The sequence below is a fragment of the Legionella jamestowniensis genome (genome assembly GCF_001467745.1).
GTDB lineage: Bacteria > Pseudomonadota > Gammaproteobacteria > Legionellales > Legionellaceae > Tatlockia > Tatlockia jamestowniensis.
In genome coordinates, this window is the sequence record NZ_LNYG01000013.1 from 343093 (window position 1) to 384453 (window position 41361).

A 41361-nucleotide genomic window follows, 5' to 3' on the forward strand; every position below is an offset into this window, starting at 1 on the left:
CTCGCAATATTGCCAATCGTTTTAATGTCTTTAAATAGCTTAGAAAGTTGATTGCTTGTCGGGAGGTACGTTGCTGCTCAAAACGTTCAAGGTTTGTTTCTTCATAAAAAGTAGTAATTTTTTGTTGAATTTCTATTCGCTTACTCTGTTGTTCTTCTTTATAAAGTTTTAGTAATGCTTGTTCAATCAAAGAAACATCAATGCTTGCCGTTTCAGCTAGGTGATGAACCTTTTCTAAATTGATACCACGAGAGATGTAACTTAATGTCGCTTGAATCAACGTTAACTGAATGAAATGTTTTTTCGCATCTTGAAAACGTTTTTGTTTTCTTAAACTGAAATGCTCTCCTTCTAATGACTCCATTAACCCACGAGTTAGCCAAAAAAAATGAGTTAAATCATAAGGATTTCCTTGGCCTGAAAGAAAGACTCTCATGTTATGAATTAGATATCCATAAATTTTTTTAATATTTCGCTCAAGCAACGACAGTGGATGGGCACGCCATAAAAGATTGCCTACAATAAAACTGGCAGCTATACCAATAAGAATACCTCCAAATCGTTCGAGTGGAGGCCACAACTCAGTAGGTGGACCCCCAGCTTGAGCCAAGCAAATTACTAAAGCAATATTGGCTTGCAAACCGATATAAGCATAAGAGGTGTATTTAAAGGAAAAATAGCTAAACGCCCAAACAGCAAAAAAAACAAGAAGAATAAATGCATACAAATTTAGGAAAAAAAAGCCTAAGGGAAATAACGCGACACTCCCGCCTAAAAGACATCCCAAAAACCGATGGAAACTGATATTTTTCATTTCAAACAAGTCTTTGCGGATTGAAATAACAACACTGCTAATAATGCCATTTAAACCACCTGGCCAATTGCTTACCAGCCAAAACCCTAAAGCAAGTACCGCTGCCAACCCCGCCTTAATGCTGTGTTTAATCACATCGGGATCACTACTTAATTGTTGTTGTTTATTGATAACTGCTTTTTGGTGAACTGGAGGTTGGTGATTAATTAAAATATCATCCAAGCTGATAAGTATCGTATTGATTTGATGGAGCAAAGTCATTAAATCAATACAAACCCTTGTAGACGTCTCCAAAGACTCCTTTTCAATCATTCCATTCAGAATCTCTATGGCATTCTCTGTATGCAGCATTTTTTTTGCGACTACTTTTTCTGTAAAAAACGCCTTTTTTAAACATTCCAAGTCCTGACAAATGGCAGTAAAAACATTATCAATCGCTGTTAAAAAAGTGCTTAATTCTTCTTGCCTTTTTATTTCACAGGACGTTGCAAAATAAGTAATAGCCCGTGTTAAGTCATAAAATAGATCCAATAATACACGAAGTTGATCAATTTTTTCTTTGGTGATACCCAACTCGCGCCGCATAAAACCCAACATTTCTGTGGTTTTTTTTAATTTTTTTTTAAGAGCCAAATTACTCTCGGCAATTCCAGCAAAAGAGATGTCTTGTTGTGCCAAAAGCGAATGTTTTAACTGTTCAAAAAGCTGCTCTAGAGAATCAAAAATTTCCGATACATTTTTTTGAATGTTGTCGTGAATATTATTTGGAAACAAGCATAAAGCGGCAGCTGCAGAAACCAAAACGCCAAGGCCAATCTCAATCGGCCGCCAAATGGCTACATTAAAAACTTCTTCAGGACTTATCGCTAGTTGAGCAATAACAATGAATGCCCCTAATGCCCCCAAAAGATAGGCATAAGCATAGGTACTGAAATTATAATAATAAACAGCGACTGTAATTAGTAATAAATTAACCAGTAAATAGAGAAAAAGGCTGTCTGCGACCATGCGCGCCAAAATAAATCCCAGCCATACACCAATGATTGTACCCACAATACGCAATATTGCTTTATCAATGATACTACCCACATAAAGATTGGCGACAATAACTACGGTCATGCCAGACCAATAAGGCTTCTCCAAATGAAGTGCAAATGCAATCAGTATCGCACTAACCGCTGCAATAGCTGTGCGTAATGCCGCTCTATTTTCGATGGTATTGGATGTGATTGCAGTGAAAATCTTACTTCTCCGTTGGATAAGTTATTGTGGTCGCACTCGCACCAATTCTTAAAGGGTATTGTGGGGTTACATCGTCTATGTAGATTCTTACGGGAAAGCGTTGTGCAATTTTAATCCAATCTTCGGTTGCTTCCATGTACAGCAATGTTGATGGTGCAACAGCCCCTGACTGAACACGATTAATTCCCCAGCCAATACTTTTCACATGACCGTGAAAAACTTTGCCTGGATACATGTCAATTTTAATTTTTGCCTTATCCCCAGGTTTAATTAAGCGAATAGCCGTTTCTCGATAACGGGTCTCAACCCACCAGCGTTTTGTTTCAACCAATGCAAACAAACCTTCACCCACTTTGATATATTGGCCTCGCCGTAAATTAAAGTTGGTAATATAACCATCTGCAGGAGCTAACACAGTCGTATGCTCATATAAATAGCGGGCTTTATCATACTTTGCCTTGGCGGCTAAAACGGCATTGTTATCGAAGTTTTGCTCAGCAATGCGCAGTTGCTGCGCCCCAGCCAAGACCATTGCTTCTTGCTCTTTAATTTTGGCTTCAACATTAATGACCTGAATCTCCGGTAAAGCACTTTCTTTTAACAGTTTCCGATATCGTTGGAAATGATCCTGACTTAACGCCAGAAACGATTTGCTCTGTTGTAGCTTCTCTTGGGCAATGATAATAGCCAATTTGTTATTTTCGTAATTGATTTTGGCAATATTCCATTCTGCCAATGCCTTTTCCATAGCATATTTATAGGGTCTCGGGTCTATCTCTATTAATTTTTGCCCCTTCTTGACGCTCTGGTTCTCAATGACATAAATATCGCTGATAGGCCCATCCACCAAAGATGCCATGTTCACCACATGTGCTGAAACATAAGCATCGTCTGACCAGGTAAAATAATAGGCAAAATAACGATAGCCAGCGTATGCCAGAACAATAATCATTATGGTTACCACATGAGGCCAATATTGAAACGCTGCTAAACGTTCTCGAATCATTACCTACAATCCTGGGCTAAAAAGCTTTTTACATCACTATAGCTAATCTGACGGCTTAGAGCTATCCCATTACTGGCTAGACTCTATAAAAATGCTTTATATTTCTGAATCATACTATACTGTAGTAAATCAAGACTGCAGTATATCAAGGAGAGAAAACGATGGATTACACGCGCAAACTGGATGAAAACGGCCAAGCTTATCTTGAAGTAAATGTTAAAGACTACTCTTTGATTTCCAATCCCATTCTTAATAAAGGCACTAGTTTTACCAACGAAGAACGAGCAGAATTCAGACTATTTGGGCTACTTCCTCCAGAGGAAAGTAATATTGTCGAGCAAAGAAACCGCTCTTATGCTGCTTTTAAAAATAAAGCAACGGACTTGGAAAAATACATCTATTTGCGTGACTTACAAGACTCCAATGAAACCTTGTACTACAGCTTACTTTGTGAACATATTACTGAAATTATGCCTATTGTCTACACACCAGTAGTAGGAGATGCCTGTTTAAATTTCAGTCACATTTATCGTCGTCCACGAGGAGTCTTCATTGCTTACCCCTACCGTGATCGTATTGATAAAATTCTTGAGAACCCCCGTTTTGATCAAGTAAAAGCCATCGTTGTTTCTGATGGAGAGCGTATTTTAGGCTTAGGCGATCAGGGAGCGGGGGGAATGGGCATACCTATTGGTAAGCTTGCCTTATATTGTGCGTGTTCCGGAATCCATCCTTCCGCCACCTTGCCCATTTTACTGGACACAGGAACCAATAATGATGAACTTAGAAAAGATCCTTTATATATCGGCTGGAGACATGAACGTATACGCGGCCAAGAATACGACGATTTTATTGAGGCGTTTATCAAAGCATTAAAAAAACGTTTTCCGCACGTTTTATTACAATGGGAAGATTTTGCATTACAAAATGCAACACGCTTATTAGAGCGTTATCGAGGGGAGCTTTGTACTTTCAACGATGATGTGCAAGGTACTGCCGCCATTGCCACAGGCACCCTCTTTTCAGCAGTACAAGTGACTGGTATTCAGTTAAAAGATCAACATATTGTTATTGTTGGAGCTGGTTCAGCCGGTTGCGGCATCGCCGAACTTATCATCCATGCAATGATGGAAGATGGCCTTTCAGAGAAAGAGGCTCGCGACAGAATTTATATGGTTGATCGCAATGGTTTATTGGTTGAAGGCATGAAAAACCTATTACCATTTCAACAAAAATTGTTAAAACCCAAACCGCTTGTTGCTAATTGGCAATGCGAACACGAAGGGATTATTAGTCTGAAAGATGTGATTAAAAACCTGCATCCGAATGCTTTAGTTGGCGTTTCTGGCCAAGCGGGTTTATTTACCGAAGACTTGATCCGAGAAATGGCCTCTCATGTGGAAAAACCAATTATCATGCCTTTGTCAAATCCAATTACCCACAGTGAAGCAATTCCCACTGACTTAATGTTATGGACTAATAATCGTGCGGTGATTGGAACAGGAAGTCCATTTGGAACAATTGTAAAAGATGGAAAAATGTTTCGCGTTGATCAGACCAATAACGTCTACATTTTCCCAGGGATGGGACTTGGTCTTGTCTCTGTAAAAGCAAAGCAAGTCACCGATAAAATGTTTATGGCTGCCGCAAAAGCGCTAGCTGCCTGTTCACCAGCCCGACATGATCCTCATGGGAATTTGTTACCACCGTTGACTGAAGTGCGTGAAGTCTCCTATCAGGTTGCCTTTGCAGTGGCTAAGGAAGCTGTTAATTCCAATTTAGCAGAGGGTTTAACTGACGAAGACATTGAAAAATGTATTCGAAAACATATCTGGACTCCGAGCTACATTCCTTATAGATATAAGTCACGGTAGTTTTGAGCCCTGCATAGGACAAAATTTAGACTCATGTCGTTGCGAGCGTCAGCGAAGCAATCCAGTTCGAGCTTTGACCAAAAATCTGCCTGGATTGCTTCACTTTGTCCGCAATGACATATAAAAATTTCGTCCTGCGCGCTAAGAGTTTTGAAGCTCCGTAAAACTGGCGTAAGCATTAATGAGAGATTATACTACTAGTTGCTTATGCCCCTGCACCATATTATCCAAGGAAAGGAACATGCTTACTTCATATCGGCTTATTTTTCTTGTTGTTTTGTTCATTTTTAATTTTAGTGCTTTTGCAAACACCGCAAAAATAGAGAAGATAGACTGTAAAAAAATAGAGGACAGTGAGCAGTGTTCGTATAAAACAGGTTCCACAACCTCTTATGTCATTACTAGTATGCCTTATGCTTTATGTGCTCAGGCGCGTTGTAAGCTAGAAGGGTCAAATGATAAAATGGCGGTATGTCAGTGCCCAATCTACGGGGTAGACTCTAAAAATTGGCAGTCTATCTCGCTTTCTGCCCAACCTTATACCGATGTAAAGCCGGCTTATGCGGATGAAACACTCAAACAAGTCACCTCCAATTTTTCACTTGCAATGGCCCCTTCCAGCAATGATTTAGCAGTTCCACATACTCAATGCACTAATAAAAAACCCACGCCCTGGGCAAATTGCTTTGGGGTGCGATGTGATGTTGCAACGAAAATCGTCAATGGTAGCAAAACAATAGAAGCTACTTGTTTATGTCCTGTTGAAACCAGTTTAAGTTATATTTCCTCCGGACCTCAAACGAGTAGCGATTGCGATTTGGGCAAACATGAAATTTGGTCTGCAGCAAAAAATGAGACAGGGATGGAACAATTTGAGTTAATTCGTCAAGCGTATAAAAACTACCAAAATTCATCCACGCAAGCGGAATTATTACATGACTAAGGGCTCCTTCACGCCAGTTGATTCCGGGATTATTCCGCGTGAAGAGGGACACTTATTTTACTCCGTTAGTGGTCAGGGCACACAAAATGTCCTTTGGATCCATGGTTTACCATTGCAGTCAGAATCCTGGTTACCCCAGTTACAGTATTTTGACAAGGACTGTCGAAATATTGTTTTTGATTTACGTGGTTACGGACGCTCATCGAAACTTCCCAAACCTTGTGACAATGTTACCGACTTATACTTGGCAGACATTTTGGCAGTGCTGGACCATTTACAGTTAAATCAACCTGTTATCGTAGGTTTTGCATCGGCTGGCCATGGGGTATTACGGTTTGCGGCCCAACACCCAGATAAACTTAGCCAGCTAATAGTAATTAATGGTTCCCCATGCTTTATGAAGCGTGAAGATTGGAATGGGGCTTTTGATGAAGTAATCCTTCACGAATGTATTCGCCAAATTGATGCCGCAAATTCACTGGAGGATATATGGGCTATTTTAAGTCAATCCGCACTGAATGAAGCATGTGGGCAGCACCTTGATCAATTAAAAGCCTGGTATGGCAGTATGGCGGCGCAGGCCGGCAAAGAGACGATTAAAGCTTTTTTCAATCATATTGCCTATGACGATGATCGTTCGCTAATGGCTAATATTTCCGTACCAACACTCATAATAAGCAGCACAATGGATCATGAAGTGCCTTCTGACACAGCTTTATTTTTGCGAAAAACGATTCCAAATGCCCAATTATGCGAAATAAATGATATTGGACATTTTGTATTTGCTACACAGTCCGGACTTGTTAACCACGTGATTAAACAATTTATCCAGCCCTCTTGCGACATTGTATTACCCAAGGATGGTGGAGCAGTCGGAGAATAAGATGTCAGGTTACATCACACCCAAGCCGTTTAATGATTTATTTTTTGATTTTACAGGCCATGCCCATGCGAATTATCCTGCCGGGCATCGCTCTATCGCTGAAGATTTAGCAAAAAAACTTGCGCAAAGTTCTGATTCGCAGAAAAAAGGACCTTTAGTCATTGCCAATTCGTTAGGCATCTATGTCTACAGTGGTGAAAAAGGACATGAACTTATTAGTTCTGCTGAATATCGAGCAGCCCCCAATAGTGGATTTTATGAAATGACCAGCCTCTCCCATGTGGGCCCAGCAATTGCTTATCTTGGTGCGCTACAGAAATGTAATGACCCTTGCTGGGAAACTCATATTGACCCCATGATTGAACATCTTCGTGCTGTTAAGGAAGTAAACTCAGCTCCCATAGAAAATCATTGGCTAACCCAATTAGCTTGTCCTGTTTGGGCAGGCAAAGAAGTCATCATAAAAAATATGTTCGATTATGCTTGTTCTTTGGCAGGAAATTACTTGTTGGGCGTTCGTAAAAAAAAACACGATTTTTGTCCACAACATCTAATAAACCATTTTTTAGAAATTAACTCCGAGCACTATCCCATTTCCTTTAACACAATTATGATTGCCACCTTTGCCCTGATTGGACAAAAGAGTCTAAGCGATGTTTATGCGGCTCTAAATCACCGCGAAATTCATTGGGAGTCGGCTAAAATCTTGTTACATAATCTAGCAGGAACAAATTATGGAGCCGGTATGACCGCAGGTTCAAACTGGCTTTACCAAGCTGTTCAATTGATTACATGTGCCAAGATGGATTCAAGGCGAATTATTATTGTCCCCTATGCACCGCTACCAGAAGAGGTTGGAAGCACATCACTTTCTGAAGATTCTTTTGATTTTCTTGCCAATCGAGTGTGGGGTAGCATTTATGCGCGGCCTATTGTAACAGAGGCTGCTTTTTCGCATATTCAGGATATCGATATTCCTTATCGCCCCCCCATCCCAGGGGATTATGAATGCACACGGGCTTCTCAAATCGATCATTTTATTAGACGACTTAAGTTTTCGACGGGAAATACGAAGGAAATGCTGTCAAATACCGTAGGGTTCTGGTTAGCTGGAGAAGCAATGGCAAAGAAATGGCAATTTCAACAGATGGATATTCCTGGTGTCACCCACGGTTTTCCAACCGGGATTTCTACCTATCCTGCACATTCACCAGAAATTAGGAACTCCTGATGCATCTGGAAGAGTATCAGCGCTTATTTACCTCAGGCGCTAGAGGGATAGAACTTTTTAAAGTGGACGGAACACTTTACTTGGCTATCCCACAGCTTGCAGAAGATATCCCACACAAACCTGCCAATATGAACGGTGGGAACAGTGATACTCAGGTATTGATTTATCGATGGCAAGAAACGCAGTTTAAATTGTTTCAGAGCCTTCCTTCCCATGGCTCAGAAGATGTACATTTTTTCTCTCTTGATGAGAAACCGCTTATTGCTGTTGCCAATATTCGCTCAGGGCAAGATCCAGATTTTAATATGTATACTGACTCGGCTGTTTATGAATGGGTAGATAATAAGTTTACATTGTTACAAAAACTGCCAAGTTTTGCAGCGAAAGGCTGTCATTTTTTTGAAAATGATGAAGAATGCTTCTTACTTCTCTCAGAAGGGGTAAGTTTAAGCCCCTCTAAAATCATAGAAGCGAATTCTCATATGTATCGTTGGAATGGCCATGCATTTGAAGCTTATCAAGCCTTGCCAGGTCTATGGGGATATAATATCGACAGCGCTTGTATTGATAATCGACTATTTGTCAGTCTGGCTGATAATAGTGTAAATTCTGTCATTTATGAATGGAAAAACAAACAGCTTTTTCCGTTTCAAGCCTTTGCAAAAAATGGCGGCGGTCGGCAAATAAAATTTTTTATGTTAAATAAAACACCCTGTATTGCGGTGGCAAATCTTTTATACGAAAGTGAAATTTATTTTTGGAATGGAAAGCGCTATGAGCCTCTTCAAACTCTACCAGGAGCAGGTTGCAGAAATATCCATGTCATGAATGTAGATAGTGAATTCTATTTATTTAGAATTAACTTTATTACTGGTACCCGTGAACGACCGAAAATCAAACAGAAAGCTAGTGTTTATCGCTGGGCCGGTAACCAGTTCGAAGAAGAAATTCAATTTATGACTTTAGGAGGTACTGCCTGCCAGAGTTTTCAAGATGGAAAAGATTATTATTTGATTGTCTCCAACAGCTTAAATGAAAAAATACGTTTCCGAGTCGACTCCATAGTTTTTAAGCTCCATTTCTAATCATTTAATGGATTGTCACTGAAAAAAATTGATGGTCTAATAGAAAATTTTAGCCCTTAGCTTTCTGGAAAGTCATGAATGTAAAAAGTAGACTCAGCTTACTATTCTTAGTGGTTGGTATCGTTAACACCGCTTTGGCACTTACTGTAAATCAATGGAAATTATCACCAGACGGTCTGGGACCTATAAAAATAGGAATGGAGCTGAAAGAGGTTGCAAAAATTAAAGGATTACAATTGTCTGGAAATAAACCAGATGCCTATGAAAGTGAACGTTGTTATACTGAAACGTTAAAAGGGGTAAAACATGTTTTACTTATGATTTCCAATGATAAAGTTGTACGAATCAGTATTAGCTCGCCCAAAATTTACACCTCAAAAGGGACTCATATCGGTGATTCAGAAGCTAAAGTTCAGGCCTTATACAGTGATAAATTAGCAGTAGAAAAGCATCGCTATGAAGAGAAAGGACATTACTTGACATTTGTAGTAAAACAGCCACAGGAAAGAGCAATTCGTTTTGAAACCGATGGCAAAAAAATTACGCGAATCTATGCAGGTCAAGCGCCTGAAGTGTATTATGTTGAGGATTGTTTATAAACCGCAATCTTTATACCTAAGGGCTTTGTTCTCTAACGAACGTCAATAAAATTCCTCCAACAATAAAAAAAGGAATGAGCATAGCCATCCCTGCTCGCTGGCTATTGGCAAATTCAGCCATAACACCTACAGCAAACGGCCCTAAAAAACTGGTTGCCTTACCGGAAAGATTATATAAACCAAACATTTGTGTAATTTCCTCGGGCTTGGCCAAACGCGCCAAAAGGGTACGGCTTGCTGCTTGTATAGGCCCTACAAAAATACCAATTGCTGGCGCAAACACCCAAAACAAAGCAGCCTTTGTTACAAACAGTAAAAAACAATAAACGCTAAGCAAACATGCTAATGCAATTAAAATTGTTTTCTTTGAACCTATCCAATCATCACACCAAGCAAATATTGCGGCACCAATACCCGCCGTAATATTAATAATAATGCCAAAAATCATAACGTCGCTTAAGCTTAGCTTAAAAGTTCCAGCAGCATAAATTCCACCCAATGCCAGCAAGGCATCAAGGCCATCAATATAAATAATACGGGCAATTAAAAACAATAATAAATCTTTTTGTAACAACAAACCTCTTAAGGTGCCCTTTAACTCCGTCCCTCCTTTTTTTATGGCCTTTCCAATAGTGAGTTTCTTTCCGGGTTGTTGTTTGACCATTAAAAACAAGGGTAAACTAAAAATAACCAGCCACATTGCCACCAATAATGTTACTGAGCGCACATTGGCACTATCCTGGGTACCAAGCCAACGGCCAATAAAACCATCAACGCAAACATACAAGGCAACAATCAAACATAAAAGCCCTCCTAAATAACCACATCCCCAAGCCCAACCTGAAATTCGGCCAAGGTAAGCCACAGGCGCCAACTTTATAAGGAAAGCGTTATAAAAAACAGCACCGACCTCCAAGGCAAAGCTGCTGAAAAAAATGCCAGTCAACGCAAGTGGAATTGATGTTTCACCGGGGTAGGCAAACCATAAACAGGCGATGGCAATGACAGCCAGATAAGTATAAAAAAATAGCCATCCTTTATGATGTCCGCCATAGTCTGCTATCGCCCCAGCGAATGGGCTGGTAATTGCTACAAAAAATGCGGAAGCAGAAATAGTATAGCCCCACAATGCCGTTCCCTTAATGACATTATCTGCAATTTCATTTGTAAAATAGGTTGCGAAAACAAACGTGAATATGACAACGAAATAAGAAGAATTGGCGAAATCATACAGTGCCCAGGCCATAATTTGTTTTATATTGCCCTGTTTAATTTCCTGAGTAACATCCATTTTTCAGTTTTTCCATACCCAATCTTGGGCAAGATCATACCCATATTTATCTTTATTGTCTCTCTATAGCCTATTTTATCCATCGCCTATTTATAGAAAATAAGTCTAATCCTTAAGGATAATTAAACTTAACCGCCAAAATGTACTATGTTTTTAATAAGGTTAATTATTTTTAGCCGCTCGTTACTATTATTTTCAGCAGTTGACAATAAAACCAGATGTGAGGGGACATAGTGATGGATAGTGTGCTTTTAGGGAAAACTACGACTGATCAACTTAAGTCACTGCTTAACCAACTGGAAGCGAGCAGACTAGGTCAACATCTTAACCAACAGGAGCTAGAGATTCTGATAGGGCACAGTAAGATAGTTAATTTTTTACCTGGAGAAGTTATCCTTAAGCAGGGAAAGCAAACAAATGGCATTTATATCATCGTTGAAGGCCAAGTGACTATTACCGCAAGGGTCATGGGGCAAGGTGTTACCAATATTGAAACATTGGGTGCTGGATCTTTTTTTGGAGAAATTTGCTTTATTGAAAAAGTACCCTGTCCAACTTCCGTAATTGCCAGCGTGCAAGTGAAATGCCTATTTATCGATGATACTTACTTTGAGTTATTATCAGCCTATTATCCTGAAATAAACTATAAAATCCTGGATACTCTTTCGCTACAGGTTTGCGGTCGTTTAAAACGCGTGCACGACAAAGTGACCGAATACATCACTAACTCTGACATGGCAAGCTTGTCTTTTTTTGGCAAAGTTGCTTACACGTTCAATCAACCCAAAACGCTTACCCTTGAAGAGGATGATAAAGAAAAGCTTATGGAAATCCCTCCTCTGACCTTTTTCTCCAAAGATGAACTGCGAGAGCTTTTTAAACACATGGAGTTGATAGAGGCCTCTAAAAACTGCAAATTAATCTATCAAGGGAAACAACAGCCTATTTGTTATATTGTGATTAAAGGTGCCGTGCAATCCAGTATTGTACATGATAACAAACAGGCAAAATTATCCGTTATTGGTCCTGAAACCCTTTTTGCGGGCGTTGCCTGTATTGATAATGATTCCTCCTATACTGTTACTTTTTTAACCTGTGAACAAGCGCTTTTACTAAAAATACCCCACACAGCGCTTAAACACTTTCAAGAAAATCATCCACAGCTTTGGTATAAGCTTTTTAGCCTTATCTGTGCTTCTTTGGTAGCATTGGAAAAATCCATCGATAAGTTGGATATCAGGCTTCATATTGAAACTTATAACAGGTAAACATTATGTGCAGAATATTATCTTATCTAGGTATGCCTATCTTGGTAGAAGAACTGCTTTATAAACCTGATAATTCTTTTATAAAACAAAGCTATCATCCCAAATATATGTCACATTTGTTAAATTTGGCAGGGTTTGGTCTTGCCGCCTGGGATCCCTCTTCACATAATCCTAAATTTCCGCATCTTTATAAAACACCTCAATTACCTTTTTATGATGAAAATTTAAAAAATTTAGCTTCAAAAATTTCTCCCCATTGTCTTCTTGCTCATTTGCGGGGTGTTTCCTATCACGAGAGGCAAATTATCTCGAATCAAAATGTGCACCCTTTTGTCTTCCCACAATCCAATGTGGCTTTAGCACATAACGGTTCGTTAAGTGATTTTTCACTCATGCGTTATGATTTATTGGAATTTATCAAACAAGACTACTGGAAATACATTACAGGAACTACCGATAGCGAATGGATTTATGCGGTTTTTTTATCACAGCTTGAAAATCCTCTGGGTAGTTACGAAACAGAAGACATTACTAAAGCAATAGTAGAAACGTTAAAAATTCTCCAACGCGTACGCGCTAAAAGGGATATTAATACCAATTCTCCCGTTAATCTTTTTATTTCAAATGGTGAATTTATTGCTGCCACCCGTTTTGTATTGGATTATGGCTGGTTTTCTGAATCCCAGTCAGCAGCGCATCTGGATTATCATTCTTTATGGTATACCTATGGCGAAAGCTATGGTTTTTATGATAATGAATATAAGATGAAAGGAAGTAATGTAAAATCCAGTATTATTATTGCCTCTGAACCCTTAACAGAAGATACGACGACCTGGCTTGAAGTGCCTGAATACACGTTGATTATTGCTCGCTATGTGGATAATGAAATAAATATCTTTTCGCAAGACATTGACATTTAATGAAGCCATGTTATTTAAACTCCGTCAGATATCGCCAACTGAGTACCCCTTGCGGAATATAGTTTACCTTCTCTATTGGACAGGTAATTAATGGGATAGCATGAGCAATTCTTATCTGTAAAAAAAGTTCATTGGGAGCCGCGGTGAGAAGGTTAATCCGCCAATGTTTCGTACTGTACCGTTTCTTCTTTTTAAATGTTTGTAAACAGGGATACTGTTCTAATTCTTCGATAAGATAACGATACTTATTTGTTTTATCTTTAAGGACACAGCCTTTTATTCTTACCTGCTGAATTATTTTATTCACGTCCTGTCCTGATACAAGACAACGCCTTTGTCCTATCAAATGCATATCTACTAACTGTTGGGCATTAAACTCTAAATCATGGAACGCTTCTTTTTTTACAGCGCGCTGATTTGCGCTCTGGTAATATAAAAACACCGTTTGCAGTCCTGATACAATAAAAAGGGACAACAGCGATAAAATGAGAAGCGTAACTAATAAAATCATCCCCTCTTGATGTTTAGGATGCTCGTGCTGCTGCTTCAATTTCTACAGTCTCACCACTCGTTAGCGTAAGCAGGATTTGCGTCATTATTCTTTGCCGCAAATGAATTGTGGCCGATAAGTTATTGATGGCTGGCGTTAATTCTTCGGCATGCTCGCGTTGGTAATACAACGCATTTTTCCCGGAATTATTTTTATGGATGAAGAAATGCTCCTCCACCCACTCCCCCAAATAAATTGGCTCCATATAGTTAAATAATAAAGATGTTTTTAATCCAATAGTTTGTCCGTCCTTATGGTGTTGAATTGCTGCAATTTCTTTTACTTCAGCATGGAAACAATCAGCAATAAGAACTGCCTGCTTTCTTTTATAAGAAGAATTTCCACCAATAGTCACTGATTTTTTATCGTAGCGCAATACGGAATTAAAAAGCTCATTCATACGATAAGTCATTAAAGATTGTGGGTGTCGCACCTCAATAGCTTTAAGCTTTTTGCCGTTGCGACTATCTATAGTTTTTAACCAACTTAAACCTATACAAGGTGTAAATCCTGCCCGCTGTACACTTTCTCTGATTAAATCATCTACCCAATCAAGTTCCAAAGCCTGCTCCAACAAATCCTGCGCCCTATAATATTGTTGTTTCACGATTAAATAATGCCCCATCAATGCCCCTAACAAAACGCTAGTAAGAAAGAGGCTCAGCATCATTTCAATCAAACCTAAACCACCATGCTTTCTCATGAATGAAATAATTTTCGTTGTAATTGACAGCAACCCCTACCCGGCAATTTAAATCCCCACGTCAGTTGCAGAATTTTTCCCTGAGGGATTGAAATCATTTTCAGGGTGAACGGTTGAGGGATCTCTGTAAGCGGTAAGCCTTGCAAAACCCGCTCTGCATTATTGTCCAATAGTCTGATGGCAAACGAACGCTGTAGTGCATACCGCAGCATTTGATTTATTTGCGCGTTCTGATGTAGAAGTGTTAAAGAAATACTAGTTACGAGCACTAACGTTATTAGTAGCTCAGTTAGAGAAAAACCTTGAGAATTTTCCATAATCCATTTTTATCCGAGGTTACTTGCACGCATAGATTAGCCGGAATAGACAAGCGAATGCAAGCCTAAGCATTCACTTTTCAGTCGCTCTTCGGTAATATCGAAAGCTTTCGGTTCTAAGGAGAGTCCGTTGTCTTGCGACTATCATCTTTTACCTCACCCAGGTATTCAAACATTACGTCCTTATATTCCAGGAAAAGCAGCTGAAGAATTAGCGCGGGAGCAAGGATTATCAGACATTATTAAACTAGCCAGTAATGAAAATCCATTAGGTTGTAGTATTAAAGCGAAAGAGGCATTGGCTAAACTTTCTGGGCTACAATTGGCAACCTACCCTTCCCCTATGAATCATCCATTGCGGTTTCGGTTATGTAAACAATTGGGCATTGACGAAGATATGCTGACGCTAAGCAATGGATCGGATCTGCTGTTTTCATTAATTTTAACCACGTTTGCCCTCCACACAGGTAAGCAAATGCTGACACATGAACATGCCTTTATTTCTTATGAAATTCAAGCCCAAACCCTAGGCATACCTGTCCAAAAAATTCCTTTATGCCCAAATTGGCAAGTGGACATTGATGCCCTGGTTAAGGCAAGTCAATTAAATAATACTGCAGTAATATTTTTGGCCAATCCAAATAACCCAACTGGCCTTTTTATTGAACCTGACAACATTAAACATCTACTGGATAATGTGCCAAGCACTACTATCGTCGTTTTAGATGAAGCCTACCATGAGTATGCTTATGATAAGGACGATCGCACTAGTCTTTATTGGTTGCAACAATATCCAAATTTAATTATTACCCGTACTTTTTCAAAAGCGTATGGTCTTGCGGGATTACGATTAGGCTACGCAATTGCCAGTCCAGAAATCACGGAATTGCTTCTACGTGTACAACCCCCTTTTGCAGTTAATCAGGCTGCACTTGAGGCAGCAAATGCAGCCATCGATGATGAAGAGTTTATTGCTAGAACAATCGCCCTTAATGAACAAGGCATGCAACAATTACAACGAGGATTTGATGCATTAAAATTAAATTATTTGCCATCCCGCTGTAATTTCATTACGCTTCACTGCGATATAAACGCATCAGTAGTCTATCAAAACTTGCTAAAAGAAGGCGTGATTGTGCGACCCTTAGCCTCTTATCAATTACCCCATCATTTGCGCATCACCATTGGAACTTCTATCCAAAATACACGTTTTCTTGATAAATTAGCACAATGTTTAGCTCAAAATTAGCGGAGAGTACCCATGAAAACTGATTTAAGTCAAAAACACTGCGAATCATGCGAAGGCATTGGCCAAGCACTCACAGCTGAACAAATAAAACATTTAATGCCACAGCTTGATACTCATTGGCAGGTACAAAGCGGCAATAAAGAAATTAAGCGCTCTTTTAAGTTTGCTAATTTTTATGAAACAATGGCCTTTGTGAATGCAATTGCCTGGATTGCTAATATTGAAAATCATCATCCTGATCTTGAAGTCGGTTATAACTACTGCCATGTGCGTTTTATGACACACGCTCTAAACGGTTTATCACATAATGACTTTATCTGTGCTGCAAAAATCGATGCTTTATTGAACTGATTTTTGTACTCCCCGCAAAGAACTTACAGGGAAAGTTCTTTGCCACATCCAGGGGATCAACTTTGTTAAAAAAATATTTTTAGACATAGTTGATCTCCTGCAAGCAAACGCTATCCACATTCATGAGCTCCTTCAAATGACATGTCGCTTTCAAGACGACGTGCGGAAACTTTTTGCGTTGTTAAACTAATAGAATATCACCTGATTTTGTTCAACTTCACTATTGTCTTCCGGAATACTCTCCTTTTGAGAATCAGATTCATCCCGGTTGCTGAATATACCATCATTAGTCCTTGCAGGATTTATAACAATACGATTTGTTTGTCGAGGACTGCTCACAGGAGGCTCTTCCATCCTCCATTTTATTTCATTATTTTTTATAAATTCATAATCTCTAAAAGCACTGTTAAGCGTTTTTATTTTTTTACATAACTCTTTTTTACTGTTTTTTTCTAAAAGTGCGTCAACAGCTGTTAATGCTGAGTATATGCCACACCCAACGGCCAAAATTAATACCGCAATTCCTAATACAGGAACTGCTGAAAACCCAGAGATGATTCCTAAACCGCCAAGCAACCCCATAAGTCCGGCACTGCATCCTGCTACTGAGCCAAAAGCACCTACAAATCCCAGAAAGGCTTGGTATGCTAGTGTACCCAGAGGCATTGATTGTTTACTTTTTATTTTTATAAAACTAATAAAAGTATTGATCGTGAGGGTAATTCTCTTATTTCTTTCCAAGTCAGGGTGGTAGATATTATTATTTATTGCAGCGAGCGCCTTGAAATAAGCAATCACAAATTCCTCTTGTTTTCCTCTAAAACTAAGGGCATGAAGCTCTCTTAATTCCTTATCCGCCTCACTAGCGACTAAATACCCTTTTTCAATCGCTTTTTTTGTCCTTCCAGTTAACTCTTCAAGAAGCCCTAAAAATTTATCATTTATCTTTTTTTCTTCCTCTTGCGATTTTTGATAGGACACATAGAAGATAGGAATGCTGATAAGAAGAAATAAAACACTGCTCACACTTCCTAATGTTAGAGCAAAAGCCCCACCGACCCCCAGACTGAGTGAAGAAAATAAAATTCCAAATAAAGGCCAGGCAACCCCAGCGCCTGTTCCTAGTCCTTCAAAAAACGGCCTGCTAAGAGACATGTTTGTTCAACCATAAATGCTGCAACCTGGTTCTTAGCAGAGGCTTATAAAATTTATTTCATTCAGCATTCTGCATTTGTATGCAATCCAGAAACCAATTGCAGCATAAAGTTTAGTAATTAAGGTCTGTCGTCAATCTCTCTTCGTTGGCTAGGCAGAAAGTCTTTTCTATCTAATCCCATTGCAACAGCCAAGGCACCTGCCACATAAATGGAAGAGTAAGTTCCAACAACAATTCCTATGATTAATGCCAGGGAGAAACCGCGAATCGTCTCCCCCCCGTAAATAAACAAAGCAACAACCACAAATAAGGTGAGCATTGAGGTCATAATTGTTCGTGACAGCGTTTGGTTAATAGAAATATTCATAATTTCCAAAGATGGCGTCCGACGAATTTTAACGAAATTTTCCCGTACCCGGTCGAAAACCACAATGGTGTCATTTAGAGAATAACCAATCACGGCGAGCAAACCTGCCAACGCTTTTAAGTCAAACTCAATGCCAAACATCGCAAACACCCCAAGAATTAAAACAGGGTCATGAATGAGGGCCACCGCAGAACTGACTGCCAGACGATACTCAAAGCGCATGCCGATATAAATCATCGTTGCAAGTAAAGAAACAAGAACAGCTAAAGCCCCTTTGGTCGCTAACTCTTGACCTACTTGAGGACCTACAAAATCAACACGTTGTTTAGTAGCTCCTGGCAATTGCTGCATTACTTTATCCACCAACACGGTCTGATCAATGTCAGCACGAGGAGCAATACTAATAAGGACATCTTTTGATGTCCCATAGCTAATCACCTGTGCTTCTTTAAAACCAGCCTTATACAAATTGTTACGAATGGTTTCAAGGTCTACTGCTTGGGGATAAGAAACCTCAATTTGGGTGCCTCCGGTAAAATCTAAGCCCCACTTTAAGCCATTAATCAATAAGGCGCCAATGGATACCACAAAAATAAGCGCAGACAACAAAGCAGTCCACTTTCGTGCACCCATGAAGTCTATCTTTGAATTTGGATTAAAAAATTCCATCTAAGCCTCGTCTCAAATACCAATCGAAAGTTTTTTTACATTACGACCGCCATAGTACCAATTCACAATGGCACGCGTGTAAGTAATACTGGTGATCATCGAGGTTAATAAACCTAATGATAAAATTACGGCAAACCCACGCACAGGCCCACTACCGATCGCAAAAAGAACAATAGCCACAATAAGTGTCGTGACATTTGCATCCACAATGGTTGAAAACGCGCGATCATAACCCGCGTGGATTGCAGCTTGCGGCGATAAGCCATTACGCAATTCTTCACGAATTCTTTCGTAAATCAGTACGTTTGCATCCACCGCCATACCCACAGTTAATACAAATGCTGCAATGCCTGGTAGTGTTAAGGTATTGCCAATTAATGACATGAGGGCACTAAGCAAAATCAAGTTTAAAAATAATGCTATGTTAGCTACCAAACCGAAAAAACGGTAATAAACGAGCATTAGGATCAAGATAAGTCCCATACCTACCTCAAGGGATATTAACCCTCGACGAATATTCTCCTTACCCAGGGAAGGTCCCACAGTGCGTTCTTCTACTGGATAAATCGCCGCAGGCAAGGCTCCAGCACGTAGTAGTAATGCTAAATTACTGGCTTCTTTACTATCAGAAAGACCTGTAATTTGGAAATTATTACCTAAGGCATTTTGAATGACTGGGGCACTAATAACTCGTTCCTCACGTTGCGTCACGCGCTTTTCAACGCCATTCACGGTATAGGTATTTGTTTTGGTTTCAACAAATACAATAGCCATACGCTTGCCAATATTTTCGCGAGTGATCTTAGTGAATAAGCTTTCGCCACCACCGCCTAATTGGACTTGCACAGCAGGTGTACCTGTTTGTTGATCAAAACTGGACACCGCACTGGTAATAGAATCCCCACTTAATACAATCTGGCGTTTCAACAGGATAGGATGGCCATTCATCATATATAATTTACTATTAACAGGAATTACCCCGGTCTGCTTAGCCAGTTGTGCATCATTTTCTTGGTCAACCAAATAAAATTGCAACGTTGCTGTTCCACCCAAAATTTGTTTGGCCCTTGCTGCGTCCTGAATACCTGGTAAATCAACGGCTACCCGTGTTGCCCCCTGCTGCTGGACTACTGCTTCCCCTACCCCTAACTCATTGACTCGATTTCGTAAAATACTCATGGTTTGATCAATCGTATTTTGACGAATTTCATTGAGCTCTGCAGGTGATAAGGCAGCTAAAACGGAGTAAGTTGCATTGGATTGGGTGATAAGCAAGTTCGGAAATTTGCTCTTAATTTCTTTTAAACCACTTTCCATGGTCGCAACATCCCGAAAACGAATATCAATTCCCTTTTCAGCAATATAGCGAATACCCACATAACGGATACCTGCTTCACGCAAATCCTGGCCGACATTTTTCATCAAACCTTCATAACGGCGACTCACGACACTATCGATATCCACTTCAAGAAGAAAATGCACCCCTCCACGCAAATCCAAACCTTGCTTCATCGGTTCAGCCCTAATGGAACTTAACCAGCTAGGAGTGGTTGGCATAAGATTTAAAGCCACCGTATAATCTGAACCTAATGCATTCTTAATTGCATCCCGAGCCAGTAATTGCGTATCCGTTGAAGCAAAACGCACTTCCAAACTTTCGCCAGAAATAACAAGTGAATCATACTTGATTTTCGCTTCATCCAGTGTCGTTTGCACTTGCTGTTTTAATTGTTCCATATCCACAGGAGATTGCGAAGAAATTTGCACCGCAGGATCTTCGCTGTACAAATTAGGAATTGCGTAAACAAGGCCAATCACCGCAATAATGACCAGCATCAGATTTTTCCACAGAGGGTATTTATTCTGCATAGTATGTCCCTAACTCAACTTAAAGGGATTTAAGAGTGCCCTTGGGCAAAATGGCGCTTACGGCATTTCGCTGAATGTTAATTTCAACATTTTCAGCAAGTGCAACTTTAACGTATTGGTCATCAATATTGACAACTTTCGCCAAAATACCACCAGAAGTAATAATTTCATCCCCTTTTTTTAATTTACTAATCATTTCACGATGTTCTTTGGCTCGTTTATTTTGTGGCCTTATTAACATGAAATAAAAGAGCACAAAAATAGCGACAATCATGATCAGCGAAAACGTTCCATCAGCCTGCCCGTGAGTTGTGGGCGCAGCAGCCATAGCATCACTTATTAAAAAACTCATACCATTCTCCTCAAATTCGCTGTTTAGTCATTGCTTCACAACATGTTTCATTTATTTGCACAGGTAAAACAAATAATAAAATCCCTGTAGCCAGACAAGGTGCGTGACATCATATCTAGATTTCTATCGCTCGTAAATGAATGTTGATAAATTCACTCCGTACATGATAAAAAAACCTGTCATATACAGAGAAAAATTCATTCATTTAAAGCGAGATTAACAGCAATGCTGGGAATAATACGCATTATGCTGAATGAGAAGACGCTGGCATAGCAAGGGCGTTTGGTGGATAAGATGATGCAAATAAGCACGAGTAAACTGTTGTTGACAGATAGGACACTTGCAGTGGGTATCTATAACGGTATGTTGATGAGTCATTTCCTCCGCACATAAATCAAGTACTCCCCTTTCACAATATACCTTTCCTGAAAAAGCATGCAGAGCGGGCAAATTAGATTCGATAGTTACAGAATGATACTGGATTAAGGTTGTGAATTGTTGCAGATTAAAATCTCCTGCCAGATAAATGGGCTTCGTATTATAACGTTCTATCTTTTCTTGCAAGGCAGCAAAGGACATGGACGGTTGATAAGTTAAATAGCAGCCGAACTGTTGTTCAGCATTTATTTCAGGGACAGTAAACACTTTAGTTGTTTTTGTTGAGAGCCCCAATAAGCCTAAATTAAAATCAGCCGGTAATACGACCACCTCTGGTTGCAATTTTTCGATGAGACGAGAAATTTCTTCCTGGCTAACCTGAATTACACTCCCATCATAAGGAGAACGAATAGTATATTTCCCTTGTTTTAAGGGAGACAATGCTGCATTTAGAACAATGGGTCCTTCCCAGGGTATATAGGTTTTTAAATTTGGCAAGCTGGATAATAGAGAAACACCTGGTTTTACCAGTAACGCCTCAAGATGACAAGAAACGGTGTTTACCCCTACTTCTTGCCAATTAGCCATTGTCAGACAACTTCCAGCTTCTGTAGTTAATATTGGAATATAGGTTGGCATAGTTCGGTGATTCATTAAAATCCTTAAAGCAGTAAGCTGGCATCCCCATAGCTAAAAAAACGATATTTTTCAGCAATGGCTTCCTTATAGAGAGCCATAGCCTGGGCATGCCCTATAAATGCAGCAACCAACATTAGCAATGTTGACTCTGGAAGATGAAAGTTTGTTAGCAGGCCATCGCAAATTTGAAACCGATATCCTGGGTAAATAAAAATACTCGTGTCTCCCTGACAAGCTTGTAATTTCCCTTCATAGGCGGCGCTTTCCAAACTGCGTAGTGCTGTTGTCCCTACTGCTATAACGCGTTTGCCCGATGCACGCGTTGCATTAACCTGCTCTGCTAATTCTTTACTGATGGTGAATTGTTCGCTGTGCATTTTATGTTCTTGAATATTATCGCAACGAACTGGCCGAAAAGTACCTGCGCCGACATGCAATGTTGAATAACCAAGATTTACACCTTTCTCTTTGATTCCCTTAAGAAGCACTTCATCAAAATGTAAGCCGGCAGTTGGAGCCGCTACGGAACCGTTATGCAGCGCGTAAACGGTTTGATACCGTTGTAAATCTAATCTTTCATCCGGGCGATTGATGTAAAGCGGCAAGGGAATATGCCCAATTTCTTGCAGCATTGTCTCTACCTCACCGACTGCCCGACAGTGGTATAAATCATCAAGTTTGGCAATCACCTCAACAATCCAGCCTTTATCAAGATGAATCAAAGAACCCGCCTTCGGTGCTTTACTGGCTTTAATATGAGCAAGAAATGTCTCTTCCCCTTGTAAACGCTCCACCAAGAGTTCTACTTTACCCCCACTGGCTTTTTTGCCAAACAATCGCGCCGGAATAACTTTGCTGTTGTTCATGACCAATAAATCACCGGCTTCTAAAAATTCAGCAATTCCCTTAAAGTGATGGTGGCTACGACACCCGGTTTGACGATTATACACGAGTAACCTTGAATCGCTGCGATTAGGAAGGGGGTATTGAGCAATTAACTCTTCTGGCAAATCAAAGTAAAAATCTTGTTTCTTCATTTTTCAACCTGACAACTAACTGACATATTATATACCCATTTTGCTTAAAGTATGATATCTAAAGGTTAAGAATTTCAGTTTTAAAAAGATAAGGAAATTAAATGTTAGTGACATTTTACAGTGAAGCATATGAAAATATCGTGATGTTTGGCCATATCGCCCAGCATTTATTAAAGCTCATGGGTCATAGTGGCGCTGTTCCGGGTGCGATTTTGGCTAAAGATGTTCCAGACGCTTTATCTCGATTGCAACAGGGTATTGAAAACGAAAAAAATCCACCTTCAACCCCTGAAACTGGGAATAATGACGATGATGAACCCCCAGTTAGTTTGGCACACCGGGCACTTCCTTTAATCAACATGCTAAAAGCAGCAAGTACTAAACAATGTAATGTAATGTGGAAATAACTGCCGTTTTTATACCCACTCCCCAAACATCCCAGCGCGTCATCTTAAGTCTGGCGCGTTGGAGCCGTTTGGTGTTTTAAATCCTTCCTTCCTATCGCGCTCAAGAATATTCAATAAATTTGGGATAAAGTGGTAGGGATCAAATCTATTGAATAAATGTTAATTAATGCCGTATCCCAGAGCTATCCTGTTACTGAATACTTAATAAGGCTATTCATGGTACTATACTAATTTTAATCGGTACTGTTACTTTAAACCATGCTAACTTTGCGTCAAATTACGCTTTCTCGCGGCAATAAAATTCTTCTTGAAAATGCCAGCACAGCCCTGCATGACAAGCAAAAAATTGGGCTGGTTGGCCATAATGGATGTGGCAAATCAAGTTTATTTGCTTTAATTCTAGGTGAATTAACGGCTGATGCTGGTGAATGCCTTATGAATTCCCAACTGCGCATTAGCCATCTTTCCCAGCAACTCCCTGACAGCAACCAACTTGCCTTGGATTTTGTCCTCGCTGGCGATGAAGACTACATAATGCTCCAACAGCGACTGGCATCTGCTGAGCATAATCAAAGCCATGATGAAGTGTTGCTATGCCATGAATTACTAACCCAGACAGGCGGCTACAGTAAACCTGCAAAAGCAGCCTCTATCATGGCAGGCCTTGGATTTAAAGCGGAAGAACAAAAAAAACCGGTTAACAGTTTTTCAGGGGGCTGGCGGATGCGTCTTAGCCTGGCACGCTGTTTAATGAAACCAGCCGATCTATTATTGCTGGATGAGCCGACTAACCATCTCGATATGGAAGCCATTTTTTGGCTTGAAAAATGGTTAAAGCAATGCCCTAGCAGTATTTTGTTAATTTCACACGATCGGGAATTTTTAGATGCTTTTGTAACGCATATTCTGCATATTGAACAACGGACCATGACTTTATACAGCGGGAACTACAGCTGTTTTGAACAAACCAGAGCCCAACAGCTGGCTTTACAGCAGATGATGTATGAAAAGCAACAACAAAAAATTACTCATCTCATGTCTTTTGTGAATCGTTTTCGAGCGAAAGCAACGAAAGCTAAACAAGCGCAAAGCCGATTAAATGCGATTGCCAAAATGGATATCGTTGCGCAAGCTCAAGTCGATTCTCCATTTTCATTTAATTTTTATCCATGCCCCAGGGCTGGAAACCCACTCCTTCGCTGTGAACAAGTCAGTGCAGGTTATAATGACAACACGATCATATTAAAAAAACTTAATTTAGTCCTTAATCCTGGGGATAGAATCGCTTTACTTGGTCCCAATGGTGAAGGGAAATCGACCTTAATTAAAACATTAACAGGCACTTTACCCCCTTTGTCAGGTCATCTTTACCACTCACCTAACCTCCACATAGGTTATTATGCCCAACATCAATTAGATGAGCTGGATAATAGCTTAAGCCCGCTCGCAACCATTCAGGCACTTTCACCAGATGCCAGGGAACAAGCTATTCGCGATTATCTAGGAGGGTTTAATTTTATCGGTGACATGGCAGTCAAGCCCATCCAACATTTTTCAGGCGGAGAAAAAGCCCGGCTTGCCCTGGCAAAACTTGTTTGGCAAAAACCAAACCTTTTATTATTAGATGAGCCCACTAACCATCTGGATTTAGAGATGCGGGCAGCGATAGAAATTGCCTTGCAAAGCTATGAGGGTGCTTTGATTTTAATTTCGCATGATCGCCATCTTCTCCGAACCACTGTTGATGATTTTTATCTGGTCTATCATAAACAAGTAGAAGCATTTAAAGGAGACTTAGACGATTATCACAACTGGCTGCAAACAAGAGAGTCTGCAAAAGAGTCATCTGCAACCAACAATAATCAATATCGTGAAAAAAAGTCCCTACAGAATCGCATGAAAAAACTGGAATTATTAGTTGAACAAGTTAGCAAACAATTAGTTAATATTGAGCATGAATTATCTGATCTCTCACTCTATGAAGAGGGTCAGCAACAACAATTACAAAAGCTGCTAGGGCAACAAAAAAAGTTACAACAAGAACTGCTTACTACGGAAGAAGAATGGCTAAATGTTATCACTGAGCTTGAACAATTTTAATCGCTCAACAAACTAAATATACTAAATGGTTTAAATTAGCAATTTATGGATACCGCTGACAATAAGCGGTGTGTAGAAAGAAGATATACAAGCTATAAGACAATAAGGAGACACGAATGCGGTTGCGTAAAATTTTTGCCACTTTATTAAGTGTATGTAGCCCTTTTATTGCAATGTCGGCAACCGATGTAAATGCTGCTGCACTACATCTTAACTGGTTGGATAAAACCGTGAAGCCAGGTGAGAATTTCTTTGCTTATGCGAATGGGAACTGGCAAAAGCAAAATCCCATCCCTCCTGAATACGAAAGTTGGGGTACGTTTTATATCCTTCAGGACAAGCTTCAAGACGTTATTCACCAAATGTTAATCTCAGCAGCAAACAATAAACAGGCAAAACCAGGCAGCATCGAACAAAAAGTAGGCGATTTTTACTTTAGTGGCATGGACGAGGCGCTCGTTAACAAAGTAGGGGCAACCCCTTTAACTCCTGAATTTAATCGCATTGATGCAATTAAAAATACTGACGATTTGCAAGCAACGATAGCACATTTGCAAATGGTTGGTGTTGATGCCCTTTTTAATTTTGGCAGCATGCAGGATTTTAAAAATAGCCAGGAAATGATTGGCGCAGCCATTCAAGGTGGTATTGGGCTACCTGATCGTGATTATTACTTAAAAGAAGAAAAGAAATTTGTACAAATTCGTGCCATATATCTTGAACATTTAAAGAAAATGTTTGAATTGCTTGGTGATGCACCACCAAAAGCTGCCCAAGAAGCAAAAACTGTCATGGCAATTGAAACGGCTCTTGCTAAAGCTTCTTTATCACAAACTGAATTACGAGACCCTTATGCGATTTATCATATGATGGACCATAAACAGTTAGCTGCAACAACTCCCTATTTCTCTTGGCCAAGCTACTTAACCGCAATAGGACAACCAAAACTTCAATCCATCAACCTGGCTACCCCTGAATTTTTCAAAAAAATAAATGACATGTTGGCAGCCATTGCTTTAGAAGATTGGAAAATATACCTGCGTTGGCGCTTGATTGATTCCTTTGCACCTTACTTGTCCCAACCTTTTGTTGACCAGAATTTCAAAATGGTCTCAGCGATTGGTGGAGCTGAAAAAATATTGCCTCGCTGGAAACGGGTCGTAAACACTGAAAATGGCGCTTTAGGTTTTGCCATTGGCAAACTCTATGTGGAGAAGTATTTCTCCCCTGCCGAGAAACAACAAGTTCTTGAAATTCTGCAAAATATTCGCACTGCCTTGCGGGAAGATTTACAAACGCTTGGCTGGATGACACCTGAGACCCGTCAGGCTGCCCTTAAGAAGTTGGATTTAATGGAAGAACGCGTTGGCTATCCAGAAAAATGGTGGGATTACTCCACCTTAAAAATTGATCGCGGCCCTTATGTGTTAAATGTTATTCGTGCTAATGAATTCCTTATCAAGCGGGATCTTGACAAAATTGGTAAGCCTGTTGATCGAACTGAATGGCATATGACGCCGCAAACGATCAATGCCTATTACGATCCGTCAATGAATAACATTAATCTTCCTGCTGGCATTCTTCAACCGCCTTTTTTTGATCCTAAGGCGCCTGCAGCCGTTAATTATGGCGCTATCGGTTTTATTATTGGCCATGAGATAACCCATGGTTTTGATGACAAAGGGGCTTTATTCGATGGCCATGGTAATTTAAAAAATTGGTGGACACCGGAGGATTTAAAAAAATTTCAAGCGGCGACCCATTGCATTGCTGAACAATTTTCGCAATATAAAGTAAATGGTGATTTAGCGGTTCAAGGGGATCTTGTTGTTGGTGAAGCGACTGCCGATCTAGGTGGTTTAACCTTAGCCTATAAAGCATTTCAATCCTCCAAAGCGTATAAAAATGCTAAAACGATTGAAGGTTTTACTCCAGAGCAACAGTTCTTTTTGGGCTCAGCGCATGTTTGGGCCAGCAATATTCGTCCTGAAAAAGCCAGACATTTGGTGACTACCGATCCACATCCACCCATGGTATATCGCGTTAATGGAACTTTGGCGAATATGCCTCAATTCCAGCTTGCCTTTGCACTGGAAGAGGGTAGCCCCATGGTGAACAAAAATAGATGTACTATTTGGTAAATTCGCTTCGATTATTGACTAAACACCGACAGCCTGGTTGCTGCAAGCCTCAACCAGGCTACAATATGACGTGATGGCAACTTTAACTAAAACAATAAAGGTTGCGTTAAAATTTCCATGTCATGCGCTAACATACGTCGATTAGCACGAAAATAAGTCATGGGTGAATGCTCAAGTAAATCCGAGAACTTTTCCATATAAATACAGGCATAACGGTCCACTTGATAAGCAAAATAAGTCTCTTCCGCACCCGCGCGAAACACTCGCCCCCAGTGAGCGTTATAGAATGTCTGTTCTTCTTTAAGCAATTTAGTTATTTGGACATCCAATTCAGAGATTTGCTGTTGAATTTCACCAATTTGCTCATTAAATTCAGTAGTGCCCTCCTCGATACAACGACTGTAAAGCTCACTATTTTTTTGCTCTAATGTTTTTTTAACATCCATTGCTTCAACAATTTTCTTTTCTATAGGGAAGGCTTTTCTTTGGGATTCAATCTCTTCCCCTAATTCCTCAACAACCAAGGCTGTGCGCCAGTTACAATCTTTTTTCAAGCGTAGGATATCACCATAAATATGGTCACCAATATATAAAATTTCATCACCATTAATTGCCAAATCTTCAGTAAATTTTCGGGCATTCCCCCCTTGATAAACCCCAGGGACAATGGCACCCTCCGCATTTGTCATTGAACCATCTTGAGGGTTAATGGATAAAAAGCGTAAATTGTCATAAAAGAAACGCGGTTTATGCGCCAAAGTAATTACAAACTCAAACAGATCCCGCCAAGTTTCACCTTTTTCCAGAAAAGGAGACAGGGCATAGTCTAATAAAATATTGGTGTAATAATATTCGGAGTTGGTTAATACAAAGAATTTCTTCCCATACCGGATATACCGTTTAAGCCCTTCTACAACAGCTTTCTCCCTTAAAACATACTCTTCCATGTTTTGAGTTATATAGCCTTTCAAGCTCCCATCCGCATGAGCTTTATCCACTGAACTTATTACATCCAGGGCAATGGTTGCATAACTCGGTAATTCATCTGGGCGCTCATCTTTTAAATCGATAAGCTGGCTATAGAGCACACAAAACGCAATGGAAAATGACGTATCAATGGCAATGTAATTTCGATCTTTTAAATCCACATAAATACTACGGTAAATTTTTTTTTGTTCTGCAAAACTAATTTCTTTAGTTCCATGGTAACTTTGGCGAATCGCCGCATAGCGGCTAAGTTTTAAAATGTTACCGTTTTTACTGTCGATAATTAAGCCGCGAATCGAGCTATCAAAATTAAATTTAAATTTGCGAATCTCTTCAGGATACCCTTTATCATGAATTAATTTCTCTACTACCAACTTATATACCAGCGCTTCAAAATTTTTAGTATTGTAGCGGATTAACGTGTGATCCATATCCAAGCCAATGTATTTAATCTTTCTCATGTTTAAGATACGGTTTACAAAAACTTTTTGATTCATGCTTTTTCCTCAAAATCTATTTACAACTTTAATTTTTTTCAGGATTAGAGAGCGTCAGTGCTTTATTTTGTCCGCAACGACCGCATAAAAAAATTTGTCCAGTGCTATATTCCTGAAATGTCATAAACATGCGCCAGGCTTGGATAAAATAAATGGCACGATATTAATCGCATCAATGATAGTTTATCAATAGAACAACTGTTTCAGCTACCAGTTAATTATTTCATCATTATAATTACGCAGCACCTCTGCATGGCTATTATTTTTATATTTTTCAATAATGTGCAACATCCGACGCACGCTTTCTTCAGCTTCAAGCTCCGCTTGAGAGCCACCTAACCTTGTTTTTACCCAACCGGGATTTAATAGCATAACTTTAATATCGCTTGACATGACATCGAGCGCAAAAGAACGCATAACACAATTCAAGGCCGCTTTACTCGCTCGGTAAGCGTAACTTCTGCCCCATTGATTATCACTGATACTTCCTAAAGCAGAGGTGATATTAACGATTAATTTTTCATTCCCTTTAAGCAGAAGCGGTAAAAACGCGTCACTAATCTTAAGCGGGCTTAAACAATTTACATTCATTACATGTAAAAAATTATCCCGGCCAATATTGCCGACAGTGACGCCTGATTGTCCACTGATTCCTGCATTATTTATTATCCAATCCAAGGCCATATCTTTTAGTTCACCTACTAATGCCAATAATTCGCTATCATTAGTCACATCCAATGGGTAAATGGAAATATTCTTTTTTACCTTGGCGTAGTTTTGTAAGTCTAGTGCCTCTTGAGGATTGCGACAGGTTGCTAGAATGTGGTTATTTTGCTGACTAAGCTGTTTGACAAATTCAAATCCCAAACCTCGATTACTTCCTGTAATAAGTATTGTTTTCATAAGTTCCCCTAAAACAAACATCTAGTCTATTTATAGATGTACATACTTATTGTTATAGCAAAAAAGTTTTTTAAATAATCAGCTTGCTGTACAATAAGTCATTTTTCTGTTGAGTATATTGTTATGAGTGGGTATAAAATAATTGCAATAGGTGCTGAGAAAACTGGAAAAACACAATTACTTCGTCGCATTGTGTCTAACAATTTTAGTGAGACTTATAATCCCAGCATGGGTATGGATTTTTATAGTCTAAAAAAAAACAATGACAGCCTACAGCTTTGGGATATTAGTGGTGATTCTAAAACATTGGGTATGGCACTGCCTTTTTTTCGACATGCTGATTTAGGACTTTACTGTGTAGATTTAAGTAATCCAACACTTTTTCAAAAAGAATATTTAGAATCCTTTAAAACGCATAATCCAGATAAAAAAATTATTTTAGTGGGTACTAAAATGGATTTACTAGCAGATACTCTGGAGGAGCAAACTGCAAAAGCCCAGGAAATTTTAAACAATATTGAAGGTTCTTTTGCGACACGTATTGCAGTGTCCGCAAAACATAACACCAATATTGAATCGTTTAAAAATCTACTATTCAACAACACGCTTAGCGATAAATTCGATGTTGCCCTGTCTAAATTACCTATAGAATCTGGTTTATACCTTGCTTTAAAGCAGTTACTGGAAAAAGTTAAGGACACCCCACATGAAAAATATGAGCCCGTTGCTGCAATTAGTCTTGAACTGGTGGATAATCTTTTAAGCAATATTTCAAGCGATAAAAAACAAGAAGCAATTGAACAATTCACAAAAAAATGTGCGCCATATTTTGAAAATGAACATCCGCATGTGATGAAAGCAGTCTTTGGTGTGGCAGCAGTTGCTTTTGTAACCTTGCTTGCAACAACAATAGGCCTTGGCTTAGGCTTATGGTCTGGCCCAGGCGCTATCGCAACAGCGCTGGCTGCTGGTACTACAACCTTTTTAGCAGCTAGTAGCAGTTTTGGAATTTATACAAAAAAAATATCTTTCTTTAAAGAAATCGATGCAAGCCAAGAGATAGAAAATGTTGCTCAATGCGCAGATAGGTTTTTAAATGAAAATCGTCTGTCTTGATAATTGATCCTATTAAAAGTAAACCCGAATTTGGCTTTTGGCCTTCATTCATACTAAGCACCGCTATTGATTAATCCCGGTTGCAAGCAACCGGGCTACGGTAAATTGTAGCCCGGCTGCTCGCAGCCGGGAGAGCTCCTATTCAATCACCACAGCCATGAAAAGCATCTCATCCTTCTTAGTCATTTCATCCATTAATGATCCCCCGGTTGCAAGCAACCGGGCTACGCTAGATTGTAGCCCGGCTGCTCGCAGCCGGGAGAGACACAGCGTTCAACTGCATGGGAAACCTTCCGAGTCTATTGGGTAGACTGTACCTGAAATTCTTTTATTAGCTCGAGTACTTTTTGTTTTTTATTCGCCCATTTTTCAATGACTTCTTTATTGATTGTTTTGCAATTTTCCGCAAGCCATGGACCCCATTGCAATAAAATGGTGGGGGCTTTGATTTGCATACAGCCAACCACCTGTTTTTGGGTGGTCTCTGTACATAAATCCCCTTCTTTAAAGCAATCATGCATTAATTCTTCAGTTAATATTTGCCAGTTAGGCGGTGGTTCAACGCCTAAAAAAGACTTATTCATAATTTGAGGCAGCGCTGTGGAGGAAATCCACTGTACTTGCATAGGCTTAATTCCATTCGCACAAATATTCTTTTCAAAAGAGGTTTCAATTTCTTTGGCTATCGTTTTTAGTTTTTTTTCATTGAAGCAGCCTGCAGAAGCAGAAAGTAATACATCCGAAGCAGCAAAAGTCGCAAGAGCAAAGGAAAATAATACAATCCCTAGGAGTATCGTTTTAATTTTAATCACCATCTCTCTCCATAGATCCTTATTATTACAATTATAGTGATTGATTTTTAAATGACATATTCTATGTCCCCTAAAATATTAACCTGCAGTTTATTGAGTCATTGCGTTACCCTTTTTTATGAATTATTGTTTTCTTTTATTCCTGTCCTAATATATTAATATGGAAATTGATCTTATTGCCCTCGCCATTCCTGTTTTTTTGCTATCAATGGCAATTGAGTATCTCATTTCTATTGCCCAAAAAAAGCCGCTCTACCACTTAAATGATTTCACCAATAATCTTAGTTGTGGCATTCTTGAGCAGGTAGCGATGCTTCCCTTAAGGGGATTATTGATTTTCAGTTATCACTATCTCTATCAGCATTTCGGTTTTTTTGAAATCAATGCCAAGTCGGTAGTGACCTGGATTATCCTGTGGCTAGGGGTAGATTTTTGTTACTACTGGTTTCATCGCGCCAGTCATCGCTGTAATTTTTTATGGACTGGGCATGCTGTTCATCATCAAAGTGAACATTATAATTTATCGGTTGCTTTACGCCAGGGAATCGTACAAACACTGTGTTCCTGGGTCATTTATTTACCTTTGGCATTACTAGGTTTCCCCACATGGATGTTTTTACTCGTGGTGTCTGCCAATACCCTTTATCAATTTTGGATTCATACTGAACTCATACAACGTATGGGTTGGATTGAATATATTTTTAATACTCCCTCCCACCATCGGGTACACCATGGCAGAAATCCGGAATACATTGATAAAAATTACGCCGGAAGTTTAATCCTCTGGGATAAATTATTCGGTACTTTTCGAAAAGAAACCATTCCCGCCGACTATGGAACCACTGAGCCTCTTGCTTCCTGGAATCCTTTTTTTGCAAATGTGAAAGTCCTTTATGACACTTATCGCTATGGCAAAAACTTACCCAGCCTGCGCAAACGTATTCTCGCATTCTTTATGCCGCCGGAATGGATCATTAAACAATTAAGCAAGCCAATAATCATTAAGAAACGTAAAAACGATACAAATATTATTCAATACCCGGGTGCCTATGTGCTTTTAAATCTGACATTAACCATTTTGATGTCTGCGTATTATTTATTTTTTTTCAATTTCAACTTGCCGTTAAGCAGTGTGTTGGGATTTTTTATCGTAATCACTCTTTATTTAATAGGTGTTGTGCTTAACCAGGGAGTTATCATTAACATTCAATATACTGAACTCTTTCGCAGTTTCTTACTACTAATCATCTTTCAGTTCATGTTTCAAAATTATCTAATTGCTTTTACGGCGATGCTTTTGTTTTTTATAGTGAACATTCAAGTTTATAAAAAGCGTTTCGTCCCGAAATTTCTTTTACTGCTAGTCAATAAAAATAAGAGGAAGCAAGCCAATTTATAGTTCATCCAATCGTAAAGATTGCTTAATTTTCCAAAAATCTTTCCAGGGATCTTCTTTTAATTTTTTTAAACGTAGCGGTAAGGTAAAAAGAGTATAGAACGTATCCCTAACATCATGGGTTAACTCGTCCCAATGAACAGGCGTGGCAACAGGGGCATGTAAACGGGCGCGGGTGGAATAGGCACTAATAGCTGTGGCACCACGTTGGTTACGTAGATAATCTACAAAGATCTTTCCCTTTCTTTTTTCTTTTGCCATATTTGTCACATAGGCTTTAGGGTTCAGTTGTTCCAGAAACTCAACGAACACACGACAAAAATTTTTTACCATATCCCAGTCATACTCTGGCCGGATAGGTACTACCACATGCAGCCCTTTACCACCTGTAGTTTTTACAAAGGACGTCAATTTAAAGGCCTCTAAATGTTGTCTCACTTCAAAAGCAGCCTTTACAATATCTTTCCAAGGCACACCAGTACCAGGGTCTAAATCGATTGTCAGCATATCCGGACATTCCAGATTCTCAATACGACTACCCCAGGGATGAAGTTCGAGTGCTCCTATTTGTACCAGGCTTAATAAACCTTCCTTATCGTTTAGATAAATGTATTTTTCAGTCTCATCGTCGGATTTATTTTTGATAGGGACTGCACAAAGTGCTTTAGGTGTGGATTTATAATAATGCTTTTGAAAAAAGCAGTTCTTATAACTTTCCGGACATCTTACCAGTGTTAAAGGTCTTTTTATAAGATAGGGTAAGATATAATCGCTAACTTCATCATAATAGTCAAAAAGATGCTGCTTTGTAATTTTATCTTCTTTATATAGAATTTTCCCAGGGTTAGAGATAGTCCTTTCTTTCTTGGATGGAGATGCTTTGTTTTCAATTTTCTTCATGAATAGCTCTTCCTCCCGTTTTACGGTAAAAGCCTCTTTATCTTTTCTTAAGCCTTTGAAACTGGGATGTCTTAACTTTCCTTCAGAGGTCCACTGGCTAAATTCCACTTCTGCAACCAGAGTTGGCTTAACCCAGGTGGCTTTTTTTGCCTCCGGAGGGGTAGAGTTAAAAGGATTTTCATCACTCAAAACTTTCTGTAATTCTTGATAGACTTCTTGCAATGAAGACTGTGTAAACCCTGTACCTACATTCCCTGAGTACACTAACTCTCCCTCTTCATTAAAAACCCCAAGAAAAAGGGAACGAAAATACTGTCTTGAACGTTGAGGAGGCAGATAGCCACCAATAATAAACTCCTGCCGTTGGCTGCATTTAATTTTTAACCAGGATTTTGACCGCTTCTCGAGGTAAGTACTTTCCACATTTTTAGAAATAATCCCTTCCAAACCCAATTCACAAGATTTATTAAAAACCTCTTCACCATTCCCAATAATGTGATCACTATATCTTAACGTCGAAGGTGCCCCTGTTAGTATTTTTTTAAGAATTTCTTTTCGCTGAAATAAAGGCAAACCTTTTAGATTAAATTTCTCATAATAAAGCAAGTCAAATATATAATAATAGAATGGATAATCTTTATCCCCTTTCATTGCATTTTGTAAATGCTGAAAATTGGATTGGTTCTTCTCATCCAATAAGGTAACTTCACCATCAAATACCGCTTTATTTATCGGTAATTGTTGCAAGGCCTGGACGACATTTTTAAATTTCTTTGTCCAGTCAATATGATTCCGTGACATCAAACGAATCGAGGTACCGTCTTTAAATGCAATAATTCGATAGCCATCAATTTTTATTTCATGCATCCATTGCGATCCCTTTGGTGGCTTATCAACCAACGAAGTTAATTGCGGGGAAACACGTTCTGGAAATGGGCTGGTTTTAAGATCAGCAGGCAGTAATTTATCAATCGCATCTTTTGTTTTCTTTTTTCTACTGGCTTTTAAACCTTCTTTACTACTCCAGATGTTGTCATAATTTTCAGCAATTTCATCCAGCGACTGCCCTGTTGTTACGCTGTCAGGTTTGGCAAGGGTAATATCATACGCATCGAGAGGTTTGGCGAACTCATCCTTGTATTTTATTAAAAACCAGGATTTATCTTCATTTTTAAACCGAATAAGATCCCAGCGGCCTTGCAACTTCTTTGCATGCAATTCAAAACGTAAATGGCCTTTTTCATAGGCTTTGCGAGGATCCTCATCCAATGGTTCCCATTCACCTTCATCCCAAAGCATAACAGTACCGCCACCGTATTCGCCTTTAGGAATAATGCCTTCAAAAGTACCGTATTCAATGGGATGATCTTCCACATGCATGGCCAATCGTTTGACAGTGGGATCCAGGCATGGTCCCTTAGGAACCGCCCAACTTTTAAGAACACCTTCAAGTTCTATACGGAAATCATAATGTAGGCGGCTGGCCGCATGTTTTTGAATAACAAAGCGATGGCTATCATCCTGATGGACTGTCCCTTTTGGCTCTGGTGTTTTCTTAAAGTCTCTTTTTCGATGGTAGACGTCTAATCCCATAGAGCATAATCCCTTTTACCCCCTGTATATTGCTAATTATAGTTGACCTGCTTGGCGTATCCGCAACAATCACGCTTTATCTAACATTTAAATGGAATATAAAAATGCAAACCTTACCATTTCGAGCTAGTCTATATAAAAGAACGTCAAGGAGAGTGTTATGAAACGTCAAGGATCTGCCCAATGGCAGGGAGGCATTAAGGATGGTCAGGGTATACTTTCTACGGAAAGTGGTGTGCTTAATAAGACGCAATATTCATTTACAACGCGCTTTGAACAAGAAAAAGGAACAAATCCAGAAGAATTAATTGCCGCAGCCCATGCCGGTTGTTTCTCTATGGCATTTGCTGCACAGCTCGAAAAAGAAGGACTAAAGGCTGAAAAAATTCACACTGTTGCAACGGTCTCACTTGAAAAATCAACAGAAGGCTTTTCAATTCCATCTGTTCATTTAAATGTTAAAGCTAAAATACCCAATGTCAATGCAGAAGCTTTTGAAATTGCAGCCAATACAGCGAAAGAAAACTGCCCTGTATCCAGACTGTTTAATGCGAAAATTACAATGGATGCCAGTTTGGAAAATTAATTTTTACTGCCTCACGGCAGGCAAATGCGAAGCTGTTTCATGTATTTTAAAATTAAATTCGCTCAAGACTTCTTTTTTTCTTTCTTCCAATTGTTGTTTAATCGATCCTGTACTCTCGATTTCTTCTAACCCTGCGAGCCTAGTTAATTCATTAAGAATCTGACCACTTTTGGTCTCTGACGTATTAAAAGTGCGAGGCTTGTTAATAAATGTGCTGCATCCAGGCAAGTCATAAATTAAATTGAATTGATCCTTATATCCATTTTCAAGATCTACTGCTGCGTTGTAGAGAAGTTGGATTTTTACCGCTTTTTCTAAATGGGTAAGCAGTGCTGGGGTAAACCGGGTCGGTGTCTTAAAAAAGGAATTAGTAGTGTTGTTTAACCCTTGACCTAAAGGACTGGTTAAAATCTTCGTATAGAAATCGAATAGCTGGCGGTTATCATCAATATTTAATGCCGCATAGCTTAATACGCCAGCCAATAAACGATAGGAAGACTCCTCATTGCTTTTTTCTAATGCTGAAACGGTTAAATCAGTAATAGCAAGAATCTTTTGTGAATCATTAAGCTCAGACAATAAAATTATTCCATGCAATTTTTCCATCAATTTAACTGCTTCTTCATCTGATAAATTTTTACACCCAGGCAAACCGCTATAGATATATTCAATCAAATCGTTAACGGGAGTCGAATAATGCCGTACATAGTTGGATAATTTATCTAACAAATTATGTGAAAAAATCTGTTCATAGTCTTCCTCTTTGCAGTTTTCCACAAAATTTCTGGCTTCTAGCAGTAGCTTGCGACCTTTGCGTTTTGCATCCCCATACCCCACTTCACTTAATTTTTTCCCTTTTCGAGTAATCGTTGGTTCTTTTTGTTTTTTTGTCAGATTTTCCAATAGAAGATCGCTTTGGCTTAATCTAAAAATTGCAGACAAGGCAGGCGGAATATCTTTTCTACCGAGTGTGCAGTATTTTGATTCACCGAGGTTTGTCTTTAAATGATGAAAAACATTGGTACGCGAAAGAAAAGAAAGATGATCGACAACATAAATGCCACAGCTTATCCAATCTGTTTGAATCATATTGGCCACTTTTTCTTTTGGTGTTTTTGCAAAAGGACCATCGGAAGGTACATTCACGAAGTAAATATATCCAGCGCCCAAAAGTCCCTCTTTCTCTAAATTAAGGAGATAAACATGAAAAAAACGCCTTGCTTTAGAATCCATTACCGAATCCAGGTTAAAAGCCGCAACACCTCTTGAGGTAATGACGTGATCGATGCAGGTCCAATGCCCCCCAACAAGTACTGCCAACTGAAAACGTAATCCAACCGGTAATTTACTGTGATTTTCCTTTAGAAATTGTACTAGCGCTGCCAGTTCTTTATTATTCTCAAGCGAATAATCTTTGGAATCTTCGCTCGGTGTAAATTCAGTAACCATATAATTAAAAGGTATTCCTTTTCCCAGGCGATTTTGCGCTTTACGTGCCAAAATTACTTTCATTACCGATGCAGGCCATACGATACCTTCAATATCCTCAGGACTTAAGCTTAAATTGTAATTAGTCTTTAGGATTGCATGAACGATTTCACTGCGTGAAGAGTCATATTTTTCTCTCATTTATAGGTATTTACTTTAAATAACATACCTTAAATATAATACAATACGACCACTTTGATATTTTTTTAACCAAAAACAATCATGAACAACGGCTACTTATGAAAAAGAAGAGATACACGCAAACAGGATGCCCCCTCATGAAAGCGCCAAATTAATCAGTAAATGGTGTAGATTCAATATCCGAATCTAGGATAATATCTCCTGCTCAAATAAGAATTTAAGCAAAGGACTTGCAATGCTAAATCCAAGGGATGTCAAAACCATAGACGATGCGAAACAAATTATTGAAGAGCGGAATCTCAGCCATGTTAAAGTGGGAATCTTTGACATTGACGGCGTAATGCTTGGTAAATACATGAGTCGCAATAAATTTTTTTCGGCGCTGGAAAATGGTTTTGCTTTCTGTGATGTAATTTTAGGATGGGATTCCAAAGATAAACTCTATGATAACAGCAAATATACAGGCTGGCATACAGGTTATCCTGACACAGCTGTACGCATTTTACCGCACACTTGCCGCGAATTAGTTTTTGAAAATAAAGAACTGTTGTTCCTCGCTGAATTTGCCAATAGCGCCGAAGCAATTTGCCCGCGTGCCGTCTTACGGCGGACAATTGAAAAAGCAGCAACGATGGGATTTGATGCTTATGCGGCGTTGGAATATGAATTTTTTTTATTTAATGAAACCCCAGAAAGTATCCGCGATAAAGGTTATCGTAATTTACAAACCATTACTCCTGACTTTTTTGGGTATTCCATTATTCGGAATACCGTTCACGCAGAGTTATATCACCAGATCCTCAATATGGGTGAAGTAATGGATTTCCCCATTGAAGGGCTGCATGCTGAAACTGGACCGGGTGTAATTGAAGCAGCTATTGCTGTCGATAAAGCAGACGCGGCCGGCGATAAAGCAGCCTTATTTAAAACTTTTATGAAGGTATTGGCCCAATACAATAACATGATGGCCACCTTTATGGCTAAATGGTCACCCCATTATCCAGGTCAAAGTGGGCATATTCATCTTTCTCTACGCCATAAAAATGACTCCCGCTCAGCTTTTTATGATTCTTCCATGCCTCATAACATGAGCAAAATTCAGCGGCATTTTTTAGCAGGACAACAACAATTAATGCCGGAATTTCTGGCAATGGTTTCACCCACTGTAAATAGTTATACGCGTTTAATTCCTGGTTTTTGGGCACCCACCGATGCGACTTGGGGTGTTGAAAATCGTACAACCGCATTACGTCTTATCCCTGGCAACGATAAATCACAGCGAATTGAATACAGGGTGGGAGCAGCAGATGCTAATCCCTATTTAGCCTTAGCTGCTGCTTTAGGGGCTGGTTTATATGGAATCGAGCAAGAATTAGAACCCGATCAACCCGTTAAAGGCAATGCATATGAGCAGCAACATCGGGAAGAATTTGCCTTGCCATCTACCTTATGGGATGCGGCACAACGGTTTAAAAGCTCAAGAGCAGCGCGTACATTGTTCGGCAATGATTTCGTAGAGCATTTTGCTGCTTCTCGTGAATGGGAAGAACGTGAATTTCGTCGCCATATTACCGATTGGGAATTGGATCGCTATTTTGAGATCATTTAATCCGGGTTAAAAATGAACAAGATATTAAAAACTTACTCTCCTATCGATGGCTCCATTTATGTGGAGCGCCCTTATGCCAATCCAACAGAAATTCAAACCGCACTGTCTAATGCCAAAGCGGCACAGCAACAATGGCGGCAAACTTCTATTACAGAACGAGAAAAATTTTGTACAGCTGCCATCGACGCGCTGGTTGCTAATAAAGAAGCCATTGCTGAGGAAATCTGTTGGCAAATGGGCCGGCCTATTCGCTATGCCCAAGGGGAAATTACAGGTTTGGAGGAGCGCGCGCGTTACATGATTGCCATGGCTTCACATGCGTTAAATCCAATCCGCTTGCCCTTTAAAGAAGGTTTTTTACGGTATATTCAACGCGAACCTCTAGGTGTAGTCTTCGCTATTGCACCTTGGAATTACCCTTTCCTTACAGCCGTAAATGCAATTATCCCAGCGCTTATGGCCGGGAATACGGTCTTACTCAAACATTCCACACAAACCCCACTCGTTGCCGAGCGTTTTGCAGAAGCATTTAAGCTTGCTGGATTACCCGAAGGAGTTTTTCAATATTTGCATTTAACGCATGAAGATACTGAACAAATACTTCAATCCTCGCCAATTGATTACATAGCCTTCACGGGTTCAGTTGAAGGTGGAAGAATGATTGAGCGGGTAGCAGCAGGCCGCTTTTTGCATATTGGTCTGGAATTAGGGGGCAAAGACCCAGCCTATGTACGTGCCGATGCAAACCTTAATCATGCTGTGGAAACAGTAATTGACGGGGCTTTTTTTAATTCTGGTCAATCTTGTTGTGGTATTGAGCGAATTTATGTCCACCGGGATATTTTTCAATCGTTCCTTGAAAAAGCAGTCGCGTTAGTGAAGCAATATAAACTTGGCCGCCCCGATAACCTCGAAACTACCTTAGGCCCTCTGGTTCGTGCCTCTTCTGCAGACTTTGTTCGTGAGCAAATTAGTGAGGCTTTATCACAAGGTGCCGTGGCTCATATTGATACGGGAAATTTTTCAATGGATAAACCTGGTTCAGCCTATATGGCACCACAGCTTTTAACACAAGTTAATCATCAAATGCGTATTATGAAAGAAGAATCATTTGGTCCAGTAGTAGGGATAATGGCCGTTGCCACTGATGAAGAAGCCATTACTTTAATGAATGACAGCGCCTATGGATTAACAGCAGCAGTATTTACTGAGGATATTGATGCAGGAATTGCCATAGGTGGACAACTAGAGACCGGTACTTTCTTTATCAACCGTTGCGATTATCTTGACCCAGCACTTGCTTGGTCAGGTATAAAAGAATCAGGTCGCGGTTGCACCTTGTCTTCTATTGGGTATGAAATGTTAACAAGGCCAAAGTCTTTTCATATCAAAACGATTCTCTAAGGAATGAACGATTATGAGTAAACATTTGCAGGCTAACTGGAATTATCCTACCTCAATCAGGGTAGGAGCAGGACGTGCTAATGAATTGGCCCAAGCCTGCACCGCATTGGGTATGAAAAGACCACTATTGGTTACTGATCCTGTTTTATCGACACTCCCTATGATCGATAAAGCATTACAACAATGTCGGGCAGCGGGTTTATCTGTTGCATTATTCTGCGATATTAAGGGAAATCCAAACGGTGAAAACATTGCAAAAGGTGTCTTTGTGTATCGCGCAGGGAAACACGATGGCGTGATTGCTTTTGGGGGTGGGTCAGCATTAGATGCGGGTAAAGCCATTGCTCTCATGGCGGGACAAAATCGCCCGTTGTGGGATTTTGAAGATTGTGGGGATAACTGGACTCGAGCTAATAGTGCTGAAATTGCCCCTATTGTCGCTTTGCCTACTACGGCGGGCACAGGTTCAGAGGTGGGACGCGCCGCGG

Annotated in this window: 36 protein-coding genes (1 of these 36 only partly in view); 19 read left to right on the forward strand and 17 right to left on the reverse strand. The window is 39.6% G+C overall.

Annotated elements, in window-relative coordinates; genetic code table 11:
• A protein-coding gene (locus tag Ljam_RS05895; protein WP_082651584.1) for an FUSC family protein crosses the window boundary here: on the reverse strand, positions 1-2074 show its 5' portion. It extends 11 nt beyond the left edge of the window; only the first 2074 of its 2085 coding nucleotides appear in the window; its start codon is at positions 2072-2074; its stop codon lies off the left edge, out of view.
• Positions 2058-3062: an HlyD family secretion protein gene (locus Ljam_RS05900; RefSeq protein ID WP_058449201.1), complete on the reverse strand. Its 1005-nt coding sequence runs from the start codon at positions 3060-3062 to the stop codon at positions 2058-2060. Before Ljam_RS05900 ends, Ljam_RS05895 begins: the two co-directional genes overlap by 17 nt.
• Before the next feature lie 161 nt (positions 3063-3223).
• On the opposite strand from Ljam_RS05900, the gene Ljam_RS05905 reads away from it, so the two are divergent.
• The 6 genes from Ljam_RS05905 (at position 3224) to Ljam_RS05930 (ending at position 9677) form a co-directional block, all read left to right on the forward strand.
• Entirely contained in the window at positions 3224-4936 is a 1713-nt protein-coding gene (locus tag Ljam_RS05905) for an NAD-dependent malic enzyme (protein ID WP_058449202.1), read from the forward strand.
• Positions 4937-5177: 241 nt separating this feature from the next.
• The gene (locus Ljam_RS05910) at positions 5178-5879 is read left to right on the forward strand and encodes a hypothetical protein (protein ID WP_058449203.1); all 702 of its coding nucleotides are present in this window, start codon (positions 5178-5180) and stop codon (positions 5877-5879) included.
• Positions 5872-6762 carry an alpha/beta fold hydrolase gene (locus Ljam_RS05915; RefSeq protein WP_058449204.1) on the forward strand — a complete coding sequence of 297 codons (891 nt, stop codon included), beginning with the start codon at positions 5872-5874 and terminating at the stop codon, positions 6760-6762. The genes Ljam_RS05910 and Ljam_RS05915 overlap by 8 nt, the downstream gene beginning before the upstream one ends.
• A gap of 1 nt (position 6763) precedes the next feature.
• Positions 6764-7993 carry a DUF5624 domain-containing protein gene (locus Ljam_RS05920; protein ID WP_058449205.1) on the forward strand — a complete coding sequence of 410 codons (1230 nt, stop codon included), beginning with the start codon at positions 6764-6766 and terminating at the stop codon, positions 7991-7993.
• Complete coding sequence (locus Ljam_RS05925; RefSeq protein ID WP_058449206.1) at positions 7993-9078, forward strand: hypothetical protein; 1086 nt, start codon at positions 7993-7995, stop codon at positions 9076-9078. The genes Ljam_RS05920 and Ljam_RS05925 overlap by 1 nt, the downstream gene beginning before the upstream one ends.
• A gap of 74 nt (positions 9079-9152) precedes the next feature.
• Entirely contained in the window at positions 9153-9677 is a 525-nt protein-coding gene (locus Ljam_RS05930; RefSeq protein ID WP_058449207.1) for a hypothetical protein, read from the forward strand.
• Between the two features lie 16 nt (positions 9678-9693).
• Here the strand turns inward: Ljam_RS05930 and Ljam_RS05935 are convergent, their stop codons facing one another.
• On the reverse strand, positions 9694-10968 hold the full coding sequence (locus Ljam_RS05935; RefSeq protein ID WP_058449208.1) for an MFS transporter: 1275 nt from the start codon (positions 10966-10968) through the stop codon (positions 9694-9696).
• A gap of 236 nt (positions 10969-11204) precedes the next feature.
• Between Ljam_RS05935 and Ljam_RS05940 the strand changes: the two genes are divergently transcribed.
• Together Ljam_RS05940 and Ljam_RS05945 are read left to right on the forward strand one after the other, a co-directional pair.
• On the forward strand, positions 11205-12236 hold the full coding sequence (locus Ljam_RS05940) for a cyclic nucleotide-binding domain-containing protein (protein WP_058449209.1): 1032 nt from the start codon (positions 11205-11207) through the stop codon (positions 12234-12236).
• 5 nt (positions 12237-12241) lie between these two features.
• Positions 12242-13156 carry a class II glutamine amidotransferase gene (locus Ljam_RS05945; RefSeq protein ID WP_058449210.1) on the forward strand — a complete coding sequence of 305 codons (915 nt, stop codon included), beginning with the start codon at positions 12242-12244 and terminating at the stop codon, positions 13154-13156.
• Positions 13157-13166: 10 nt separating this feature from the next.
• Here the strand turns inward: Ljam_RS05945 and Ljam_RS05950 are convergent, their stop codons facing one another.
• Genes Ljam_RS05950 through Ljam_RS05960 form a run of 3 tightly spaced genes read right to left on the reverse strand, consistent with a single transcriptional unit; the run spans position 13167 to position 14726 of the window.
• A complete protein-coding gene (locus Ljam_RS05950) occupies positions 13167-13667 on the reverse strand; it encodes a hypothetical protein (protein WP_058449211.1) in 501 nt (166 codons plus the stop codon).
• Positions 13668-13680: 13 nt separating this feature from the next.
• Positions 13681-14409, reverse strand: a complete 729-nt coding sequence (locus tag Ljam_RS05955; RefSeq protein WP_058449212.1) for a PulJ/GspJ family protein — start codon at positions 14407-14409, stop codon at positions 13681-13683.
• Positions 14406-14726: a type IV pilus modification PilV family protein gene (locus tag Ljam_RS05960; RefSeq protein WP_058449213.1), complete on the reverse strand. Its 321-nt coding sequence runs from the start codon at positions 14724-14726 to the stop codon at positions 14406-14408. The genes Ljam_RS05955 and Ljam_RS05960 overlap by 4 nt, the downstream gene beginning before the upstream one ends.
• Before the next feature lie 130 nt (positions 14727-14856).
• Between Ljam_RS05960 and hisC the strand changes: the two genes are divergently transcribed.
• Both hisC and Ljam_RS05970 read left to right on the forward strand, forming a co-directional pair.
• The gene (gene hisC, locus Ljam_RS05965; RefSeq protein WP_058449214.1) at positions 14857-15975 is read left to right on the forward strand and encodes a histidinol-phosphate transaminase; all 1119 of its coding nucleotides are present in this window, start codon (positions 14857-14859) and stop codon (positions 15973-15975) included.
• Positions 15976-15987: 12 nt separating this feature from the next.
• A complete protein-coding gene (locus Ljam_RS05970) occupies positions 15988-16326 on the forward strand; it encodes a 4a-hydroxytetrahydrobiopterin dehydratase (RefSeq protein ID WP_058449215.1) in 339 nt (112 codons plus the stop codon).
• A gap of 186 nt (positions 16327-16512) precedes the next feature.
• Here the strand turns inward: Ljam_RS05970 and Ljam_RS05975 are convergent, their stop codons facing one another.
• From Ljam_RS05975 to queA, 6 genes are all read right to left on the reverse strand, one after another.
• A complete protein-coding gene (locus tag Ljam_RS05975) occupies positions 16513-17352 on the reverse strand; it encodes a hypothetical protein (RefSeq protein ID WP_131762436.1) in 840 nt (279 codons plus the stop codon).
• Positions 17353-17600: 248 nt separating this feature from the next.
• On the reverse strand, positions 17601-18518 hold the full coding sequence (gene secF / locus Ljam_RS05980; protein ID WP_058449217.1) for a protein translocase subunit SecF: 918 nt from the start codon (positions 18516-18518) through the stop codon (positions 17601-17603).
• Between the two features lie 12 nt (positions 18519-18530).
• Complete coding sequence (secD, locus tag Ljam_RS05985) at positions 18531-20387, reverse strand: protein translocase subunit SecD (RefSeq protein WP_058449218.1); 1857 nt, start codon at positions 20385-20387, stop codon at positions 18531-18533.
• Between the two features lie 19 nt (positions 20388-20406).
• Positions 20407-20739: a preprotein translocase subunit YajC gene (yajC, locus tag Ljam_RS05990; protein WP_058449219.1), complete on the reverse strand. Its 333-nt coding sequence runs from the start codon at positions 20737-20739 to the stop codon at positions 20407-20409.
• A gap of 216 nt (positions 20740-20955) precedes the next feature.
• Positions 20956-21771, reverse strand: coding sequence for a tRNA guanosine transglycosylase family protein (locus Ljam_RS05995; RefSeq protein WP_058449220.1), 816 nt, complete (start codon positions 21769-21771; stop codon positions 20956-20958).
• Positions 21772-21779: 8 nt separating this feature from the next.
• Positions 21780-22793 carry a tRNA preQ1(34) S-adenosylmethionine ribosyltransferase-isomerase QueA gene (queA, locus tag Ljam_RS06000; protein ID WP_058449221.1) on the reverse strand — a complete coding sequence of 338 codons (1014 nt, stop codon included), beginning with the start codon at positions 22791-22793 and terminating at the stop codon, positions 21780-21782.
• 101 nt (positions 22794-22894) lie between these two features.
• On the opposite strand from queA, the gene Ljam_RS06005 reads away from it, so the two are divergent.
• The 3 genes from Ljam_RS06005 (at position 22895) to Ljam_RS06015 (ending at position 27441) form a co-directional block, all read left to right on the forward strand.
• A complete protein-coding gene (locus tag Ljam_RS06005) occupies positions 22895-23200 on the forward strand; it encodes a DUF1840 domain-containing protein (RefSeq protein ID WP_058449222.1) in 306 nt (101 codons plus the stop codon).
• A gap of 258 nt (positions 23201-23458) precedes the next feature.
• Entirely contained in the window at positions 23459-25300 is a 1842-nt protein-coding gene (locus Ljam_RS06010) for an ABC-F family ATP-binding cassette domain-containing protein (RefSeq protein ID WP_058449223.1), read from the forward strand.
• Positions 25301-25416: 116 nt separating this feature from the next.
• Positions 25417-27441, forward strand: coding sequence for a M13 family metallopeptidase (locus tag Ljam_RS06015; RefSeq protein ID WP_058449224.1), 2025 nt, complete (start codon positions 25417-25419; stop codon positions 27439-27441).
• Between the two features lie 86 nt (positions 27442-27527).
• Here Ljam_RS06015 and Ljam_RS06020 read toward each other — a convergent pair whose 3' ends face one another.
• Positions 27528-28925 (reverse strand): HAD-IG family 5'-nucleotidase, encoded by a 1398-nt coding sequence (locus tag Ljam_RS06020; RefSeq protein ID WP_058449225.1) that lies wholly within the window; start codon positions 28923-28925, stop codon positions 27528-27530.
• 207 nt (positions 28926-29132) lie between these two features.
• Positions 29133-29828, reverse strand: coding sequence for an SDR family oxidoreductase (locus tag Ljam_RS06025; RefSeq protein ID WP_058449226.1), 696 nt, complete (start codon positions 29826-29828; stop codon positions 29133-29135).
• A 123-nt stretch (positions 29829-29951) separates the two neighbouring features.
• On the opposite strand from Ljam_RS06025, the gene Ljam_RS06030 reads away from it, so the two are divergent.
• Complete coding sequence (locus tag Ljam_RS06030) at positions 29952-30944, forward strand: GTP-binding protein (protein ID WP_058449227.1); 993 nt, start codon at positions 29952-29954, stop codon at positions 30942-30944.
• Positions 30945-31243: 299 nt separating this feature from the next.
• Here the strand turns inward: Ljam_RS06030 and Ljam_RS06035 are convergent, their stop codons facing one another.
• Positions 31244-31759, reverse strand: coding sequence for a hypothetical protein (locus Ljam_RS06035; protein ID WP_058449228.1), 516 nt, complete (start codon positions 31757-31759; stop codon positions 31244-31246).
• A gap of 157 nt (positions 31760-31916) precedes the next feature.
• On the opposite strand from Ljam_RS06035, the gene Ljam_RS06040 reads away from it, so the two are divergent.
• A complete protein-coding gene (locus tag Ljam_RS06040; RefSeq protein ID WP_058449229.1) occupies positions 31917-33155 on the forward strand; it encodes a sterol desaturase family protein in 1239 nt (412 codons plus the stop codon).
• Here Ljam_RS06040 and ligD read toward each other — a convergent pair.
• On the reverse strand, positions 33150-35645 hold the full coding sequence (ligD, locus tag Ljam_RS06045; RefSeq protein WP_058449230.1) for a DNA ligase D: 2496 nt from the start codon (positions 35643-35645) through the stop codon (positions 33150-33152). The two genes, Ljam_RS06040 and ligD, sit on opposite strands and share 6 nt — an antisense overlap.
• 160 nt (positions 35646-35805) lie before the next feature.
• Between ligD and Ljam_RS06050 the strand changes: the two genes are divergently transcribed.
• The gene (locus Ljam_RS06050; RefSeq protein ID WP_058449231.1) at positions 35806-36231 is read left to right on the forward strand and encodes an OsmC family protein; all 426 of its coding nucleotides are present in this window, start codon (positions 35806-35808) and stop codon (positions 36229-36231) included.
• Positions 36232-36234: 3 nt separating this feature from the next.
• Here Ljam_RS06050 and Ljam_RS06055 read toward each other — a convergent pair whose 3' ends face one another.
• The gene (locus tag Ljam_RS06055) at positions 36235-37860 is read right to left on the reverse strand and encodes a hypothetical protein (protein WP_058449232.1); all 1626 of its coding nucleotides are present in this window, start codon (positions 37858-37860) and stop codon (positions 36235-36237) included.
• 235 nt (positions 37861-38095) lie between these two features.
• Between Ljam_RS06055 and Ljam_RS06060 the strand changes: the two genes are divergently transcribed.
• The 3 genes from Ljam_RS06060 to Ljam_RS15490 form a co-directional block, all read left to right on the forward strand.
• A complete protein-coding gene (locus Ljam_RS06060; protein WP_058449233.1) occupies positions 38096-39469 on the forward strand; it encodes a glutamine synthetase family protein in 1374 nt (457 codons plus the stop codon).
• A gap of 12 nt (positions 39470-39481) precedes the next feature.
• Positions 39482-40873 carry an aldehyde dehydrogenase family protein gene (locus tag Ljam_RS06065; protein ID WP_058449234.1) on the forward strand — a complete coding sequence of 464 codons (1392 nt, stop codon included), beginning with the start codon at positions 39482-39484 and terminating at the stop codon, positions 40871-40873.
• Positions 40874-40886: 13 nt separating this feature from the next.
• The coding region (locus tag Ljam_RS15490; protein ID WP_420795606.1) for an iron-containing alcohol dehydrogenase at positions 40887-41361 on the forward strand (475 nt) is incomplete at its 3' end.

Excerpts from the sequence above, each read along its gene's own strand:
- Ljam_RS05995 (WP_058449220.1), bottom strand. The coding sequence starts at position 21,771 with ATGAATCACCGAACTATGCCAACCTATATTCCAATATTAACTACAGAA.
- Ljam_RS05950 (WP_058449211.1), bottom strand. The coding sequence starts at position 13,667 with ATGATTTTATTAGTTACGCTTCTCATTTTATCGCTGTTGTCCCTTTTT.
- Ljam_RS06020 (WP_058449225.1), bottom strand. The coding sequence starts at position 28,925 with ATGAATCAAAAAGTTTTTGTAAACCGTATCTTAAACATGAGAAAGATT.
- Ljam_RS06060 (WP_058449233.1), top strand. The coding sequence starts at position 38,096 with ATGCTAAATCCAAGGGATGTCAAAACCATAGACGATGCGAAACAAATT.
- queA (WP_058449221.1), bottom strand. The coding sequence starts at position 22,793 with ATGAAGAAACAAGATTTTTACTTTGATTTGCCAGAAGAGTTAATTGCT.
- Ljam_RS05915 (WP_058449204.1), top strand. The coding sequence starts at position 5,872 with ATGACTAAGGGCTCCTTCACGCCAGTTGATTCCGGGATTATTCCGCGT.
- Ljam_RS06010 (WP_058449223.1), top strand. The coding sequence starts at position 23,459 with ATGCTAACTTTGCGTCAAATTACGCTTTCTCGCGGCAATAAAATTCTT.
- Ljam_RS05970 (WP_058449215.1), top strand. The coding sequence starts at position 15,988 with ATGAAAACTGATTTAAGTCAAAAACACTGCGAATCATGCGAAGGCATT.
- Ljam_RS06040 (WP_058449229.1), top strand. The coding sequence starts at position 31,917 with ATGGAAATTGATCTTATTGCCCTCGCCATTCCTGTTTTTTTGCTATCA.
- yajC (WP_058449219.1), bottom strand. The coding sequence starts at position 20,739 with ATGAGTTTTTTAATAAGTGATGCTATGGCTGCTGCGCCCACAACTCAC.
- Ljam_RS05910 (WP_058449203.1), top strand. The coding sequence starts at position 5,178 with ATGCTTACTTCATATCGGCTTATTTTTCTTGTTGTTTTGTTCATTTTT.
- Ljam_RS05960 (WP_058449213.1), bottom strand. The coding sequence starts at position 14,726 with ATGGAAAATTCTCAAGGTTTTTCTCTAACTGAGCTACTAATAACGTTA.
- secD (WP_058449218.1), bottom strand. The coding sequence starts at position 20,387 with ATGCAGAATAAATACCCTCTGTGGAAAAATCTGATGCTGGTCATTATT.
- Ljam_RS05920 (WP_058449205.1), top strand. The coding sequence starts at position 6,764 with ATGTCAGGTTACATCACACCCAAGCCGTTTAATGATTTATTTTTTGAT.
- Ljam_RS05940 (WP_058449209.1), top strand. The coding sequence starts at position 11,205 with ATGGATAGTGTGCTTTTAGGGAAAACTACGACTGATCAACTTAAGTCA.
- ligD (WP_058449230.1), bottom strand. The coding sequence starts at position 35,645 with ATGGGATTAGACGTCTACCATCGAAAAAGAGACTTTAAGAAAACACCA.
- Ljam_RS06030 (WP_058449227.1), top strand. The coding sequence starts at position 29,952 with ATGAGTGGGTATAAAATAATTGCAATAGGTGCTGAGAAAACTGGAAAA.
- secF (WP_058449217.1), bottom strand. The coding sequence starts at position 18,518 with ATGGAATTTTTTAATCCAAATTCAAAGATAGACTTCATGGGTGCACGA.
- Ljam_RS05905 (WP_058449202.1), top strand. The coding sequence starts at position 3,224 with ATGGATTACACGCGCAAACTGGATGAAAACGGCCAAGCTTATCTTGAA.
- Ljam_RS05900 (WP_058449201.1), bottom strand. The coding sequence starts at position 3,062 with ATGATTCGAGAACGTTTAGCAGCGTTTCAATATTGGCCTCATGTGGTA.
- Ljam_RS05925 (WP_058449206.1), top strand. The coding sequence starts at position 7,993 with ATGCATCTGGAAGAGTATCAGCGCTTATTTACCTCAGGCGCTAGAGGG.
- Ljam_RS06050 (WP_058449231.1), top strand. The coding sequence starts at position 35,806 with ATGAAACGTCAAGGATCTGCCCAATGGCAGGGAGGCATTAAGGATGGT.
- Ljam_RS06015 (WP_058449224.1), top strand. The coding sequence starts at position 25,417 with ATGCGGTTGCGTAAAATTTTTGCCACTTTATTAAGTGTATGTAGCCCT.
- Ljam_RS06005 (WP_058449222.1), top strand. The coding sequence starts at position 22,895 with ATGTTAGTGACATTTTACAGTGAAGCATATGAAAATATCGTGATGTTT.
- Ljam_RS05935 (WP_058449208.1), bottom strand. The coding sequence starts at position 10,968 with ATGGATGTTACTCAGGAAATTAAACAGGGCAATATAAAACAAATTATG.
- Ljam_RS06065 (WP_058449234.1), top strand. The coding sequence starts at position 39,482 with ATGAACAAGATATTAAAAACTTACTCTCCTATCGATGGCTCCATTTAT.
- Ljam_RS06035 (WP_058449228.1), bottom strand. The coding sequence starts at position 31,759 with ATGGTGATTAAAATTAAAACGATACTCCTAGGGATTGTATTATTTTCC.
- Ljam_RS05955 (WP_058449212.1), bottom strand. The coding sequence starts at position 14,409 with ATGAGAAAGCATGGTGGTTTAGGTTTGATTGAAATGATGCTGAGCCTC.
- Ljam_RS05930 (WP_058449207.1), top strand. The coding sequence starts at position 9,153 with ATGAATGTAAAAAGTAGACTCAGCTTACTATTCTTAGTGGTTGGTATC.
- Ljam_RS06025 (WP_058449226.1), bottom strand. The coding sequence starts at position 29,828 with ATGAAAACAATACTTATTACAGGAAGTAATCGAGGTTTGGGATTTGAA.
- Ljam_RS06055 (WP_058449232.1), bottom strand. The coding sequence starts at position 37,860 with ATGAGAGAAAAATATGACTCTTCACGCAGTGAAATCGTTCATGCAATC.
- Ljam_RS05945 (WP_058449210.1), top strand. The coding sequence starts at position 12,242 with ATGTGCAGAATATTATCTTATCTAGGTATGCCTATCTTGGTAGAAGAA.